This window comes from Qipengyuania pacifica (genome assembly GCF_019857205.1).
Classification (GTDB): Bacteria; Pseudomonadota; Alphaproteobacteria; order Sphingomonadales; family Sphingomonadaceae; genus Qipengyuania; species Qipengyuania pacifica.
This window is the reverse complement of record NZ_JAHWXO010000001.1, coordinates 560,924-610,273: the sequence shown is the minus strand read 5'-3', so window position 1 is coordinate 610,273 and position 49,350 is coordinate 560,924. Positions and strand designations below refer to the sequence as shown.

The 49,350-nt window shown below is 61.2% G+C and carries 50 protein-coding genes, 1 tRNA gene and 1 riboswitch (1 of these 52 running past the window's edge); of the genes, 26 read left to right on the top strand and 25 right to left on the bottom strand.

Annotated features, from left to right (window positions below; all coding sequences use genetic code 11):
* Nucleotides 1–187 precede the first annotated feature (187 nt).
* From cobT to cobD, 11 genes are all read left to right on the top strand, one after another.
* Nucleotides 188–1,186 carry a nicotinate-nucleotide--dimethylbenzimidazole phosphoribosyltransferase gene (gene cobT, locus KYK83_RS03090; protein ID WP_103025267.1) on the top strand — a complete coding sequence of 333 codons (999 nt, stop codon included), beginning with the start codon at nt 188–190 and terminating at the stop codon, nt 1,184–1,186.
* Nucleotides 1,183–1,935 (top strand): adenosylcobinamide-GDP ribazoletransferase, encoded by a 753-nt coding sequence (cobS, locus tag KYK83_RS03085; RefSeq protein ID WP_103025255.1) that lies wholly within the window; start codon nt 1,183–1,185, stop codon nt 1,933–1,935. Before cobT ends, cobS begins: the two co-directional genes overlap by 4 nt.
* The gene (gene cobC, locus KYK83_RS03080; RefSeq protein WP_103025256.1) at nt 1,926–2,459 is read left to right on the top strand and encodes an alpha-ribazole phosphatase family protein; all 534 of its coding nucleotides are present in this window, start codon (nt 1,926–1,928) and stop codon (nt 2,457–2,459) included. The genes cobS and cobC overlap by 10 nt, the downstream gene beginning before the upstream one ends.
* Entirely contained in the window at nt 2,456–3,061 is a 606-nt protein-coding gene (gene cobO / locus KYK83_RS03075) for a cob(I)yrinic acid a,c-diamide adenosyltransferase (RefSeq protein WP_103025257.1), read from the top strand. The genes cobC and cobO overlap by 4 nt, the downstream gene beginning before the upstream one ends.
* Nucleotides 3,062–3,093: 32 nt before the next feature.
* Nucleotides 3,094–3,303: riboswitch (cobalamin riboswitch) on the top strand.
* 162 nt (nt 3,304–3,465) lie between these two features.
* Entirely contained in the window at nt 3,466–5,394 is a 1,929-nt protein-coding gene (locus tag KYK83_RS03070; protein WP_196847015.1) for a TonB-dependent receptor plug domain-containing protein, read from the top strand.
* Between the two features lie 3 nt (nt 5,395–5,397).
* Entirely contained in the window at nt 5,398–6,225 is an 828-nt protein-coding gene (locus KYK83_RS03065) for an ABC transporter substrate-binding protein (protein WP_103025259.1), read from the top strand.
* The gene (locus tag KYK83_RS03060; RefSeq protein ID WP_222827127.1) at nt 6,222–7,199 is read left to right on the top strand and encodes a FecCD family ABC transporter permease; all 978 of its coding nucleotides are present in this window, start codon (nt 6,222–6,224) and stop codon (nt 7,197–7,199) included. The genes KYK83_RS03065 and KYK83_RS03060 overlap by 4 nt, the downstream gene beginning before the upstream one ends.
* On the top strand, nt 7,196–7,969 hold the full coding sequence (locus tag KYK83_RS03055; protein ID WP_103025268.1) for an ABC transporter ATP-binding protein: 774 nt from the start codon (nt 7,196–7,198) through the stop codon (nt 7,967–7,969). Before KYK83_RS03060 ends, KYK83_RS03055 begins: the two co-directional genes overlap by 4 nt.
* 6 nt (nt 7,970–7,975) lie before the next feature.
* A complete protein-coding gene (locus KYK83_RS03050) occupies nt 7,976–9,436 on the top strand; it encodes a cobyric acid synthase (protein WP_103025261.1) in 1,461 nt (486 codons plus the stop codon).
* Nucleotides 9,436–10,380 (top strand): adenosylcobinamide-phosphate synthase CbiB, encoded by a 945-nt coding sequence (gene cbiB, locus KYK83_RS03045; RefSeq protein WP_224800621.1) that lies wholly within the window; start codon nt 9,436–9,438, stop codon nt 10,378–10,380. Before KYK83_RS03050 ends, cbiB begins: the two co-directional genes overlap by 1 nt.
* Nucleotides 10,377–11,378, top strand: coding sequence for a threonine-phosphate decarboxylase CobD (gene cobD, locus KYK83_RS03040; protein WP_103025263.1), 1,002 nt, complete (start codon nt 10,377–10,379; stop codon nt 11,376–11,378). The genes cbiB and cobD overlap by 4 nt, the downstream gene beginning before the upstream one ends.
* Here cobD and cobU read toward each other — a convergent pair.
* Together cobU and KYK83_RS17595 are read right to left on the bottom strand one after the other, a co-directional pair.
* A complete protein-coding gene (cobU, locus tag KYK83_RS03035) occupies nt 11,368–11,874 on the bottom strand; it encodes a bifunctional adenosylcobinamide kinase/adenosylcobinamide-phosphate guanylyltransferase (RefSeq protein ID WP_103025264.1) in 507 nt (168 codons plus the stop codon). The genes cobD and cobU overlap by 11 nt on opposite strands.
* Nucleotides 11,874–12,065: a DUF1289 domain-containing protein gene (locus tag KYK83_RS17595; RefSeq protein WP_103025269.1), complete on the bottom strand. Its 192-nt coding sequence runs from the start codon at nt 12,063–12,065 to the stop codon at nt 11,874–11,876. The genes cobU and KYK83_RS17595 overlap by 1 nt, the downstream gene beginning before the upstream one ends.
* 66 nt (nt 12,066–12,131) lie before the next feature.
* Between KYK83_RS17595 and KYK83_RS03025 the strand changes: the two genes are divergently transcribed.
* Nucleotides 12,132–12,629 carry a hypothetical protein gene (locus tag KYK83_RS03025; RefSeq protein ID WP_146029899.1) on the top strand — a complete coding sequence of 166 codons (498 nt, stop codon included), beginning with the start codon at nt 12,132–12,134 and terminating at the stop codon, nt 12,627–12,629.
* A gap of 381 nt (nt 12,630–13,010) precedes the next feature.
* On the opposite strand, the gene KYK83_RS03020 is transcribed toward KYK83_RS03025, so the two are convergent.
* Nucleotides 13,011–13,085 (bottom strand) — tRNA-Gly (locus KYK83_RS03020).
* A gap of 193 nt (nt 13,086–13,278) precedes the next feature.
* On the opposite strand from KYK83_RS03020, the gene KYK83_RS03015 reads away from it, so the two are divergent.
* Complete coding sequence (locus KYK83_RS03015) at nt 13,279–14,190, top strand: tetratricopeptide repeat protein (RefSeq protein ID WP_196847954.1); 912 nt, start codon at nt 13,279–13,281, stop codon at nt 14,188–14,190.
* 7 nt (nt 14,191–14,197) lie between these two features.
* Nucleotides 14,198–14,806 (top strand): LON peptidase substrate-binding domain-containing protein, encoded by a 609-nt coding sequence (locus KYK83_RS03010; RefSeq protein ID WP_196847955.1) that lies wholly within the window; start codon nt 14,198–14,200, stop codon nt 14,804–14,806.
* 4 nt (nt 14,807–14,810) lie between these two features.
* Here KYK83_RS03010 and KYK83_RS03005 read toward each other — a convergent pair whose 3' ends face one another.
* From KYK83_RS03005 to argB, 5 genes are all read right to left on the bottom strand, one after another.
* The gene (locus tag KYK83_RS03005) at nt 14,811–15,434 is read right to left on the bottom strand and encodes a MarC family protein (protein WP_103024092.1); all 624 of its coding nucleotides are present in this window, start codon (nt 15,432–15,434) and stop codon (nt 14,811–14,813) included.
* Nucleotide 15,435: 1 nt separating this feature from the next.
* Complete coding sequence (locus KYK83_RS03000) at nt 15,436–16,131, bottom strand: Cif family virulence factor (protein WP_346729407.1); 696 nt, start codon at nt 16,129–16,131, stop codon at nt 15,436–15,438.
* The gene (gene folD, locus KYK83_RS02995) at nt 16,128–17,024 is read right to left on the bottom strand and encodes a bifunctional methylenetetrahydrofolate dehydrogenase/methenyltetrahydrofolate cyclohydrolase FolD (RefSeq protein WP_222827126.1); all 897 of its coding nucleotides are present in this window, start codon (nt 17,022–17,024) and stop codon (nt 16,128–16,130) included. The genes KYK83_RS03000 and folD overlap by 4 nt, the downstream gene beginning before the upstream one ends.
* Nucleotides 17,024–17,314: a YggT family protein gene (locus KYK83_RS02990; protein WP_103024090.1), complete on the bottom strand. Its 291-nt coding sequence runs from the start codon at nt 17,312–17,314 to the stop codon at nt 17,024–17,026. Before KYK83_RS02990 ends, folD begins: the two co-directional genes overlap by 1 nt.
* Nucleotides 17,315–17,396: 82 nt before the next feature.
* Nucleotides 17,397–18,293 carry an acetylglutamate kinase gene (gene argB, locus KYK83_RS02985; RefSeq protein ID WP_103024089.1) on the bottom strand — a complete coding sequence of 299 codons (897 nt, stop codon included), beginning with the start codon at nt 18,291–18,293 and terminating at the stop codon, nt 17,397–17,399.
* Between the two features lie 202 nt (nt 18,294–18,495).
* Here argB and KYK83_RS02980 point away from each other — a divergent pair, with 202 nt between their 5' ends.
* Together KYK83_RS02980 and KYK83_RS02975 are read left to right on the top strand one after the other, a co-directional pair.
* The gene (locus KYK83_RS02980; protein ID WP_222827125.1) at nt 18,496–18,885 is read left to right on the top strand and encodes a hypothetical protein; all 390 of its coding nucleotides are present in this window, start codon (nt 18,496–18,498) and stop codon (nt 18,883–18,885) included.
* 126 nt (nt 18,886–19,011) lie between these two features.
* Nucleotides 19,012–19,659: a hypothetical protein gene (locus tag KYK83_RS02975; protein WP_222827124.1), complete on the top strand. Its 648-nt coding sequence runs from the start codon at nt 19,012–19,014 to the stop codon at nt 19,657–19,659.
* 83 nt (nt 19,660–19,742) lie between these two features.
* Here KYK83_RS02975 and KYK83_RS02970 read toward each other — a convergent pair whose 3' ends face one another.
* Entirely contained in the window at nt 19,743–20,201 is a 459-nt protein-coding gene (locus tag KYK83_RS02970; protein WP_222827123.1) for a hypothetical protein, read from the bottom strand.
* A gap of 149 nt (nt 20,202–20,350) precedes the next feature.
* Complete coding sequence (locus tag KYK83_RS02965) at nt 20,351–20,500, bottom strand: hypothetical protein (protein WP_222827122.1); 150 nt, start codon at nt 20,498–20,500, stop codon at nt 20,351–20,353.
* A 201-nt stretch (nt 20,501–20,701) separates the two neighbouring features.
* Between KYK83_RS02965 and KYK83_RS02960 the strand changes: the two genes are divergently transcribed.
* Together KYK83_RS02960 and KYK83_RS17195 are read left to right on the top strand one after the other, a co-directional pair.
* Nucleotides 20,702–21,286 (top strand): thermonuclease family protein, encoded by a 585-nt coding sequence (locus KYK83_RS02960; protein WP_222827121.1) that lies wholly within the window; start codon nt 20,702–20,704, stop codon nt 21,284–21,286.
* Nucleotides 21,287–21,571: 285 nt separating this feature from the next.
* The gene (locus KYK83_RS17195; protein WP_346729406.1) at nt 21,572–21,820 is read left to right on the top strand and encodes a DUF559 domain-containing protein; all 249 of its coding nucleotides are present in this window, start codon (nt 21,572–21,574) and stop codon (nt 21,818–21,820) included.
* Nucleotides 21,821–21,960: 140 nt separating this feature from the next.
* Here KYK83_RS17195 and KYK83_RS02950 read toward each other — a convergent pair whose 3' ends face one another.
* The 3 genes from KYK83_RS02950 to KYK83_RS02940 all read right to left on the bottom strand — a co-directional run bounded on the left by KYK83_RS02950 (nt 21,961) and on the right by KYK83_RS02940 (nt 24,530).
* Nucleotides 21,961–22,752 (bottom strand): hypothetical protein, encoded by a 792-nt coding sequence (locus KYK83_RS02950; RefSeq protein ID WP_222827120.1) that lies wholly within the window; start codon nt 22,750–22,752, stop codon nt 21,961–21,963.
* A gap of 5 nt (nt 22,753–22,757) precedes the next feature.
* Nucleotides 22,758–23,819, bottom strand: a complete 1,062-nt coding sequence (locus KYK83_RS02945) for a ribonucleotide-diphosphate reductase subunit beta (RefSeq protein ID WP_103024081.1) — start codon at nt 23,817–23,819, stop codon at nt 22,758–22,760.
* Nucleotides 23,820–24,158: 339 nt separating this feature from the next.
* On the bottom strand, nt 24,159–24,530 hold the full coding sequence (locus KYK83_RS02940) for a DUF4440 domain-containing protein (protein WP_222827119.1): 372 nt from the start codon (nt 24,528–24,530) through the stop codon (nt 24,159–24,161).
* Between the two features lie 176 nt (nt 24,531–24,706).
* Between KYK83_RS02940 and KYK83_RS02935 the strand changes: the two genes are divergently transcribed.
* Together KYK83_RS02935 and KYK83_RS02930 are read left to right on the top strand one after the other, a co-directional pair.
* Entirely contained in the window at nt 24,707–24,949 is a 243-nt protein-coding gene (locus tag KYK83_RS02935; protein WP_103024079.1) for a DUF2171 domain-containing protein, read from the top strand.
* 142 nt (nt 24,950–25,091) lie between these two features.
* Entirely contained in the window at nt 25,092–26,288 is a 1,197-nt protein-coding gene (locus tag KYK83_RS02930) for a GGDEF domain-containing protein (RefSeq protein ID WP_221596407.1), read from the top strand.
* A 15-nt stretch (nt 26,289–26,303) separates the two neighbouring features.
* On the opposite strand, the gene ligD is transcribed toward KYK83_RS02930, so the two are convergent.
* The 4 genes from ligD to KYK83_RS02910 all read right to left on the bottom strand — a co-directional run bounded on the left by ligD (nt 26,304) and on the right by KYK83_RS02910 (nt 33,209).
* Nucleotides 26,304–28,820 carry a DNA ligase D gene (gene ligD, locus KYK83_RS02925; RefSeq protein WP_222827118.1) on the bottom strand — a complete coding sequence of 839 codons (2,517 nt, stop codon included), beginning with the start codon at nt 28,818–28,820 and terminating at the stop codon, nt 26,304–26,306.
* A gap of 3 nt (nt 28,821–28,823) precedes the next feature.
* A complete protein-coding gene (gene ku / locus KYK83_RS02920; RefSeq protein WP_196847041.1) occupies nt 28,824–29,654 on the bottom strand; it encodes a non-homologous end joining protein Ku in 831 nt (276 codons plus the stop codon).
* 116 nt (nt 29,655–29,770) lie between these two features.
* Nucleotides 29,771–31,792, bottom strand: coding sequence for a ribonucleoside-diphosphate reductase subunit alpha (locus tag KYK83_RS02915; protein WP_103024073.1), 2,022 nt, complete (start codon nt 31,790–31,792; stop codon nt 29,771–29,773).
* Nucleotides 31,793–32,318: 526 nt separating this feature from the next.
* Nucleotides 32,319–33,209 (bottom strand): alpha/beta fold hydrolase, encoded by an 891-nt coding sequence (locus tag KYK83_RS02910; protein ID WP_346729405.1) that lies wholly within the window; start codon nt 33,207–33,209, stop codon nt 32,319–32,321.
* Nucleotides 33,210–33,437: 228 nt separating this feature from the next.
* Between KYK83_RS02910 and KYK83_RS02905 the strand changes: the two genes are divergently transcribed.
* Nucleotides 33,438–33,803, top strand: coding sequence for a PilZ domain-containing protein (locus tag KYK83_RS02905; protein WP_222827116.1), 366 nt, complete (start codon nt 33,438–33,440; stop codon nt 33,801–33,803).
* Between the two features lie 9 nt (nt 33,804–33,812).
* On the opposite strand, the gene nadB is transcribed toward KYK83_RS02905, so the two are convergent.
* Nucleotides 33,813–35,399 carry an L-aspartate oxidase gene (gene nadB / locus KYK83_RS02900; RefSeq protein WP_222827115.1) on the bottom strand — a complete coding sequence of 529 codons (1,587 nt, stop codon included), beginning with the start codon at nt 35,397–35,399 and terminating at the stop codon, nt 33,813–33,815.
* Between the two features lie 203 nt (nt 35,400–35,602).
* Between nadB and KYK83_RS02895 the strand changes: the two genes are divergently transcribed.
* Nucleotides 35,603–35,791, top strand: a complete 189-nt coding sequence (locus KYK83_RS02895) for a hypothetical protein (protein WP_103024071.1) — start codon at nt 35,603–35,605, stop codon at nt 35,789–35,791.
* A 9-nt stretch (nt 35,792–35,800) separates the two neighbouring features.
* On the opposite strand, the gene KYK83_RS02890 is transcribed toward KYK83_RS02895, so the two are convergent.
* Nucleotides 35,801–36,739: an ABC transporter ATP-binding protein gene (locus tag KYK83_RS02890; protein WP_222827114.1), complete on the bottom strand. Its 939-nt coding sequence runs from the start codon at nt 36,737–36,739 to the stop codon at nt 35,801–35,803.
* Between the two features lie 83 nt (nt 36,740–36,822).
* Between KYK83_RS02890 and KYK83_RS02885 the strand changes: the two genes are divergently transcribed.
* The 3 genes from KYK83_RS02885 to KYK83_RS02875 all read left to right on the top strand — a co-directional run bounded on the left by KYK83_RS02885 (nt 36,823) and on the right by KYK83_RS02875 (nt 39,043).
* The gene (locus KYK83_RS02885) at nt 36,823–37,083 is read left to right on the top strand and encodes a zinc-finger domain-containing protein (protein WP_103024069.1); all 261 of its coding nucleotides are present in this window, start codon (nt 36,823–36,825) and stop codon (nt 37,081–37,083) included.
* A 52-nt stretch (nt 37,084–37,135) separates the two neighbouring features.
* Nucleotides 37,136–38,557: a metalloprotease TldD gene (gene tldD, locus KYK83_RS02880; protein WP_222827113.1), complete on the top strand. Its 1,422-nt coding sequence runs from the start codon at nt 37,136–37,138 to the stop codon at nt 38,555–38,557.
* 75 nt (nt 38,558–38,632) lie between these two features.
* Nucleotides 38,633–39,043 (top strand): hypothetical protein, encoded by a 411-nt coding sequence (locus KYK83_RS02875; RefSeq protein ID WP_222827112.1) that lies wholly within the window; start codon nt 38,633–38,635, stop codon nt 39,041–39,043.
* Nucleotides 39,044–39,051: 8 nt separating this feature from the next.
* Here the strand turns inward: KYK83_RS02875 and KYK83_RS02870 are convergent, their stop codons facing one another.
* The 6 genes from KYK83_RS02870 to KYK83_RS02845 all read right to left on the bottom strand — a co-directional run bounded on the left by KYK83_RS02870 (nt 39,052) and on the right by KYK83_RS02845 (nt 46,862).
* On the bottom strand, nt 39,052–40,362 hold the full coding sequence (locus KYK83_RS02870; protein ID WP_222827111.1) for an NRAMP family divalent metal transporter: 1,311 nt from the start codon (nt 40,360–40,362) through the stop codon (nt 39,052–39,054).
* A gap of 37 nt (nt 40,363–40,399) precedes the next feature.
* A complete protein-coding gene (locus tag KYK83_RS02865; RefSeq protein ID WP_222827110.1) occupies nt 40,400–41,104 on the bottom strand; it encodes an endonuclease III domain-containing protein in 705 nt (234 codons plus the stop codon).
* A gap of 1 nt (nt 41,105) precedes the next feature.
* A complete protein-coding gene (gene guaA, locus KYK83_RS02860; protein ID WP_103024123.1) occupies nt 41,106–42,680 on the bottom strand; it encodes a glutamine-hydrolyzing GMP synthase in 1,575 nt (524 codons plus the stop codon).
* Nucleotides 42,681–43,189: 509 nt separating this feature from the next.
* Nucleotides 43,190–44,746: a class I adenylate-forming enzyme family protein gene (locus tag KYK83_RS02855; protein ID WP_222827109.1), complete on the bottom strand. Its 1,557-nt coding sequence runs from the start codon at nt 44,744–44,746 to the stop codon at nt 43,190–43,192.
* 32 nt (nt 44,747–44,778) lie between these two features.
* Nucleotides 44,779–45,483, bottom strand: a complete 705-nt coding sequence (locus tag KYK83_RS02850; protein WP_222827108.1) for a ZIP family metal transporter — start codon at nt 45,481–45,483, stop codon at nt 44,779–44,781.
* Nucleotides 45,477–46,862 (bottom strand): L-serine ammonia-lyase, encoded by a 1,386-nt coding sequence (locus tag KYK83_RS02845; protein WP_222827107.1) that lies wholly within the window; start codon nt 46,860–46,862, stop codon nt 45,477–45,479. The genes KYK83_RS02850 and KYK83_RS02845 overlap by 7 nt, the downstream gene beginning before the upstream one ends.
* Nucleotides 46,863–46,991: 129 nt before the next feature.
* Between KYK83_RS02845 and gyrB the strand changes: the two genes are divergently transcribed.
* A protein-coding gene (gene gyrB, locus KYK83_RS02840) for a DNA topoisomerase (ATP-hydrolyzing) subunit B (RefSeq protein ID WP_222827106.1) crosses the window boundary here: on the top strand, nt 46,992–49,350 show its 5' portion. 164 nt of this gene lie beyond the right edge of the window; only the first 2,359 of its 2,523 coding nucleotides appear in the window; it begins with the start codon at nt 46,992–46,994; its stop codon lies off the right edge, out of view.

Below are 49,350 nucleotides of genomic sequence, written 5' to 3'. Positions count from 1 at the left end.
TTCAGTCATTCACATCGTAGGCGTCTCGACTTGAAAGCTGCGGTTCGCTCGGCACGTCACAATGGCGAGAAGCTTGGCGCTCGTAGGATGGCCCTGCCCCCGCCATTGGATGATCGTTAAGCGCTCGGTGCGTATGCCCAGTTCACGCCGTTCCAAAGTCATTCTGCATTCGCTAGACGCGCAGAATATGACCCGAGCCGACCTTCAGCGTCTGATTGACGATAAGACTAAGCCAACCGGATCAATGGGGCGGCTTGAAAGCCTCGCCGTTCAGTCTGCGGCGATCATAGGCGACATTAATCCCGAGAATGCCTCGGCATCGCTGACCATCTTTGCTGCCGATCATGGCATCGCGGCACAGGGTGTTTCGGCATTCCCGCAGGAAGTTACAGGCCAAATGGTTGCCAACTTTCTTGCAGGCGGGGCTGCGGCGAATGCCATCGCAGCGCAGTTCGGCATACCGGTCACTGTCGTCGATTGTGGGATCATGCATTTGCCAGCGCAACGTGATGGACTGATCGACATGGCACTCGGACGAAGCACGTCCGACAGCTCTACGGGGCCTGCGATGAGTCCAGAGGTGGCGAGCAAGGCAATCACGCAAGGACGACATTTTGCGAGCGGCATCGGGAGCAAGATAGTTTGTTTTGGCGAGATGGGTATTGCCAACACTTCCGCAGCGGCCCTGCTGGCGCACAAGCTGAGTTTCATTTCGGTCGCCGAGTTGGTCGGACGCGGCACGGGTCTCGACGATACCGGTCTCTCCAATAAGAGAGAGATACTCGAACGCGCGGCGGCGCGCACCGGAGAGCTCGCGCCAATCGAGGCGCTCGCCGAGGTCGGCGGTTTCGAGATCGGCACCATGGCGGGCGCGATGATCGGTGCCGGGACATCGGACAAGCTGGTGGTCGTCGACGGGTTTATCGCCACCGCTGCCGCCGCGCTTGCAAGGGCGATCGAGCCGGACTGCGAAAAGGCTTTCGTCTACGCGCATCGCTCGGCCGAGCACGGACATCGGGCGTTGCTCGATTGGTTGGAAGCCGAGCCCTTGTTCGATCTGGACATGCGATTGGGCGAGGGCACCGGTGCATTGCTTGCCGTGCCGATGATCCGCGCTGCGCTATCGCTGTTCGGAATGGCGAGTTTTTCGCAAGCCGGGGTTTCCGGCGCTACTCCGGCTTCATGAAACGCCCCTTCTTCGCATTGCTTGCCGCGTGGGTGTTTCTCACGCGGATTCCATTGCCCACAGCCAAGCTGGACGAGCGCGATTTCGAGGCCGCACCCGGCTTTTATCCGCTTGTCGGACTTGCAATCGGCGCCATCGGAGCGGCTGGCTTCGCACTTGGCTGGACAATCGGCGGCGCTTTCGTCGCTGCAATCTTCGGGACCGCAGCCACGCTGCTGGCGACAGGAGCCTTCCATGAAGATGGGCTGGCCGACCTGTTCGATGGGCTTGGCGCGCCGACAGCCGAGCGGATGATGGAGATCATGCGCGACAGCCGGCTCGGAACGTTCGGAGCGGCGGCGCTGTTCCTCATCCTGCTGCTCAAAATCGCTGCGCTATCCCAATTGCCCTTCATGCTCGCCCTTGCCGCTCTGCCCGTGGCGCACGGAGCCTCGCGCCTGTCGGCAGTGATCGTGATTGCGACCAGTCGCTATGCACGCGCCGACGGGATCGCGAAACCGGTTGCCAAGGGGATCGGAGCAGCTCCGCTGGTGCTGGCGACACTCACCGGGATTGCCGCGGTCGCAATCGGCGCGACCGTTCTTGGGCCCAGCGCCGTGCTGTGCGGCCTGGTTAGTCTGTGTGTCGGCCATGGTTTGACGCGGCTGGTCTTCGAGCGCAAGCTGGGTGGCTATACGGGCGATTGCCTTGGCGCTGTGCAGCAGATCAGCGAAGTCGGCTTCTACCTAGGCTTGATCGCATGGCTCTGATCCTGCTGCGCCACGGCCAGCCCGAGATCGCTGCGGGAATATGCTACGGCCGGTCGGATGTTCCCGCTCGAGCCCTTGGCGAGGGAAGCCTCCGCTCACTCGTGACCGCATTGCCCGACCGCTTCGCACGGATCGACAGCAGTCCGCTGACCCGATGCAATGCGCTGGCTGAGCAGCTGTCCGCGCATTTCGACCTTCCCATCCACGCCGACCCGAGACTGATGGAGATCGATTTCGGGAACTGGGAAATGCAGGCTTGGGACGCCATTCCGCGTGGTGAAATCGATGCGTGGGCAGAAGATGTCGAAGGGGCGCGACCACATGGCGGTGAGAATGTGGCGCAGATGACCGAGCGGGTGCGGGCCTATCTACGCGATGCGGCGAGTTGCGATGCCGATATCCTCGCCGTCACGCATCTCGGCGTCGTTCGATGTGCCAGCGCTGTTCTGGGCCGTGCAAACCCGTTTGAAATCCAACTTGGCTTCGGCCAGTTCCTGACCGTCGAACCGAAAGAGGCACTATGAGCGATACCGACAGAGAAACGCATGCAGCGAGGATGAAGGAACTGCAGGTTGCCCAGTCCAAGCGGCGGCGCGAGCTAAAAGATCCGGAGCGCGGCCTGGTGCTGGTCCACACCGGCGACGGCAAGGGCAAGTCGAGCTCTGCCTTCGGCGTCATCGCTCGTGCGCTTGGGTGGGGCCAGAAGGTCGCCGTAGTGCAGTTCATCAAAGGGAAATGGAAGACGGGCGAAAAGCAGTTTTTCGCGCGCTTCCCGGATTTGGTTGACTGGCACGTTATGGGCGATGGTTTCACTTGGGATACACAGGACAAGGATCGCGATATCGAGGCTGCCGAGAAGGCGCTCGCAAAGGCGGGCGAACTGATTGCGAATGGTGACTACGCGCTGGTTGTGCTCGACGAGATCATTATTGCGCTGCGCTACGACTACCTCACGCCCCAAGCCGTCATCGATGCCCTTGAACGCCGGGGCGATACGCGAGTGATATTGACCGGGCGCGATGCGAAGCCCGAATTGATCGACTATGCCGACACCGTCACCGAGATGACCGAGACCAAGCATGCCTATCGCGCTGGCATTCGTGCCCAGCAGGGGATCGACTTCTAGTCTGCAAGGATTGACAGCGGCGTTTATGCCGCGCATTGGCGCGATCAGACGGTGCTGCAGGTGATAAATCGCCTGGAGCTAAGAGGGAAGCCGGTGAGATACCGGCGCTGTGCCCGCAACTGTGAGCCAGGAGTCCCGAACCAGCATGTCACTGGCTAAGCCCTGCAGTGGGTGGCGCCGGGAAGACGGTTCGAAGACGTTGATCGGCAAGCCAGGAGACCTGCCGTCGCGTCGTTCGTCCGGGGCCGGGTCCAGCCCAGTGGGACAGGAAAATTCTTTTTCCGAAGTAACGACAGCCAGGCCGGTTTCCGGTGTCGCGGCTCATTTCGAGCGGCGGCGGGCCATCTGTCGAGTTTACCATGCGGGCACCGGAGCCTCCGCGTGGGCTGGCTTTGGATATTTCAATGAAAACCGCATTCTATGTGTCCGTCGCGGCATCGGCCGTGGCTCTGTGTTCGACCGGCGCGTTCGCTCAGTCGGTCGATCTTCCCGAAGACGAGGAAGTGAACTCCCAAACGATCGTTGTCACTGCCAACCGCACCGAACGTGCGATCAGCCAGGTCGGTGAATCGGTCACCGTGATCGAGGAAGAGGAGATCGTGAACCGTCAGCCGAGCGAGGTTCTCGATATTCTGCGCACGGTTCCCGGCGTTACATTCAACCGCAATGGCGGGATCGGCACCAGCACGAGCGTTTCAATCCGCGGCGCAGAAAGCGACCAGACCGTCGTCCTGATCGACGGGGTAAAGCTCAACGACCCGTCCTCGACCGGTGGCGGCTTCAACTTCGGCCCTGCCCTCACCGGCAACATCGCGCGGGTCGAAGTGGTGCGTGGGTCGCAAAGCGTGCTCTACGGCAGCCAAGCGATCGGCGGAGTGGTGAACCTGATTACCCGCGAGCCGACCGAGGACCTCGGCGTGTTCGCGCGTGCCGAATATGGTGAGCGCGACACTGCGGAACTCGTCGGCAACGTTTCTGGCAAGTTCGGCCCTGTCGGGGTGAGTGTTGGCGGCAATTACTATCGCACTGATGGCATCTCCGCATTCAGCGAGGCGCGCGGTGGAACCGAGCCGGACGGGTTCGAAAGCCTTGGCGCAAACGCCAAGTTTGATATCGCGCTGGGCGAGAATTTCTCGATCGATCTGCGCGGTTTCTATGCCGACAGCGAGACCGAAATCGATGGCTTCACGGCGACGGGCTTGGGCGATACCAACGAGGTTTCCTACCGCGACGATTTGGTCGGCTATGGTGGGATCAATGCCAACTTCCTGGATGGACGTTTCCGCAACCGGCTGGGGATTGCATACACCAGGATCGACCGACGGAATTTCAGCTTCGATACCAACTCCGAAACCTTCGACGCTTTCGGTGAGAACCTTCGCTACGAATATCAGGGCGTATTCGACGCAGCCGACATAGCCGAGCTCGTTTTCGGCGCAGAGCGCGAGGAATCGGAGTATCTCAGCTCGAGTTTCGGTGCGCCCGCGATTGGCGATGATGTGTGGATCAACTCGGTCTACGGCCAGCTCAATTTGACGCCGTTGGACGGGCTCTCGCTGACTGGTGGCGTTCGCTACGACGATCACGAAACCTACGGTGATAATACAACCTTCGCTGCCAGCGGTGCCTATTCGCCCAACGGCGGCGATACCGTGCTGCGCGGCAGTTATGGCGAAGGTTTCAAAGCGCCTGCGCTGTTCCAATTGTTCAGCGACTTCGGAAATACCGATCTCGAGCCCGAGGAATCGGAAAACTGGGACGTCGGTATAACGCACAATTTCCTCGGTGGACGGGCCGAGGTAGGCGTCACTTATTTCGAACGCGACGCGACTAATCTGATCGCGTTTGTCGGCTGCACCGGCAATCCGATCCCGGCGTGTCAGGATCCGGCCAATCCACGCCCGTTCGGCACATACGACAATATCGCACTCGCAAGTGCCGATGGCTGGGAATTCGGTCTGGCGCTGCGTCCGACCGATGGCTTCGACGTCGCGCTTAACTACACCACCATCGACGCCCGAAACGATGTGAACGGCAATCGCCTGCCACGACGTGCGGAGGATACGATCAGTCTGGTCGCGGACTACCGCATGGAGAACGGCATCGGCATCGGTGCCACCGTGTTCGTGGCGGGCGACAGCTTCGACAATGCCACCAACACCACCCGCCTCGATGGCTATGTGGTGACCGATATTCGGGCGAGCTTTGGCATTACCGAGCAGATCGAAATTTTCGGTCGGATCGAGAACCTGTTCGACGAGCAGTATGAAACGATCTTCCGCTACGGCCAACCTGGTCGTGCGGTGTTCGGCGGCGTGCGCTACCGGATGTAATCGATGGTTCGGACGACCCTCGCGGCGCTGGCGTGCCTCCTCTCGGCCTGTGCGCAGGTGGCGGAGCGGGGAGCGGACGCGCCGCGACGCATCGTCAGCCTCGACTACTGCGCCGACCAGTATGTCCTGAAGTTCGCGGACCGCGAGGATATCCTTGCGCTGTCGCCCGATGCGGGAAAACGCTTTTCCTACATGCGGGCGGCGGCCGAAGGGATCCCCACGGTCCGTCCGCGCACGGCAGATGTGCTGGCACTGCAACCCGATCTGGTGGTGCGAACTTACGGTGGCGGGCACGATATCGCCGATTTCATGAAGGAGCCGGGAGTCCCGGTCGTGCAGATCGGCTTCCCCCAATCGATTGCCGAAGTGCGGGATGAGGTGCTGCGGGTGGGCACCGAACTTGGCAAACCGGATGAGGCCGAAAAGCTCGTTGCCGATATGGATCGGCGATTGAAGGCACTTGCAGAGAGGTCCGGTCCTCAACGCGAAGTTCTTTACATGACCCCGGCAGGCGTAACCGCGGGCGAAGGCACTCTGGTGCATGAACTGTTTGTCGCGGCGGGCCTGCGAAATTTTCAGAATCGACCGGGTTGGAACCCACTGCCACTGGAACGGCTCGCCTATGACCGGCCCGACGTGATCGCGGCAGCCTTTTTCGAAAGCAAGACCAACCACGTCGATAACTGGAGCGCGGCGCGTCATCCGGTGGCGCGGGCACAATTGCGCGAATTGCCAGTCGTGCCGCTGGAAGGGGCCTGGACCTCATGCGGGGGCTGGTTCCTGATCGATGCGGTAGAGGCGCTCGCAGAAGGGAAGGAAGGCGCGCAATGAACCGGGTAGTGGCGATATTGCTGGCAAGCCTTGTGGGCGCACTGGTCCTCTCGGTCGCATTGGGATCGGTGCCCTTGCCGCTTGACCGGGTGCTGGGCGCTATCGCATTCCAGTCGAGCCAGGGCGATCAACTGGTCGTCTGGCAAATCCGCCTGCCGCGCGCCCTCGCCGCAGGTTTCGTTGGAGCGGCGCTGGGCATGAGCGGCGCGGCCTTGCAGGGCCTCTTGCGAAATCCGTTGGCCGAGCCGGGTATCCTCGGCGTGTCGGCCACCGCCGCACTATTCGCGACCTTCGTGCTTTATTTCGGTCTGGCAACCGCAGGCCCGCTGGTGCTGCCGCTGGCGGCAGTAGCTGGCGCGCTGATCGCTACGCTACTGGTGGCGCTCGCCGCCATCCGCACGCGTTCCGTCGTTACGTTAATTCTGATCGGCGTCGGTCTTTCGAGTTTCTCGGCGGCAATCATGGCCTTGCTGATGAACCTTGCTCCCAACCCCTTCAGCCTCGCGGACATGGTCAACTGGATGTTGGGGACGGTGGACAATCGCAGCTTCGACGACCTGCTATTTGCTCTGCCATTCATGGCGATCGGGGTCGCGATTCTGCTGGCCTCCCGTCGCGGCCTATCCGCGCTTGCCCTTGGCGACGAGGCGGCCGAAGGAATGGGGCTGGATCTCCAGCGGCAACGGCTGGCGGTGATTGTCGGCGCGGGGCTGGCAACGGGCGCCGCAGTCGCGCTGGCCGGAGCAATCGGCTTCGTCGGAATCGTCGCACCGCATCTTGTGCGGCCCTTCCTTCGCTACGATCCCGCGCGGCTACTGGTGCCCTCCGCCCTGCTCGGCGGGCTGATCCTCGTGTTCGCCGATATCGGCGTGCGCGTGCTGCCGACCGATAGCGAGCTGAAGCTCGGCGTCGTCGCCTCATTGCTGGGCGCCCCAGTATTCATATGGATCGCCGCGCGCAGGAGGCTGGCATGACGCTGCTGGAGGCAGAAGGCCTCGGCTATTCGGTCGACGGCAGGGTTCTGATCGCCGACGCCGCGTTTGCTCTCGGCGCGGGCGAGCTGACCGCGCTCATAGGGCCAAACGGGTCGGGCAAAACGACCCTCCTGCGTCTTGCGCTAGGCCTGTTGGAAAAGGACGCGGGACGCTCTTCGATCAATGGAACGGCGGTGGAAATGCTTTCGCCGGTAGCGCGCGCTCGCCGCGTTGCGTATCTGCCGCAAGCGCGTCCGCTCGTTTGGCCTCAGCCGGTTCGCGATGTCGTTTCGCTCGGGCGGTTCGCATATGGCGCTGCCCTTGGTCGCTTGTCGCAGGAAGACAGCGAGGCGGTGGAGCGCGCGATCCGAGTATGCCAGTTGGACGGCTTCGAGGAACGCGCTGCGGACACGCTCTCGGGCGGCGAATTGTCGCGCGTGCATTTGGCCCGGGCGCTTGCAGCGGAAACTCCACTGGTTGTGGCGGACGAACCCGTCGCCGCACTCGATCCGCGCTACCAGCATCAGACCATGCAGCTGTTCGCCGACATGACGCGCGCTGGACGCAGTGTCCTGACGGTCATTCATGATCTCGACCTCGCGCTGCGCTACGCCTCCAAGGTTCTCTGGATGCACGAAGGCCGAATTGTCGCAAACGGCACGCCGCAGGAGACCTTCACAGCCACACGATTGCGCGATGTCTTTGGCATCGACGCTCAGGTTCTGAGCGACGGCGCGCATACCCGGCTCGAAATCTCCGGCCCTGCATAACGTAGCATGACCGGGCGCGCGATCATGCTTCAGGGCACCGGATCGGATGTCGGCAAGTCGCTGCTGGTTGCCGGGCTATGCCGGATCGCAGCGCGCCGGGGGATCGGGGTCGCTCCGTTCAAGCCGCAGAATATGTCGAACAATGCCGCAGCCTGCCCCGGTGGCGGCGAGATCGGTCGGGCGCAGGCCTTGCAGGCAAGAGCAGCAGGCCTCGATCCATCGACTGATATGAATCCCGTGCTCCTCAAGCCTGAAGGCGATCGGCGTGCGCAAGTCGTGCTTAATGGGAAAGCCCTGCGCAGCGAGGAAGCGGCGGCCTATATGGCCAATCGGGGAAGCCTGCTTCCCTCGGTGATCGAGGCATTCGACCGCCTGAAATCGGCGCACGACCTCGTCATAATCGAGGGCGCGGGGAGCCCGGCCGAGGTGAACCTGCGCAAGGGCGACATCGCCAATATGGGCTTCGCGCGCGCTGCCGACGTTCCCGTAGTGCTGGTCGGCGATATCGATCGTGGCGGGGTCATCGCATCGCTTGTGGGCACCCGAACCGTCATCGAGGCAGATGATGCCGAGATGATCGCAGGCTTCGTCATCAATCGCTTTCGGGGTGATCAGACCCTTTTTACAGATGGCGTGCGCTTCATCGAAGACCGTAGCGGCTGGCGCTGCTTCGGCATCGTGCCATGGCTGCAATGTGCCGCGCGGCTGCCCGCAGAAGACGCTGTCGTGCTGCACCAAGCCAGACTGAAAAGCGGTGCCATTCTTATTGCCGTGCCGATGCTGTCGCGGATCAGCAACTTCGACGATCTCGATCCGCTGCGCGCCGAGCCGGATGTGGAAGTCCGTTTCATTCCCCCCGGCCAGCCAATTCCGCGAGAGGCGGATGCGATTATTCTCGCGGGCACCAAGTCTACCTTGGCCGACCTCGCGATGCTGCGGAACCAAGGGTGGCACCATGACATCGTCGCCGCCTGGCGCACGGGAGCGCACATTGTCGGCTTGTGCGGCGGGTTTCAGATGCTGGGCAAGCGGATCGAAGACGCCGACGCGGCAGATGGATTGGCAGGATCGGCGGACGGTCTTGGCCTATTCGATATGACGACGATGATGACCCTCGAGAAAGTGGTTCGCCCCATGAGCGGAACCACGATCGCCCATGGCGACCACGTGACAGGATACGAGATCCACACCGGTCGTTCGCTTGGCCCTGCGCTGAGTAGACCATTCTGCGAGCTCGAGGATGGCAGCTGCGATGGCGCGATCGCGGGAGGTGGCCGCCTGATCGGCACTTATCTCCACGGCGTGTTCGCGAGCGATGCGTTTCGTTCTCGCTGGCTCGAGCGATTGTGCAGCGGTCGGAGCAGCACGCTCGACTACGAAGACAGTGTCGAAAGTGCGCTGGACGAGCTTGCCGACGGGCTTGGGGCGGCCCTCGACGTGGATGCTCTGTTGGCGCTGGCGCGGTGATGGCCGCTTGGATCATGCTCGCAGGGCTGGCGGTAGAAGCCCTGCTCGGCTGGCCGGACGCGCTGGACAGACGGATCGGGCATCCGGTGCGCTGGTTCGGCTGGCTGGTCGAGCGGGCGGAGTGTCTGGGCAATCGAGAAGCATGGAGCAGGTCCGCGCGGGTCGCGATGGGCGGTCTCGTAATACTGTTTCTGGTGGCGCTTGCAGCCCTGCTTGGACTGGCGATCCAGCTGGTCCTGGCTGATGGGTGGGTAGGTTTCGTGCTGATGGCTCTTCTTGCCTCCAGCCTGATTGCCGCACGTTCGCTGCACGATCACGTCGCGGACGTGGCCAGCGCCTTCGAGGGCGCGGGGATCGATGCGGCACGGTGCACGCTCAGCCGCATCGTTGGTCGCGAGACTGCTGAGCTTGACGAGGCCGCCATCGCTCGAGCTGCTATCGAGAGCCTTGCAGAGAACACCTCCGATGGCGTCACCGCGCCCTTGTTCTGGGGGGCGCTTTTGGGATTGCCGGGCCTGTTTGCCTACAAGGCGATCAACACGCTCGATTCGATGATCGGCCATCGCAATGCGCGATATGAAGCTTTTGGCAAGGTCGCCGCCAGGCTGGATGACCTCGCCAACCTTATCCCCGCACGTTTGACGGGGACCCTATTCACATTCTGTGCTGGTTCGGGTCGGGCCATAAAGGTGATGTCTCGCGACGCCCGCAAGCACCGTTCTCCCAATGCAGGATGGCCGGAGTCGGCGATGGCAGGGGCCCTTGGCATCAGGCTTTCTGGCCCACGAGCCTATGGCGCGGCGACGAGCGAAGAGCCATGGCTCAACGCCGAAGCAGGCGACCCGGACGCGGCCGATATTCGCCGTGCGCTGGCTCTTTATCAGCGGGTCGTCGTTGCCGCCGCTCTGCTTTTAGCTGCGCTTGGATGGGCTCACTTGCTATGAGCGATCCCGATCTCGTTTCCGGCCATGGTGGGCGGATCGATGCGATGGCGCGGGCATTTCCCGATGCGCCCCTGCCATGGATCGACCTGTCCACCGGTATCAATCCGGCTGCCTATCCGTTGCCCCAGATGCCGACCGATGCATGGACACGGCTGCCGGGCGAGATAGCCCGCGCGAGCTGCGAGAGCGCCATGGCTGGTGCGTTCGGATGCGATCCTGCCTACTGCCGCGCGGTTGCGGGAACCGAGGTCGCCATCCGCCAACTGCCGTCGATCCTGCGGGCGAAAACGGTGGCGGTTCGCGCTCCAAGCTATGCCGATCACGCGCAAAGCTGGCGATCTGACGGCGCAAGCGTCGTAAAAAGGCTGGATCCGCTGGAGCTGGTCGAAAAGGCCGATGTCGTGGTGCTCGTGAATCCCAATAATCCCGATGGGCATTGCTGGCCTGTCGAGCGGATCGAACACGCGCGGGCCCGACTCGCGAAGCGCGGCGGCTGGCTGATCGTGGACGAGGCCTATGCCGATCTCGATCCATCGAAAAGCGTCGCTCCGTTTGCCGGGAGGCGGGCGCTGATGGTGCTGCGATCCTTCGGCAAATTCTACGGCCTGGCAGGGCTCCGGCTGGGTGCGGTGCTAGCTCCACCCGATGTTCTGCGCGAAATTGGGGAAAGGCTCGGCGGCTGGGATGTTTCCGGACCGGCCTTGGCTATCGGCAAATCAGCCTATGCAAATGTTGAATGGCAGGCGGCAACCCGCAAACATTTGGCGCTGCGGATGCACGAGCTGCGGACATTGATCGCGTCGGCGGGCCTGAATGATCGCGGCGGAACCGATCTTTTCCGGTTCGTCCAGGCATCCGATGCACCTGCTCTATGGCGAAAGCTGGCCCGCCATGGCATCGCCGTTCGGCGATTTGCGGGGGACGATCATCACCTGCGCATAGGGCTTCCGGCCGATACTGCGCAGTTTGATCGACTTGCGGAAGCCCTCAACCCTTGAGCCGCAACGGTATCCCGGCGACCACAAGCTCGACCGTGTCGGCGATTTCGGCGAGCCGCTGGTTCAGTCTTCCCTGCTCATCGCGGAAGTCTCGGCCGAGCTTTGTCTCGGGGACGATCCCCGACCCGACCTCGTTACTGACAAGCACGATATCCGCTGTTGCGCATGTGATGCTGTCGATCAGAGCAGCGGTTTCGCTGGAGATGTCCCGCTCCGCTAGCATCACGTTCGACAGCCACAAAGTGCAGCAGTCGATAAGTATCGTTCCCTCATTTAGCGAAGCGATCGTATGCGCAAGTTCGATTGGTGACTCGACCGTCCGCCAATGCTCGTCACGCTCTTCGCGATGCTTTTGAATTCGCTCTGTCATTTCGGAATCATAAGCCTGAGCGGTGGCGATGAATATGTGCGGTCCCTGCAATCGACTGCCTGCCGCAAGAGCGTGCCGGCTTTTGCCCGAACGAGCGCCCCCGAGGACGAGGTGAACGGAAGCCATCAGGTGAAGCCCTCGTCTAGTCGCCGCGCTGCCGCCCGGTTTACGGAACGTTTCTCGTCGCACGCCATACCGGACCAACGCGCGATCTCATCCAGCGTCCGGCCACAGCCCATGCAGACCTCATCATCTGCCGACAGCTTACAAATACTCCGGCACGGCGATTGCGTGCCATCAGGGCTAATAGTTGGCATGAGGCCGGTTCTAACCATGGTTGGCCTAGCTGGCAAAGGAACGCGCAGGTCTTGGGGGACTGGACGATGAAGCATCTCATGAGCCGCGAAAGGCTTCTTTCGGCTATCGTCTGGTGTGAGCGCAATCATACCGCCACGTTAGATTTGGAGGCGTTGCTGGCGCGTATTCCGAGTCTCAGGTTGCGCCGGAAAGAGGCACGCTCAGCGCTACGAAAGCATCTGAGCCGGCAAGAGCGTGTCCGTTGGGGCGAGAACACTATAATGATTTCCTCCGACAATGCTGAGGGCAAGGACGGCATCGCAAGGCATCTGGAAGAAAGCGCTGACATTCTCGACGCAATCGCCACTCGTGCGCTGACACCGAAAGAGATCTGCATGGCGCTGGAGATTTCCAACCAAGAACGTCTACGCTGGACGAAGGATGGCCGCTTGAAAACGTCAGGGACGCTGACCTTTACGACAGGGCGACGGGTGACCGTTCCAACGTATTCTGCGCACTGGGTCGCCGATTTGCTGAAGAAAAATCGAATGATCGATGGCTGGCGAAAGCAAGATGCGGCTTGATTGTGCTTATGGGATAGCTGGACTGATTAAATCGCATGCATGCCAAGCTGACATCTCCACAACGAAATGTCCGCTTTGGCCTTGCAACCTCAAATATGAGACTTTCCGCTTTCGGCCCCAATTCCGCCGCTTCAAATGACAAGCGAAGTGGGCAATTAGATTGGATACTTTCACCGACCGCACTCCAAGCTGGGCATACGCCAAGCCAACCCTTGCACCTTGGAATCGGGTGGTTCAGAATGCCGCAATGCAAACGCCAGAGTGCGCCACGAAACTCCGAATTGTGCTTCCCCCGTGCTTCCCCGGAGTAACCGACAGACCGGGGAAGCAGGATCCGCCAACTTGCGATCCGCTTAAGCGGTTCAATTTTCGAAAGAAAAATGGAGCGGGCGAGGCGATTCGAACGCCCGACCCCAACCTTGGCAAGGTTGTGCTCTACCCCTGAGCTACGCCCGCTCACTGACGCTACCGAAACCGTATGGCCCGGTGGGGAGGCGGCCAACTAGCAGCGGTCCACGAGTCCCGCAAGCCGAAATTTGCAGATTTTTTGCGCAGCTTGCAGGGTGGCATCTCCTTCTTCACATTTGCTCCGCAATGCCCACATGGGGCGGATAGGTTTTCAGTTGAAAGGTGGACTTACGTGGCGAGCATGGGCCTGAGCATGGATGAGCAGAAGGCGGTCGAACGCTTCAAGACCGAAGTCGTCGAACCGTCGATGACCAAGCTCGTGATCCTCGATTTCCACGCTGAATGGTGTGGTCCGTGCAAGGCTCTGGCTCCGATGCTCGAAAAGGTTGCCGGTGAGTATGCCGACAAGGGCGTGGTGCTGAAGAAAATCGATGTCGATGAAGAAAAGTTCATCGCCGCCCAGTTCCAGGTGCAGTCCATACCGACCGTGTACGCGCTGTTTCAGGGGCAGCCGGTCGCCGACCTGACCAATGCACGCAGCGAAACGCAGATGAAGCAGACACTGGATCAGATCCTGTCGCAATTGCCGATAGAAGCGGGTGCCGCGCAGGACGCCAAGCCGGAGCAGGACGTTTCCCAATTCGTCACGATGGCCGAACAGATCCTGGCCGATGGAGATGCCGAGCGGGCAGCCGGTATTTTCGACCAGGTTCTGCAGATGGCTCCCGACAATGCGGCAGCCCATGCGGGCCTCGTTCGTTCGCTGGTCCAGGCAGGACATGTGGAACAGGCTCAGGCGGCTTTATCGGCGGCCGAGACCAATCCTGCGATCGCTACCGATCCGCAGATCGAGCAGGCCAGAAGCGCACTGGAACTGGCGGGCAACAGAGTCGACGAAGGTGAACTCACAGCCCTGAAGGAAGCCGCTGCAGACGGGGACATGCAGGCCCGCTTTGATTACGCAGAAGCAGCCTTTGCAGCAGGTCATCGCGATGCGGCGGCCGATGAACTGCTTGCCATGTTCGAAACCGACCGGGAATGGAACGATGGCGCTTCCAGAACAAAGCTGCTGCAGATTTTCGAAGCGGTCGGGCTGGAGGATCCCTGGGTAGTCGCCACCCGGCGCCGCCTTTCCAAGATCCTTTTTGGATAGGGGGTCGATCATCCGCATCCCCATTTTCCCGCTGCCAGGCGCTATCCTGTTTCCCGGCCTGCAATTGCCGCTTCACATCTTCGAGCCGCGCTATCGCGAGCTTGTCGGGAGTGCGCTTGCTAAAGATCGCCTGATCGGGATGATCCAGCCACAGCAGTCGAAAGATGGCGCCCCGCTTTACGATATCGGCTGCCTCGGGCGGATCGGCGATGTCGAAGCGCTGGAGGACGGCCGTTATAACATCGTTCTCGATGGTGAGACGCGGTTTCGCCTTGTGCGCGAACTGGATGTTCGGACCAGTTTCCGGCAAATCGAGGCGGAAATAATCGACGATGCCGAGGACGAGGTCCTGTCCAGCGTCGAACGGGCCGGTTTCGAATTCGAGGCTCGGCGTTTTGCGGACATGCAGGGTTATTCGGTGGACTGGGATTCGGTCGAGCGGCTCGACGACGAAACACTGATCAACGGCGTAGCCCAGATCGCACCGTTCGACGCGGCCAGCAAGCAGGCGCTTCTCGAAGCTCCCAACCTCGCCCAGCGCTGCGAGTTGATGATCCAGCTCATGCAGTTCTTCGCCCTGCGCGATGACGGAGACGAAATCGTCACCTTGCAATAGGGCTTCAGATGCTGAAGCTGTTGCGCAAGCCGTCAATGACATATTGCGCCGCCAGGGCCGATAGCAGCACGCCCAGCACGCGGGTAATCGCCGCCTCCACCTTGTCACCGAACAATCGCATAATCGGTCCTGCGGCCATCAGCGCGATCATGGTAATGGCCAGAACTGCGGCAAGCGCAGCCAGCACGACCAGATCCTGCTGCAACCCGCGCGCTTCGTTCATCAACAGCATGATGGCGGCAATCGCACCCGGTCCGGCCAGCATGGGTATCGCCATGGGAAAGACCGACACGTCTTCTACTTCGGGCGTCGCGGCAACCTTCTGAGCCCGATCCTCGCGCCGCTGCGTGCGCTTTTCAAAGACCATCTCGAAGGCGATCCAGAACAGCATCAGTCCGCCTGCAATACGAAAGCTGTCGAGTTCGATATGGAGAGCCCCGAGGAGATCTTCGCCGAAAAGCGCAAAGACCAGGAGAATCACCAAGGCGATGCCGCTGGCGCGGATGGCCATATTCCGGCGCTCGGCAGCGGTCGCGCCCTTGGTCAATCCGGCATAGATCGGGGCGCAGCCCGGAGGATCGATCACGACGAAGAGCGTGATGAAGGCGGAGAAGAACAATGCTGTCATGTCATTCGTCCCGCGGCGCGCTTACGCTTCCGGCCATGGCATCGATCATCGAACCGTCCTTGTACAACATCAGCTTCCAGTGCCGTGACAGATCGGGCGATACGACGAAGGTGAGAAACAGGCTGCTGTCGCCACTTACCTGATCGAAATAGGTGCCGCCTCCTGCCGGGCGTGACTGCTCGGCCTGATTGCGCAGTTCCGCCGCCATGCCCCTGTCGGGACAATCGGCAATATCAGTCCGCACGAATTCAGGCGCTTCCAGTGGCATTTGGAGCGTATCGCCCTGATCCAGTTTCCAGCGATATTCACCATCGGCACGGCGTTGCCAGACCGTCGTGAAATAGCCGTTGGTACCATCGGCGCGTTGCCACGCACCGCGTGTCACTGCCAGCGATCCATCGCAACTCGACCATACGTGGTGAGGCTGCCACTTCACCGCCTGTGCGGGGTTGTCACGCCCCTTCAGCCAGTCACGCGCAATAACGGGTTCCGGCACGAACATGACGGCTTCGTCATGTGCAAAATCGCGAAACGCGGTCCACTGCCCCTTGTCCTGCGCCGCTCTTGCAAAGGCGAGTTCGGCGGCGACAACTCTTGAGGGATTGGCGACCGGCTTCAGCAGCCGCGAATAGTAATCTCCGGAACCACCGGCGCAGCTGGCAACACCCAGAGCAAGTAGGACCGCGGCAATTCTCACAATGCGCCTTCCGGGAGGTCCAGTCCTTCATTGCGATGAGCGGCAACCAGCGTGTTGCGCAGCAGCACCGCAATGGTCATCGGCCCCACTCCTCCCGGCACGGGGGTAATTGCGGATGCGACATTCTGTGCCTCCGCATAATCGACATCGCCCACCAGCCGGCCCTTGTCTGATCCGGGCTCTGGCGGAAGTCGATTGATGCCGACATCGATGATTGTCGCTCCGTCCTTTAGCCAGTCGCCCTTGACCATCTCGGGTCTACCAACGGCGGCGACAACGATGTCCGCGCGGCGAACCACGCCGGGCAGATCCTTGGTCCGGCTATGGGCGATGGTCACAGTAGCATTCGCATCGAGCAGCAATTGCGCCATGGGCTTGCCGACGATGTTCGAGCGTCCAATCACCACTGCTTCAAGGCCGGACAGGTCGCCCAGCCGATCGGCAAGCAGCATCATGCAGCCCAGTGGTGTGCAGGGCACGAACCCGGTCTGGCCAACGGCCAGCCGGCCTGCATTGATGACATGAAACCCATCGACGTCCTTGTCCGGGCTGATAGCGGCAATGACTGCCTGTTCATCGAGATGGCCGGGCAAGGGCAACTGGACGAGTATCCCGTCGACCGCTGTATCGTTATTCAGCCGCTCCACCAGTGCGAGCAGGTCGGCGTCGGATGTGTCCGCGGGCAGACGATGTTCGAAGCTTTCCATGTTGGCCGCAACGGTCGCCTTGTGCTTGCTGCGCACATAGACCTGGCTTGCAGGGTCTTCCCCGACCAGCACCACGGCGAGCCCCGCCTTACGGCCCGCCTGCTGTTCGAACTTAGCAGCCTGGACGCCGACACGTTCGCGCAATTGCGCGGCAAAGGCTTTCCCGTCAATAACCTCTGCAGTCATCAGCCGTGGATCACATTTCCGAGAACGATCAGGACGACGTTCAGCAGGATGATCAGGACGAGCGGCGAGAAGTCGATCGCGCCGGTATTGGGAAGAATGTTCCGGATCGGCCGCAAGACCGGTTCGAGGAACCGGTTGATCGCCATGTAGAAGCTGGCGAGGAAATCGTTCGATCGGTTCACCACGTTGAAGGCGAACAAGAGCCCGATGATGAACTGGATTATGATCAGCATCACCAGGATGTTGGTGAGCATCGCGATGATCTGGTAAACGGTGCTGAGTGCCTGCATTTCGTCGAGCGTTCCCGTGGAATTGTGCCGTGTTGCGCGTCCTACAAGAGCAATACGGAGCGCGCCACCCCCGACAAGCGGGTTACCGACCTTTCGCGACCAGCGTACCGGCGCCGCGGGCGGTGAAGAATTCGAGCAGCATGGCGTGCGGCACGCGGCCATCCAGCACGACTGCCGCCTCGCAGCCGGACTCGACAGCCTGGACGCAGGTTTCCAGCTTCGGGATCATGCCGCCCGATATGGTCCCGTCGGCGCGCAGATCCGCGATGTCGGCGGGGGTAAGATCGGTGAGGAGATTGCCCTGCTTGTCGAGAACCCCGGAAACATCGGTCAGCAACAGCAGCCTTGCCGCGCCGAGGGCAGCAGCCAGTGCGCCTGCCATGGTATCGGCATTGATGTTGTAGGTATGCCCATCTTCGCCGACGCCGATCGGCGCGACGACCGGGATCATGCCCGCCCCGTTTGCGGTTTCGATGATCGTGGTATCGACCCGCGACGGTTCGCCGACGAAGCCGAGGTCGAGCACTTTTTCGATATTGCTGTCAGGGTCACGGTGTGTCCGTTGCAGCTTGGTGGCAGTGACGAGGCCGCCATCCTTGCCCGAAATGCCGATCGCCTTGCCGCCGGCGCGGGCGATGGAGCCCACGATCGCCTTGTTGATCGCGCCGGAGAGAACCATTTCGGCAACGTCAGCGGTCTGTTTGTCGGTGACGCGCAGGCCATCCACGAAGCGGGTTTCCACGCCCAGCTTTTCCAGCATGGCACCGATCTGTGGTCCGCCTCCGTGGACGACGACGGGATTGATACCCACTGCCTTGAGCAGCACCACGTCTTCGGCGAATTCGCGCGCGGCGCGTTCGTCGCCCATGGCATTGCCGCCATATTTCACGACGAAGCTGCGGCCCGCATAGCGCTGGAAATAGGGCAGCGCCTCGATCAGGGTTTCGGCCTTGGCGTGGATGTCGGGTGTCTGGGTCATCGCGTGGCGATTAGCGGCGCGAGGCGGCCGACGCAAAGGAATAGCGGCCCCTGAAAACGGGGGCGAAAGGGGAACGCGGGCTAAACCACAGATGAACCGGCTCGCCCTGCCAAGATTCCGCCACATTTCGGCGCAACCGCGGGAGCCGGGGTCCGCGGCAACCGTAATTGAGGTCCCTATCCTAATCCACGGGACCAGATTTATGACCAAGCTTACAGTTCTTGCAGCCGCCCTTCTCGCCACGACCGGCGCCACGGCCGCCAGCGCCCAGATCGTTTCGCCCGCCACCGGCGATGTCGATGCGACGACCAGCGCCACCGTCCAGACGACGCCGCCGGTCCAGACCACCGAAGAATCCATCGACAGCATGGACAGCACGGTCGATTCGACCACGGACACCATGGACCATACGATGGACCACACCATGGACACCACCACCGATACCGTCGACACGACCACCGACACGGTCGATGACACTCTCGACACCGAAGCCGATGTCGATGCGGACGCCAGCGTCGAAGCCGATACGCCGGTGACCGACACCGAAGCCGACGTTGCGGCCGATGCCGAGGTGGACGAACCGGAAGCCTAAGCTTCGCAACCCTTCAGGCCGCATCGGACAAACCCCTCCTAGTTCCGAGAGCCGGCCGCACGGGGGCGGTGGGATTATCCCGCCGCCCCTTTTGCATGCGCGCCATCCGCGGCTAGGGTCGCGGCCATGCAGATCCCCTTGCCCGCGATAGCCGCGCTCGCCCTTCCTTCCCTGCTCGCCGCCTGTGCGAGCGTGCCCGATGCGCCCGCCAGCCCGCAGGAGGCCTATTGGAATGCCCTGTCGAGCCATTGCGGCAAGGCCTATGCGGGCAGCCTCGCCACGCAGGATGCGCGCGATGCCGATTGGGCGGGCAAGCCCATGATCGCGCATTGGGCCGACTGCAGCGACGAGAGGATCGCCATCGCCTTCCACGTGGCGGACGAAGACGCCCACGGCGGATGGAACCGCAGCCGCACCTGGATCCTCACCGGCACGGGCTCGGGCGCCGACACGCGCTTCACCCTCAAGCACGATCACCGCCATGCCGATGGCGAGCCGGACGCGGTGACGTTCTATGGCGGCGCCACCGACGAGGCTGGCAGCGCGGGGGCGCAGGACTTCCCCGTGGACGCGGAAAGCATCGCGCTGTTCACCCGCGAGGGCCTGGACGTATCGCTGACCAATGTCTGGCGCGTCGAGGTAGACCCGGCGAGCGCGAGCGATGCGGTTTTCGCCTATCAGCTCACCCGCACCAACGACCCGACCCGCCTGTTCCGCGTGGAATTCGACGCCAGCGATCCGGTGAGGCCGCCCCCGCCTGCCTGGGGTTGGTAGAGAGCCGGGCAAGGCGGCGGCGAGCCGCGCGAGTGTGGCCTTTCGTGGACCGCCCATTCGGGTTTTAGAAAGTGTGACTTTCCTCACTTCCAGTCGATATGGGCACAGGCGCGGTCGAGCCGGGCGAGGTGCTGGAGATGGGCCGAATGGTCCGGTTTCCGGCGGATTCCGACGAATTTGCCTGCGTCCATGACCACCTGCAGGCGGCCCGACTGAAAACGCGTTCCCGCGTCGAGCCCTGTGGACTTGGCAGACGAGAGATCCACGGGCTCGTGCGGCTTGCCCAGCGCCGCATCCCACGCCGCGGCAAAGCCCGCCGCACCGGGCCGCTTGCGCAGGCGATAGGCGCTTTCGCGGCCCATGGAGATACGGCGGCAGGCGGCCCGGACGGAGCGGGTTTCGGCAAGGACGCCGATGAACTGCGCCTGGCGTTCATGCGTCCAGCCATCGCTGCGGGGGCTGAGCGGCACCGGATGAAAGGCGGGAATGCGCCGCCGCCGGGGCGGAAGGGCGCGGGGCTGCTTGGGAGGATATGTTTTCATCCCGGATGATGGAGCAGATTTCGCGCGTGTAGGAAAATGGATGTGTGGGGGTCTGCGGTTGTTGCGGCTGCGCGCCCACCCAAACGACAGCGGCCGCCCCGTGAGGAGCGGCCGCTGCATTGCGCCGGGTGGCGCGTATAAGGCGAGCCTTAGCGGTTCTGGTGCGACTTGTTGTCGGACTTGCCGCCGCCGCCCTGCTGCTTGGAACCGCTGTCGCGCTGTTCCTGCTGGGGGTTGCGGTCGTTGCTCGCCTTGTCGCCCTGCTGGGGCTGTGCGGGCTTCTTGTCCTTCTGGTCCATCTGCTTGGTCCTTGGGTTATATGCGGCGCGGAAAAGCCGTGCTGCACCGGAACAAGCGTATCGGTGCGATCGGGTTTCCGCGCTTGCGACAATAGGGGGCCGGATTGCGCCAAGTGGCGGTTCCGTAGGGGAAATACCCGTAAATATCCCTAGCGAGCCTGCGCGCTGGCCCCTCTGGCGAAGGGCGCTATGAAGGAGCGGATGGGCAGAATCCTTCGCTTCACTCCGAAATGGCGCAGGCCCGCGCGCGGACGCAGGGTCCGCCCGGCGCGGTTTGCGAAGCGGCGAACGAGCTGGCGCGCGGCGTGGGTTTCCATGCGTCCGGCAATCCTGCTGATCGTATTGGCGAGCATGGCCTATATTGTCGCCCTGCCCGGCGTGATGCCCGCGCCTGCCTTCCTGTCGAGCGAACCGCAGGTAATCGAGGGCCGCTTCACCCGCTGCGGCCGGGGCCGCGGCTATTACTGCGTGATCGACGGCGACACCTTCAAGCTGGGCAAGACGAGCGTGCGCGTGGTCGGCATCGACACGGCGGAACGCGATGCGCAGTGCCCGGCCGAAGCCGCACAGGCCGAGGCCTCCACACAGGCGCTGCAACGCTGGCTCAACCGCGGAACTTTTCGCATGACCGCCCGGCTGGACGAACCCACCGACCGTTATGGCCGCGCGCTAAGGACCATCTACCGCCTGCGCCCCGACGGCAGCGAGGACGCGCTGGCGGACTACATGCAGTCCGAAGGCGGCGCGCGGGGTTACTGGGGCGGGTTCAGGGGTGGGTGGTGTTGAGGCCTCCCGTGGCAGGACGGAACCAACAATCTCCCCTCCCGCTTGCTGGAGGGGTCGGGGGTGGGCAAGACAAGCACAAGGCCGCAATGGAACCCCGCAACACCAAACGCGCCCGCGAACTGAGAAACGCCGCCACGCCTGCCGAGCGCAGACTGTGGGAATTCCTCGCACGCTCCCAGCTCGTGGCACGGTTCAGCCGCCCGATGCCCGTCGGCCCATGCTTTTGCGGATTTCCTGTGCCGGGAATAGCGGCTGGTCGTAGAACTCGACGGCTTCAGCCACGATGTGCAACCCGGGCGCGACGGGCGGCGCGATGCCGATTTGCGAGCGAGGGGCTACACGGTCCTTCACTTCACCAACGACGATGTGATGGACGATGCCGAGGCAGTAGCCCGCGCAATTGAGGTAAAAATCGAACAACTGCGCATCCTCGCGCTTCAACCGCGTCAGCAACTCGCGGTCGCGCTTGAAGATTTCGGTCAGTTCATTGGGAGTATGCTGCGACATGTGGCTTGCATCCTTGTCCTGGAGTGATTTTCCAGGAGCAATGCTGCGAGCAGGCGCGACGTGTCGTTGCGCTGGAACAGCTTTTCTAGGGGGGCAACTCACAGAACTGAATGTAATGCCGGCCCTTGGTAGCCATCAGCTCCTAATCGACCAACATGCAGCAGAGGTCAGGCAAAAAAAGCAGAAATTCTTCCTGAAAGTGAGCCAGCAACAACCCCCACCAAAAGGCCAATTCCAACTATCCAAAAGATGTTTGATCTTAGCCGCTGGGCTCTTCCGTAGGCCTCAATCTCCGGACCCCAGTGGAAGGTGTAAAGCGGAAGAAAACGCGACGAAAAAAATCCCAACGTCAAGACAAGAAGAAGAAATAAGCCAACAATAAAATACAAGGGGAAGCTTTGCGTGACGCGAGCACCTTCTCTCGCCTCGACCAAGTAGTCGATCTTTTGCTCCAATGTCGCTGATGATAAACTTATCTTGGGCGAATTGGTAAAATACTCTGCCGCAGTGACCATAACTAGTAAAGAAATCATCATGAAAAGCGGAAAAAATAGCTTATGACTCAGAATTCTATTTGCGACCTCCAAACGGGACACAAGAACTTCGTTGCGGATGTACTGTCGCAAGTCGGCAGCCAGTAAGAGCGCCACGTCTCGATCCTCAGACTCAATTCGCAAGCTTGTTTCTTCGCCGCGCTCGAACGTATGTTTGAGTTGTGTCACCGATCCTTGTGACTCGATCTCAAGCGTGAGAATTTTCTCGGTCGGAGAATTTTCCTCTTTCTGGATCAGCTCTGAAATCCCTCCATACGAAATTTTCGCATTGTCGGCTCTAATTACAGTCAAGGTAAGCGCTAGGTCTTCCCCCACCCTACTCGAAATAAGGTCGATAATCTTCTTAATGGACTGTTCTGAAAGAAAAAAACCGCCGCTCAGTTTTTCGGTAACTTCGGCCCGCATTTAATTCACTCCGCCGCCTGCACTCCAGCATCTTCGCCGAACAGGCCCGGGCCGTCGTCGGCTTCGGCTTCCTGTTCGTTCGCGGCCTTGGCTTTCTTGCGCTTGTCGAAGCTGGACCACACCGTGTTCCAATCGCCCTTGGTCGCGCCCTTCGAATATTCCGTTGCGCGGGTTTCGAAGAAGTTGGCGTGTTCCACGCCGTTCAGCAGCGGGGCGAGCCAGGGCAGCGGGTGATCTTCGATCATGTAGATCGGCTGGAGGTTGAGCTGGCTGAGGCGCCAGTCCGCGATGTAGCGGATGTAGCGTTTGATTTCCTTCGCCGTCATGCCGGGCACGGGGCCGTCTTCGAAGGCGAGATCGATGAAGTTGTCTTCCAGACGCACCGTTTTCTGGCACATGTCCATGATGTCTTCCTTGACCGCTTTGGTCAGGCAGTCCCGCTCGCGCACGAATTCGTGGAACAGGCGGGTGATGCCTTCGCAGTGCAGGCTTTCATCGCGGACCGACCAGCTGACGATCTGGCCCATGCCCTTCATCTTGTTGAAGCGCGGGAAGTTCATCAGCATGGCGAAGCTGGCGAAGAGCTGCAGCCCTTCGGTAAAGCCACCGAACATGGCGAGCGTGCGGGCGATATCTTCGTCCGTGTCGACGCCGAATTCCTGAAGGTAGTCGTGCTTGTCCTTCATTTCCTCGTATTCGAGGAACATGCCATATTCGCTTTCAGGCATGCCGATGGTGTCGAGCAGGTGCGAATAGGCGGCGATGTGGACCGTTTCCATATTGGAAAACGCGGTCAGCATCATCTTGATTTCGGTGGGCTTGAACACGCGGCCGTATTTGTCGTGATAGCAATCCTGCACTTCGACATCGGCCTGCGTGAAGAAGCGGAAGATCTGCGTGAGCAGGTTGCGTTCGTGATCGGAAAGCTTCTGCGCCCAGTCGCGACAATCCTCGCCCAGGGGCACTTCTTCGGGCAGCCAGTGCACCTGCTGCTGGCGTTTCCAGAACTCGTAGGCCCAAGGGTACTCGAAGGGCTTGTAGGTCTTGCGGGCTTCGAGCAACGACATCTTGTGGGTCTCCGTATTCGCGTGAACGACTCATATAGTGAATCAGAGAGCGGATTCGAAGGCAAGCCTTGTCGATTCGGCGGGGATAAGCTGGCCATGAATTCTCTTGCAGGTGTGACGAATCGCAGGAACCTGCGGGCTTGAGGCCGGTTAGATAATCAGACGGTCCTGTCTCCGGAGCCACCGGTCGGCAGGACAATCACGGGGATAGCGACATCGTTCGGTTTTCCCCTTTTGCGGGCGATGTCCGCAGCCCCCGGCGCCCTGCCCTTCCTGCGAGGGGTGGGGCGCCAATTTTTTGGCGGTGTTTCAGGGCCTTGCGGACAGCGCGGTGCGGGCTCAGCCGTTCGGATCGGCCACTTCGACACCCAGCGGGGTCTGCTGGTGCTGGATGACCACCCATTCTTCATGACCGAGGCGCAGCAGCGTGCTGGTGCACAGCGCATCATAGGTGCGTTCGCCGCCCTTCGCCCTGGCGCGGTAGGCGATGACGATCAGCCCTTCCTGATGGCGTTCCACCCGGGTGTCGGCAAATTCGACCTCGTCCCAGCGCGGGGTGTTCTTCACCGCCTCCACCGCGGCGCGGCGATCGTAGAGGAAAGGCGCAGCCGGGAGCGACATCACCACATCCTCTGCCACCTGCGTTTCGTAAGCGTCGGCCCCGCCGGTCCACAACGTGCGTTCGAATTCCCATAGCCGGTCGTCGTTCATCGAAATGTCTCCTTGATGCTTCCCCTTCCCAATGCATCGCGGCGCCGATCGTTCAGAAACAGGCGGTCGGGAGGGGCGATCCAACAGGGCGTGCCTCACGCCGGACGGACCGTGGACCTTTTATGCGCTGCCACCCGTTGGTTTAGTGTAAGTCACACAAAATAAAAGGGTTTTCAATGTTTGAGAAGCTACGCATCAAGGAACACATGGAAGTCGCCGATTGCAAGGGTATCCATGTCGGGACGGTCGATGAAGTCGAAGGCGATGCCATCAAGCTGACCAAATCGGACAGCAGCGATGACATCCACCACTTCCTTTCGATGGACGATGTCGAAAAGATCGACGACAACCGCATCTACCTGAAGGAAAGCGCACGCATTCCGGCAGGTCTGGGGACGAAGGCCACAGAACGCGCCTGATCCAGCGACATAGCGATCCCGTCAGCGGATCGGATGAAGCCCCGCCCGGTTTTTGCCGAAGCGGGGCTTTCTTGTGGGACGGGTCCAAATTCGAGCCAAATCATTGCGCGCAGGCGGTATTCGGGTAAGTACGTAATCAACAATGAACCGGGCGCACGATTTCAACCTTGGCAAGGCAGCGCATGCCGCGCTTGCCGGCGACAACCCACCGTCTGCGTGGGACGATCGCCTGCGCGCTGCGTTGAAAGACGCCTTGGCCGACACGCATTACCGCGAAGGGCGGTTCCTGCTGGTGGTGATCATGGTGGTGGCCGTGCTGTCGCTGGCGACGGACCTGCTGGTGGCGCCGCAGAATCTGGGACAGGTGGCGGCCGTGCGGCTCGGGCTGGTCCTTCCATTGAGCGGGATCGCCCTGCTGCTGCCGCGGCGGCTGGTGGGGCTGCAGAAGGTGATGATCGCGCTGGCGCTGATCGCATTCGGGCTGAGCATGGCGTTCGCCAGCCTGTTCGTCCCCTCGCCCGGCGATGCGCTGCTGGCGCTGGGTGTGGTGACCCTGCTCGCGCTGGCGCTGCCGGTGCTGCCCTTCCGCGGGCCGGCGCTGGTCGCCTTCATCCTGCTTTACGTGCTGGCGGTGGGCGGCTTTCTCTACATGAGCCAGCACGATATCGTGAAGACGAGCGCCTTTGCCGCGATCACCATCGTCACCGCCGCAACCGCGACGATCATCGCGCACCGCGTCCACTGGCTCGAGCGGCGCAATCTGCTGCTGACGCTGGAAGCGGGCAGCCGCGCGGCGACGCTGGAAGGGAGCAACGCCCGGCTGACCGAACTGTCGATGGAAGACCCACTGACCGGCCTCGCCAATCGCCGCCGGGCGGAGCAGGCCTTTGCCGAACATTACTCCATGCCCGCCACGGCGGGACAGGCGGGCCCGGCGCTGTTCATGCTCGACCTCGATCATTTCAAGGCGTTCAACGACCGGTGGGGCCATCAGGCCGGGGATGCGTGCCTGCGGGCGGTGGCAGAAGTGCTGCGCCACGCCGCCAGCCGCCACGGCGGGCTCGCCGCGCGCTTCGGCGGGGAAGAATTCATCTTCCTGCTGCGCGCCGACGACGCGGGCCGGGCCCAGGCCATTGCAGAGGAACTGCGCGTCGCGATCGAACGGATCGAGATCGAAGACCATGGCGCAACGTCGACCGCCACTTGCACTTCCAGCATCGGGATCGCGCTGCATCAGGGGCCCGAGGCACCCAATCTGGCCCGCATGCTGTCCGCGGCGGATGCCGCCCTCTACCGCGCCAAGGCGGACGGGCGGAACCGCACGATGGTCGAAACATAGGCGTTCGCCGCAGGGTCAGACATCCGGCAGGCGCTGGTCGGCAAAGCCCCAGCCATGCAGTGATTTCGACTGGGCACGATCGAGCAGTTTTTTCGCATCGTCGATGGAATAGGGGTGGGCGTCCTTCATCCCCTTGAGCTCGTTCCAGGCGAGCGGGATGGCCACCGGCGCACCTGACCGGGCGCGGGCGGAATAGGGCAGGATCGCGGTCGATCCGCGCTGGTTGCGCAGCCAGTCGATGAAGATCTTCCCCTTGCGCTTCGCCTTGCTCATCGTGGCGATGAAGCGGTCGGGCTCTGCAAGGCTGAGCGCTTCTGCAAAGCGGCGCGCGAAATCCTTGTGCTGGTCCCAGTCGTGGCCGGTGGTCAGCGGAACCACGACATGCACCCCTTTCCCGCCCGACAGCATGGCGAAACTGGTCAGCCCCAGATCGGCCAGCCGGTCGCGAATGTCGCGCGCGGCCTGCTTGACCTCGTCGAAACCGAGACCCTCGTCCGGATCGAGGTCGAAAATCATCCGGTCTGGAGCCTCCACATCGTCCGACCGTGCGGCCCAGCCGTGGAATTCGATGGTCCCCATTTGCACGCACTGGAGCAGCCCCTGGGGATCGTCGATGTAAAGATAGTCTTCGTGGCCGCCGTCTTTTTCGCTGATGGCGACATGATGCACCCCCTCGCCGAAACTGCCGCTATCGTGTTTCTGGAAGAAGCATTTCTTGGCGCGGCCCTGCGGACATCGCACGAGGCTGATGGGCCGATTGGCAGCGAAGGGCAGCATGATCGATGCAACTGCCGCATAGTAATCGGCCAATTGCCCCTTGGTCTGGCCGCTATCCGGAAAGACGACCCGATCGCGGCTGGAAATTTCCACCTTCGCGGCAGGCGCGGGAGAGGCTTTCGCCTGTTCGGGTTCGACGCTGGCGGCATCCTTGTCGCTGCGCAGGCCAAGAAAGCTGCCGTGCCGGACATTCCCGTCCGCAGTGAATTCGGCAAAGGCGATCTCGGCGACCAGCTTGGGCGTAACCCAGGTAACCCCGCGCGCGCTCGCCTTGTCTGTTTCGACGGGGCTGGTCTTGCGTTCGATCCGTTTCAGTTTCGCGGCCAGATCATCGAGATCGTCTGCGGAAAAGCCCGTACCGACATTCCCCTTGTAGACGAGTTCACTACCCTCGTTCTGAGCGAGCAGCAGCGAGGCGAAGGGCCGGCCCTTGGCCGAAGACTTCTTCCACCCGACCACGACGAATTCCTGCCGCCGCGTGCATTTCACCTTGACCCAGGACTTGCTGCGACGCCCGGAATAGGAGCCGTCAACGGTCTTTGAGATGATGCCTTCCTGCCCGGCATTGCACATGGTCCGGTAGAGCTTTTCACCTGCCCCCAGCACATGCTGCGCGACATGGATCGGGGGTTCCGCGGTATCGAGCAGCGCTTCTAGTCGTTCCTTGCGCTCTATGTTGGGCAGGCCGGTCAGATCCTCGCCATCCAGAGAAAGCAGGTCAAAGGCATAGAGAGCGAGACTGTCCGCTGCGGTCTGCGCTCCCTCGCCGCGCTTCAGGACTTTCTGCAGGCTGGAAAAATCAGGATTGCCCTTGGCATCATGGGCGACGATTTCGCCGTCGATAAGGCAGGCTGGCAAATCGAGAGCGGCGATAGTGTCAACGAGGGGGCCGAACTTGTCGGTCCAGTCCTTTCCGTTGCGCGTGTAAACGCGAACAGTCTTGCCCTTTGCGGCAATCAACGCGCGATAGCCGTCGAACTTGATTTCGTGCATCCAGCCATTTCCGGCCGGGACATCGTCGACGAGCGTTGCAAGCTGTGGCTTGCGATATTTCGGTATCGGCGCCGACTTGCGCTTCTTCGGCTTGGCCTTTCGCGCATTATGCGCAGACGCCTTTTCCATCTGCGCCAGGAAGGCATCGTCCTTCTTGCCCGCCAGCGGATATTCGCCGTTCTTATCCGCCGCAATTTCCGCCATTGCACGCCCGGTCAGAACGCTGGTCAGTTCGCGCTGGACGAGCGCGTCACCATCTTCGGCGTGATCGTCTTGCAATTTGCGCAATAACCAGTTCTCGCGCTTCTCGCCGGGCTTTTTCTTCAGCCGGATCAACAGCCATTCGCCCTTCATACGCTCGCCGTCGACGGTGAAGTGAAGGTGCCCTTTATCGAGATCCCTGGCAGTTTTGCCCTCTACAGGCTGCCATTGCCCCCGGTCCCACAGCATGACGGTTCCGCCGCCATATTCGCCTTTGGGGATCACACCTTCAAACTCGGCGTAGGACAGGGGATGATCTTCGGTCCTGACGGCCAGCCGTTTGACATCGGGGTCTGGCGATGGCCCCTTGGTCACCGCCCAGCTTTTCAGGACGCCATCGACTTCGAGCCGAAGATCCCAGTGAAGCCGTGTCGCGTCGTGCTTTTGAACGATGAAGAGGTTGCCCCCTTTTCCGCCCTTCCGCTGGCCGGCCGGTTCGGGCGTCGCCTTGAAATCGCGCCTGGCATTATATTCCGCCAGCGGATCCGTGCGCGCGGCCATCGATCAGGCCGACTTCTTGCGGCGCGTCGTCTTCTTGGGCTGTTCCTTCCCGACAGACTTCTTGAGGGCCGCCATCAGGTCGATCACATTGGAGCCATCGGCGGCTTCGGGCTCGTCGACATCTTCGATGATGGCCTTTTTGCTTTTCGATTTCGCCTTCTTGTCGATCAGCTTGCGGAGCGCCTCCACGTAGTGATCTTCGAATTCGCCTGCATCGAAAGGCGCGCTTTTCTGTTCGATCAGCGTATTGGCGAGGTCGAGCAGTTCCTTCTTCGGCTTCGCATCGCCGATGTCATCGAAGAAGGACTGTCCCTGCCGGACTTCATTGGCATAGCGGAGCGTTTCGAGAAGCAGACCCTTGCCGCATGGCTTGATGGCGACCAGTTTTTCACTGCCGCGCACGGATAGCTGACCAAGCGCCACCTTCTTCGATTTTCGCAAGGCTTCGCGCAGGACGATGAAGGCTTCTTCGGCGAGTTCATCATTCGGGACGACATAATAAGGTTTCTCGAAATAGAGCGGGTCGATCTCGCACGCATCGACGAACTGGACGAGTTCCAGCGTGCGCTTGCTTTCTATCTTGACCGCTTCGATCTCTTCATCGTCCAAGAGGACGTAATTACCCTTGGAAACCTCATAACCCTTGATGATTTCATCGCGATCGACCGGGCCGATGCCGGGCACCACCTTCTCATAGGAAATACGTTTGCCGCTGGGCTCGTGGATCTGATTGAAGCTGATGCGCGCACCCGACTTGGTGGCGGAATAGATTTCGACCGGTATCGAAACCAGCGCCAGCCTGATCTGTCCCTGCCAATATGCGCGCGCTGCCATCGAAATCTCCTCGAACCCTGAAAGGAGCGCTTGAGCGCGCGAATAGGTTCCGAAGAAGAAACGGCCCCGCAAGTGCCGAACACTCGCAGGGCCGCAGATCTGGTCAGTCCATCACCTTACTGGCAGGCGAGGCATTCCTCGTAATCGGTCTGTTCGCCGCCGGCAGCCAGTTCGTACTTGGCGGCATCGGCCGTGTTGTCGGCTTCCACGCCGCCAGCAAAGCCGGCGCGCTGCACGCTCTTAGACCGCAGGTAATAGAGCGATTTGATGCCCTTTTCCCATGCCTGGAAGTGCAGCATCATCAGGTCCCACTTGTCGACATCGGCGGGGATGAACAGGTTCAACGATTGCGCCTGATCGATATAGGGTGCGCGATCGGCCGCGAATTCGAGCAGCCAGCGCTGATCGATTTCGAAGCTGGTCTTGAACGCGGCCTTTTCCTCCGCCGTCAGGAAATCGAGGTGCTGGACGCTGCCGCCACGTTCCAGGATCGAGTTCCAGATATTGGTCGAGTTCTTGCTCTTCTTGTCGAGAATCTTTTCCAGATAGGGATTCTTGACGATGAAAGAGCCGGACAACGTCTTGTGCGTGTAGATGTTGGCCGGGATCGGTTCGATGCAGGCGCTGGTGCCGCCGCAAATGATGGAAATCGACGCGGTCGGCGCAATCGCCATCTTGCAGCTGAAGCGTTCCATCGCACCGGTTTCGGCCGCATCCGGGCACGGTCCGCGTTCCTGGGCGAGCACCAGCGAGGCTTCTTCCGCCTTGGCGCTGATGTGTTTGAACATCTTGAGGTTCCAGACCTTCGCCATCGGGCTTTCGAAACCGATGCCCTTGCTCTGCAGGAAAGAGTGGAAGCCCATCACGCCCATGCCGACGCTGCGTTCGCGCATGGCGGAATATTTGGCGCGGGCCATCTCGTCCGGTGCGCGATCGATATAGTCCTGCAGGACGTTGTCGAGGAAGCGCATGACGTCTTCGATGAACTGCTTGTCACCGTTCCACTCGTCCCACTTTTCGAGGTTGAGCGAGGACAGGCAGCACACCGCAGTACGATCATTGCCGAGATGGTCGATGCCGGTCGGCAGGGTGATTTCGGCGCACAGGTTCGACGTCGAAACCTTGAGGCCCAGTTCGCGGTGATGCTTGGGCATCATCCGGTTCACCGTGTCGGAGAAGACGATATAGGGTTCGCCCGTGGCGAGACGGGTTTCGACCAGCTTCTGGAACAGGCTGCGGGCATCCACGGTCTTGCGGACCGATCCGTCGCGCGGAGATACGAGGTCGAATTCCTCGCCATTGCGCACCGCTTCCATGAAGGCATCGGTTACGAGCACACCGTGATGCAGGTTCAGCGCCTTGCGGTTGAAGTCTCCGCTGGGTTTGCGGATTTCGAGGAATTCCTCGATCTCGGGGTGAGTGACATCGATGTAGCAAGCGGCCGAACCGCGGCGCAGGCTGCCCTGGCTGATCGCGAGAGTCAGCGAATCCATCACCCGGACGAAGGGAATGATGCCGCTGGTCTTGCCATTGAGGCCGACAGGTTCGCCGATCCCGCGAACATTCCCCCAGTAAGTGCCGATGCCGCCGCCTTTCGAGGCGAGCCAGACGTTTTCGTTCCATGTGTTGACGATACCGTCGAGGCTGTCAGACACCGAATTGAGGTAGCAGCTGATCGGCAGGCCGCGCGTGGTGCCGCCGTTCGACAGCACGGGCGTTGCGGGCATGAACCACAGGTTCGAAATGTAGTTGTAGAGCCGCTGCGCATGATCGCCATCGTCGGCGAAATAGTCCGCGACACGCGCGAACAGATCCTGATACTTCTCACCCGGAAGCAGATAGCGGTCGGTCAGGGTTTCCTTGCCGAATTCGGTCAGCAGCGCATCGCGGCTTTCGTCGATCTGCACGTCGAAACGGCGATCGAGAACCTTCTTGCTGTCTTCCTTGGTCGCCTGCGCAGCAACGGCCGCAACCGCGCCGGCAAGAGCTTCGCCCGCGGCTTCCTGAACCAGCTGTTCGCTACCGTTGTCGGACTTGTCCATGGCGACCGCCTTCTTCTTGGTGGTGGGCTCGTCGACAGTGTCGTGCGTATCCAGATCCAGTGCCATCGCCGTGTCGTTCCCGCTCTTGAAATCCATCGTCTGCCCCGCCGTTTGAGTGTACCGCCCGCCCATGACCGGGCTGCGCATGTTCCGCTTGTGTTCGAGTCGGCGGGACTGTGTTCCCACCTAGCAATTTTGTGCGGTTCGAGGGTAAAAACTTATCCCGCTTTTCCCCACAGCCCCGGCGTGAAAGCGGCTTCTCCCTAATATGGGGATCAAACCGCCGATAGCTAGGTCTTGTGGGTACCCCCGGTATCCCGACTACTAGATACTGAATCAGACGGGACTCGTGTGCAAGACCGTAAATGAACTTTTAAGAAGGTCGGCGACGTGTTGGGGAAGTGCTTTATCCGGGTGCAACGCCGCGACGCGTGGATCAAGCTGGACTTGGCGAACACGCAAGCCCGAAAATGAATCCGGGAAAAAAATTTTGCGGGCAAAAATCATCGTGCCGGGTTGAGAATCATTCGAATCCCGGCGCGCAATTTTGCAACCCAACGCTGTGGCGCTCGCTGCGAGGTTCCTTAGGACCATTACCTGCGCTTGCTTGCGAGGAAGTGGGTCAGCCTGTCGCAGATTTGGCGTGGCCCGCGATGGCATCGGCCACCTCATCGACCAGTTCCAGAGGCAGGTCATGACCCCATCCGCGAATAGTCTTCAGCTTCGCGCCCGGAATGCAGACTGCGGTGTCCCTGCCGCCTTCGCACGGCACAAGCGGATCGTCTTCGCCATGCAGCACGAGGGTGGGCACGACGATATCCCTCAGCATAGGCCGCCGGTCCCCATCCGCCACGATAGCCGAGAGATGGCGCGTGGGCCCTTCAGGGTAGAAGCTGCGGCGAATGCTGGCGCGCGTGCGATCGCGCAGGCGGTCATCCGCCGTCGGGTAGCCGGGCGATCCGATGGTTCGCGCGAGCATCACCCCGTGATCGACGAGCACGTCTTCGTCCGTACTGTCGGGACGGGTCACCAGCGCTTTCATCGCCTCCGGCCTGGCGGGCGGCAGTTTGGGATTGCCGCTGGTCGAAAAAACGGATGTCAGCGAAAGGCACCTGTCCGCATGGCGATGCACAAGATGCTGCGCGATCATTCCGCCCATGCTCGCGCCCACGATATGCGCCTTGTCGATTCCGAGCGCGTCCAGCAGACCGGCGCCATCGTCAGCCATGTCGGCCAAGGTATAGGGAACCTTGGGCGTGAGGCCGATCTTGGACATCAAGGTCAGCTTGATCAGGCCAGGTGCCTTTACCCCATCGAATTTCTGGCTGAGGCCGATGTCGCGATTGTCATATCGGATTACGCGGAAGCCGTGACTGGCGAGTCTTTCGACCAGTTCGTCGGGCCACAGCGTGAGCTGCGCGCCGAACCCCATGATCAGCAGCATCGCTGGATCGGCCGGATCGCCGGTTTCCTCGTAGTGGATTTCGATCCCGTTCGCTGTCGCCTTCGGCACATGCCTCTCCCGTGGTTCACAGAATCGCAGGTTCAACCGAAAAGCAACGCGTTGTCCATGGGAAGTGTGCGACATAAGAATAATGAGCGCGTGCCATAAGCCGCATGATACGGCGCTTGGGTCACGGTAGAATGACACCTTTATTTCGCTTATGTCGCCTTCCTACAATACAAGGCGCGAACTGTCTGGCTCTGCTAATGCGGGATCTCAATCCGCGGGGGCACCGGGATGGAAAAGCGTAGGGGCAATCGCTCCAAGACCGACGACGACGTGATGGTTTCCATCAATGGCGTTGCTGCGCGCGGCAGAATGCTCAACCTCTCACGCGAAGGCTGCAAGATCACCGGAACCCGCGTCAATGCGGAGGTCGGCGAAGCCGTGACGGTCACCCTGCTCGAAGGCGTGGCGGTTGAAGGCGAAGTCATGTGGGCGGAAGGCGAAGAAATCGGGATCGGGTTTGCTCGCCCGATCGGCGAGGCCACGGTGAAATACTTCATGCTCGGCACGTTGCAGCATGCGCGGGACGAGTTACCCGTCGACCAATTCGGACGGGGGTTTCCTCCCATGCGCCCAGACCGGGGCCTTGCCGACTAGGGCATCGCCCTATGGGACCAGTACCGTGTCGCGCCCGATCGGGTTGGTTTCGGGATAATCGAGGATGAAGTGAAGCCCGCGGCTTTCATGCCGCTTCAACGCGCTGCTCACGATGAGGTCCGCGCATTCGAGCAGATTTCTCAGTTCGATGAGATCGGTCGTCACACGGAAATGTCCGTAATAATCTTCGACCTCGTCGCGCAGGAGGCGGATGCGGTGCGCCGCACGTTCGAGCCGCTTGGTGGTGCGTACGATACCGACGTAGTTCCACATGAACCGGCGAATCTCCGTCCAGTTCTGCTTGATCACCACTTCCTCGTCGGAATCGGTCACCCGGCTTTCATCCCAGGAGAGGATTTCCGGCGGATCGTCGAGCTTGTCCCAGCATTCGAGGATGTCCTTGGCCGCCGCCTCGCCGAACACGAAACATTCGAGCAGGGAATTCGACGCAAGGCGATTGGCGCCGTGCAGCCCGCTTTCCGTGCATTCGCCAGCCGCCCACAGACCCGGCAGATCGGTCTTGGCATCGAGCCCGATCTTAACGCCGCCGCAGGTATAATGCTGAGCCGGGACGACGGGGATCGGTCCCTTGGTCATGTCGATCCCCAGCCCGAGCAGCTTTTCGTGGATGGTGGGAAAATGCTCCATCACGAATTCGGCAGGCTCGTGGCTGATATCGAGATGGACGTAATCGAGGCCGTGACGTTTTATCTGATCGTCGTTGGCCCGCGCCACGATATCGCGCGGGGCAAGCTCCATCCGCTCAGGGTCATATTTCTTCATGTACCGCTCGCCCGTGATCGGGTTCAGCAAACGCCCGCCTTCACCGCGCACGGCTTCGGTAATCAGGAAATTCTTGACGTCGAGATTGTAGAGGCACGTCGGGTGGAACTGCATCATCTCCATGTTGGAAACGCGCGCGCCTGCCCGCCAAGCCATGGCGATACCATCGCCAGTCGCGCCCCGTGGAGCCGTACTGAACAGATAGACGCGCCCTGCGCCGCCTGCCGCCAGCACCGTTGCGCGGGCGACATGTGACACGACCTCGCCGGTTTCCTCGTCGAGCGCATAGGCACCCCACACCCGACCCGAACCGGAATAGTCGACCTGATTGCGTCCTGTAATCAGGTCCACGCAGCTTTGGCCGGGCAGCAGGGTAATGTTCGGATTTTCCTCCGCCGCCTTGAGCAATGCTGCCTGCACGGCCCAACCCGTCGCGTCGTTTACGTGGACGATGCGGCGATGCGAGTGCCCGCCTTCCCGAGTAAGATGAAGATCGCCCGCTTCGCGATTGAAAGGAACACCCAGTTCGCTCAACCGGTCGATCGAGGCGGGTGCCCGCTCGATCACAAATTCCACCGTTTCACGATTATTGAGGCCCGCCCCCGCGATCATCGTATCGCGAACGTGGTTTTCGAACGTATCGCCCGCATCGAGAACGGCGGCGATGCCTCCTTGCGCCCAAGCAGTCGAACCGCTGTCGAGCCGCCCCTTCGCCAGAACGAGCACCTTTTTCGTTTCGGCCAGGGCCAGTGCCGCGGTCAGGCCGGCAGCGCCTGAACCGATCACCAGGACGTCATGAGGAATCGCTGTCATCACAACGTCATGGCTGGCCAGAATGCGGGCGGCAAGAAAAACAGACTTCGGCGAAATACAGTGAAACTGCTCGATTCGCCGCGCATATTTCAAACTCGCAGCATACCAGCCACGATTCGGCGCAGCACGGTTAACGCAGCGTCACGGCCGCCTTAAGGCACGAATCGATAGGGGAATATCACAAGGGACGCAGAGGGTCGTAAATGGGACTGGGACGTATTGCCTGCGCTGTCGGAAAGCACAGCGTAGATCGCACGAATGTAAAGCGCGCAGCAGGCCAGCAGGTAGGGCGCTGCCGTAATTGCAAGGCACCGATGGAAGAGATCGAGCCGCATCACTGGGAACTTCAGCGGGTAAAGGATGCAGGCCTGGGGCCCCGCGCCTTCATGTAGCGGTTGTTATCACCCCGCGCCGGTCAACTGGACGAAGACGTCTTCCAGATCTGCCTCGCGCGTGGTGACATCCTCAATGGCGTAGCCATGCGACTGGACCAGGGCCAGCACCTGCCCAGCGCTCGCCTTGTCGCGATCGTAAGTGATTTCCAGCCTGCGCGGTTCGATTACTTCGGCTTTGGTGAAAGCATCTTCCATGATCGGACCGCCCAAATCCTTGTCCACCGTGATTGACACGACTTTTTCCCGCGCCATTCCCACCAGTTCTCTCGTCGGTTTTTCGGCGATCAGTTCACCATGGTTGATGATCGCGATGCGATCGCAAAGCTGCTCCGCTTCTTCGAGATAGTGCGTAGTCAGAACGACCGTCACACCTTGCCGGTTGAGATCGGTCACCAATTCCCAGAGCTGGCGGCGCAATTCGACGTCGACTCCCGCAGTCGGTTCGTCGAGCACGAGGATCGGAGGCGAATGAACCATCGCCTTTGCGATCAGAAGCCTGCGCTTCATCCCGCCAGATAGCGTGCGTGCATAGGCATCGCGCTTGTCCCACAGATGCACAGCTTTCAGCAGTTCCTCGCTGCGCCGCTCCGATTTGGGGATACCGTAAAAGCCGCCCTGGTTTTCCAGCACTTCGAAAGGCGTGAAAAAGGGATCGAAGACGATCTCCTGCGGAACGATCCCGATGGATCGCTTCGCATTGCGCGGGTTATCGCCGATATCGAAGCCCCAGATTTCGGCGCTGCCACGGGTCTTCCTGACCAAACCTGCGAGAATATTGATAAGGGTGGATTTGCCTGCGCCGTTAGGGCCCAGCAATCCGAAAATGCCACCTTGCGGGACATCGAAGCTTACCCCCTTCAGCGCAAGCTTGGGCTTTTCGCCCGGGCCGGCAGGTGCATATTCCTTGACGAGGTCGTCGATGCGTATCGCTGGGGGAGTAGTCATGCAGCCGACCTAGGTGCAGCGCGCCAATGCGACAAGCGGCGAATGCTTGCGTAGGCGCGATGCACATATTATCGGCATTGTTCATGAGCCTGCCTCCTCCCGAATTGTCCAAGGTCACCACGCGGCGCGTGTGGTGCGATGGCGCAACCGACATCCGTACCGGCGTGAATTACAAGCCCGCCGCACTCGGTCACCCGAAAGTCTATCTCGAGATCGACGAGCATGGTTATGTCGATTGCGGCTATTGCGACCGGCGCTTCGTCCTGATCGGCGGACCAGCAGACGGCGTCGATCAGTCGCAGTTGATGGACATCTCCGAAGGCGCCGATCCCGGGCACCCGTAAGGCTGGCAGTGGCCCCTCGCCTTTGGCCTCAGCCATCCCTACATAGGATGGTATGACGCCAGCGAACGATCCCCACGCCCTTCTTTACAACCAGCTCGACCCCGAGGAAGCCAAGGCATTGACAGCACGGCTGCTGGCGCCTTGCGACGATGGCGAGCTTTATCTCCAGTTCATGGCGACCGAGAGCTTCGCTTTTGACGATGGCCGGCTGAAGACCGCTGATTACAGTCGAGATTCGGGGTTCGGCCTGCGCGGCGTTTCCGGCGAGACAACCGGCTTTGCCCATGCGAACGAAATCAGCGCCGCAGCCATCGCCCGCGCAGGCGAGACGCTGCAATTGCTGGACGCGACCAAATCTCCGCATTCCGCCCCGCCGGAACGGACCAATCGCCATCTTTACACCGATGCCAGCCCGCTGGATCTGGTGCCGTTCGCCGAGAAGGTGGCCTTGCTCGAAAAGATCGACGCTGTTGCGCGGGCGAAGGATCCGCGCGTAGCGCAAGTTACTGCGGGCATGTCGGCCAGCTGGAGCGCGATCGACATCATCCGCGCCGATGGCTTCACGGCGCGCGATATTCGCCCCCTCGTGCGACTTAACGTCAGCATCGTTGCCGAAGCGAACGGGCGCCGCGAAACCGGCAGTTTCGGCTTCGGCGGACGTTATCTCTACGACACGCTGTTCGATGAAGGCCGGTGGATGAACGCGGTCGATGAAGCTGTGCGCCAAGCACTGGTAAATCTGGAGAGCATCGAGGCCCCTGCCGGTGAGAAAACCGTATTGCTCGGCCCCGGCTGGCCGGGTGTGCTGCTGCATGAAGCTGTAGGACATGGGCTCGAAGGAGATTTCAACCGCAAGGGCACAAGCGCCTTTTCCGGCCGCATCGGCGAACGCGTGGCGGCGCCCGGCGTCACCGTCATCGACGATGGCAGCATCGCAAACCGCCGGGGTTCACTCAGCATCGATGATGAAGGAACCCCCACACGCGAAACCGTCCTGATCAAAGACGGCATTCTCAAAGGATACATGCAGGACCGGCTCAACGCACGGCTGATGGGCGTGGAGGCGACCGGTAATGGGCGCCGCCAGTCCTACGAGCACACGCCCATGCCGCGTATGACCAATACCTTCATGCAAAGCGGAACGGACGATCCAGAAGAACTTCTGAGCCGTATGGACGACGGAATCTACGCAACCAGCTTCGGCGGCGGACAGGTCGATATCGTATCCGGCAAGTTCGTCTTCGCCTGTACGGAAGCCTATAAGGTCGAAAAGGGCAAAGTGATTGCCCCGATAAAGGGTGCCACCCTGATCGGTGACGGGCCGACCGTGCTGACAAAGGTGCGCGGTATCGGCAACGACATGGCTCTCGACGAAGGCATCGGCGTCTGCGGCAAGGGAGGTCAGAGCGTGCCCGCCGGCGTTGGGCAACCCACCCTGCTTATCGATGGCATCACCGTGGGCGGAACGGCCTGACCCCGCCAGGCGTTCGACTCATCGAAGGTTCAGTCACGAGGGTCTAGTATCCGAACATCCTTCAGGAGATTCGACATGTTCAAGCACATCGCCTTAGCCACTGCCGCTTTCGGAATGCTCTCCTCGCCCGTTCTGGCGGATGAAAACGCCCAGATGACACGCGGTGAAGAGAAGCTGGCAAAGCTGCTTGACGGTCGCGTTGCAGGCGAGCCGCAAAGCTGCATCCGCACATTGGGCAGTCGCAATCTCAGCCAGATCGACGGCACGGCCCTGACCTATCGCGACGGCGACACCGTATGGGTTAATTATACGCGCAATCCCGACAGTATCGATGATCGCGACATCATGGTCATCGACCGGTTCAGCGGATCGAGCCTGTGCCGTACCGATCAGGTGAAGCTGGTCGATCGGGTCAATGGCTTTCTGTCAGGAATCCTGCTGCTCGACGAATTCGTCCCTTACAAAAAGATCGACACCGAAGGCTGATCGCCCGATCAGGTTGCGGGTAAGGCCTTCTGGCCTGCCGCCCGGATAACCGCCCTCGCTACGAATACGCCGACCACGGCAAAGGCCGGGAGCATCAGGCCCGGCTCGGGCAATTCGAAGCCGAAGGCGGTACCGGCTGCACGCACGAGCGCAGTCAGTCCCAGCATGGTGGCAACCCCGACGACGAGCAGGCCGAACGCATTGGCGACAGGTCCGTTGGCGTTCTCGCCTAACAGAGCCCCATCGTTCATCGCCGCAAGCAGGAATAAAGCGACCAGCGGTAGCAACACGCCGTTGAACGCCTGCGCGGCTAGGATTGCGGGTGTCGGCCGGATGTCGGCCAGCCCGAACCCCACGCCGATGATCAGGATGACCAGCCACACTGAACGAAAACGCCATCCGGATGCCTGCCACCGGGCATCGTCTGGCGCGACGAACAGGCCGCGCGCCGTCAGCGCGGCGGCAAGTGGTGCAGTCACTGCCGACGAGACGCCGGCAGCGAGCAGGCCGATCCCGAAACCGGTCCGCGCCCAACCGCCCAGTTCGATTGCCAGAACGTCGCCCAATGCATCGAACGAAAATTCGCCGGTGAGCGAGGTCCCTACCACGAGAATACCAGCGGTAATCAGCAGGCCGAAGCCGACGGCCACGGCCAGTCCGAAGCGCATTTCGTTCAACCCCTGCCCCCGGGCCAAGGCAGCGCCGAGAAAGAGATTGTACGGCACCACCGTGGTTCCGACCAAGGCAAGTACCCCAAGCAATGCGACACTGTCGTCGCCAAAGCCCGGTGTGGGCACAAGTCCGGCAACGAGCGACGCAAGCGGGGGCGCTAGCGAGATCGCCACGGCGAGAAATCCCGCGCCCATGAGCGCGACGAAAATCGCCATCGTCCGGGCCACGCCTTGCGGCGATCCCGAAACCAGAAGGGCCGCAGCGATCACCGCCAGGATGAGGGTAACAGCCTCCTTGGACCAGGGTAACGTCAGCATCGCGCCCGCTGCCCCGCCCAGTATATTGCCAGCTTCATAGGCAGCGCACCCCAGCAGGATAGCACCGCCAATCAGGATAAGGGTGGCGATGCGTGCAAAACCGGTGGGGTACCGACGCCGCAGGATAGTCGCCAGATCATCGCCCGTAGCTACGCTCAACCGGCCAGCGAATTCCTGAAGAGTAAATGTGGCAATGCCGGAGAACACCACTGCCCATAGCAGCGCCGTGCCGGCATCGGCACCGGCGCTGGCGGCAGCCGTGACCGTGCCCGGTCCGATGAACGCTGCCGCAATCGCGGACCATAACAGGATCGAGGCCAGGCGCTTCATCGACTGCCTTTCTGCAGCAAGCGGGACGATGCAGCAATCATGTGTTTGCCAGGCCGGTCTTGCACAGGGCCTGAGCCGGACAGGTGGCGCAATCCGGCACCGACGGTCGGCACCATGACTGGCCCAGCTTCTTCATCAGCAAGTGGTGTTCATCATAGTCAGCGCCGGACCATTCTTCCGGCATTACAGGCATGATCGCGTCGAAGGCGCGTTCCGTGTTTGCTTTCGGCGGGACAAGGCCCATTCGCTGAAGGATACGCTTGTGATGACCGTCGAGAACGATGGCGCGCCGGTCAAGTGTGGATGCATTCATGACCCCGGCAGCGATCTTGCGCCCCACACCGGGTAGCTGCTCCAGCCAGTTCATGGCTTCGCGAGTTTTCATTTCACCAAGATGCGAAAGATCGACCTTGCCGCGCGAGGCTACAATCGCCGACAGGCTGGCCTTCAGCCGTTCGGCTGCGACGCCGGGATAAGTCTGCGTCGTGAGTTCGGCTTGCAACTCGTCCAGCGCAGCGGTCGCAACCTTTTCCCAGCTCTTGAACCGCTTTAACAGGCGATCGGTGGCAGCGTTCGAAATCTCCGATTTCGTCTGCGCACCGATCACACCCTGGACCAGTACCCATTCCGGTTGCCGCCACGCGGCGGCCGCGCGTTCGATACGTCCGAACCGTTGGACAAGCAGCGCCTGAAGCCGCCGTATGACGTCCGTGCGGGGATCGGACCCTAGCGGGAGTTCCAATTCACTCCCATTCGATCGTACCCGGCGGCTTGCTGGTATAGTCGTAGACCACTCGGTTGATGCCCTGCACCTCGTTGATGATGCGCGTTGCAACGCGGCTGAGGAAGCTGGCATCGAAGGGATAGATGTCGGCCGTCATCCCGTCGGTGCTGGTTACGGCGCGCAAGCCGCAAACACTGTCATAGGTGCGGCCGTCCCCCATGACGCCTACGGTCTTGACGGGCAGCAGCACCGCAAAGGCCTGCCAGATCGCGTCGTAAAGCCCGGCGTTGCGGATTTCTTCGAGGTAGATCGCATCCGCCTTGCGCAGGATGTCGCAGCGTTCCTTGGTGACTTCACCGGGAATGCGGATGGCGAGGCCGGGCCCAGGGAACGGATGGCGGCCGACGAAAATTTCCGGCAGCCCCAGCTCGCGGCCAAGTTCCCGCACTTCGTCTTTGAACAGTTCGCGCAACGGTTCGACCAGCTTCATGTTCATGCGTTCGGGCAAGCCGCCAACATTGTGATGGCTCTTGATGGTGACACTCGGCCCGCCGGTAAAGCTGACGCTTTCGATCACGTCTGGATAGAGCGTTCCCTGCGCAAGGAAATCCGCGCCGCCGATCTTCTTCGCTTCGGCTTCGAACAGATCGATGAATGCCCCGCCGATGAACTTGCGCTTCTTTTCCGGGTCGGTCTGGCCCTCCAGCCCACCCAGGAACATCTCCTCGGCATTCACATGAACGAGCGGGATATTGTAATGGTCGCGGAACAGGGTCACGACCTGCTCGGCCTCGTTCATGCGCATCAGGCCGTGGTCGACGAAGACGCAGGTCAGTTGATCGCCGATCGCCTCATGAATGAGCACTGCGGCAACCGCGGAATCGACGCCGCCAGACAGGCCGCAGATAACCTTGCCATCACCAACCTGCGCGCGAATTTCTTCGATCTTGGTCTTGCGGAATTCGGCCATCGTCCAGTCGCCGGCGAGGCCGCAGACATGGCGCACGAAATTGGCCAATAGTTTCCCGCCGTCGGGGGTATGCACCACCTCGGGGTGGAACTGCGTGCCGTAATATTTGCGCTCTTCGTCGGCGATGACCGCAAACGGCGCCCCATCGCTTGTCGCGACGATCTTGAAACCGGGTGCAAAGCGCGTGACCTTGTCACCATGGCTCATCCAGACCTGATGTCGTTCGCCGTTTTTCCATAGCCCGTCGAAAAGCGCGCACTCCTCGGTCACGGTCAGATAGGCTCGGCCGAACTCTCCACCATCGCCGGTTTCGTGGCCGGGACGCACTTCGCCGCCAAGTTGCTGGCTCATCACCTGCTGGCCGTAGCAGATGCCAAGGATCGGCAGCCCACTATCGAACAGAATCTGCGGTGCGCGCGGGCTGCCTTCGTCGCAAACGCTCGCAGGCGAGCCGGAAAGGATGATCCCCTTGGGTTGCAGGCGATGAAAGGCTTCCTCGGCCTGCGTGAACGGCGCGATCTCGGAGTAGACTCCGGCCTCGCGCACGCGGCGTGCGATAAGCTGGGTGACCTGGCTGCCGAAATCGACAATGAGTATGGAATCGGGGAGGTGCTCTGGCTGCATGCGGTCCGTTAAAGGCAGGGCGCGCCCGCTGTCCAGCATTGGCTCTTACGCTCGGGAAATTGTCCCCATGGCCAACAAGAGGCTGGTCGGGGACAGGCTTTGTTGATCACCCTGCTGTGGCGATCCCCGGCATAATGTGCACTTCCATGCAACCTACTGGATTCTCACGTCTTCGGCGACCACAGAAATAACCAAGGGACGTGCCCGAAATGGGTTGCGCAAAACGCAACACCCATCCAAGTTTTCACACTTTAGTTCAAAGACGTGAAAGATTATTACAAGCCTCACAGCCAGACGGTGACCCATGAGGAGCCGTTTCGGACGAATTACAGATACGACGGCAGTCCAAGCAGCCGCGTTTCTGGCCTTCCTCGCCAAGAGCGGTCGGCACCATGCCTACCGGGTCTGCGAGGCGATATGGCAGCGAGTAGAGACGCGGCCGCCGACATTCCTCTCCCTCCCCCCAAGAAGTTGGCGCCGCGTCTCGAAAGCCGCAGCCACCGCGAGCGTCACGCGGGCAAACCGCGCCGCACTGCTTCCTCACGAAGTTCCGTCTTGAGAAGTTTCCCGATGTGGCTGCGCGGCATTTCATCGATAACATGTAGCTGAGCCAGCCGCTGCGTCTTTCCCAATCGGGAATTGACCGCGTCGCGAATCGTATCGCAGTCGCGGGCGCTTTCCTTCAACGTGATGAAGCCAACCGGCGTTTCGCCCCAGCGTTCGCTGGGTACGCCGATGACGGCCGCTTCGACGACATCGGCTTCCTTGGCCAGTTCATCCTCGAGGTCGACGGGAAAGATATTGAACCCGCCGGAAATGATCATGTCCTTTGCGCGGCCCACCAATTCAACAAAACCTTCGGCATCCATCCGCCCGATATCGCCCATCCGCTGCCACAGCTCACCTGTCTCAGGGTCGGTCCAGTATCCTTCCTGTGTTTTCGCGGGCTGGTTTTTGTATCCCGTCATCATCGTCTGGCTTCTGCCGATGAGATTTCCCGCCTCACCGGGTGCTACGGGCTTATCTTCATCGTCGAGCACCTTGAGTTCGCTGCCTGGAGCGGGGCGACCGACAGTATGAAGCTTGTCGGGAAATTTGTGCGCTTCCAGAAGACACACGACGCCGCCTTCGGTCATGGAATAGATTTCCACCAACGCGCCAGGCATGCGATCAAGCACTTCACGCTTCAGTTCGGCCGGGAACGGCGCAGAGGTGCAGTATTTGAGCTGTAGCGAAGAGAGGTCGAATTCGTCGAAGCGTGGCTCCTGCATCAGGCGGCGGTATTGTACCGGCACCAGCATGGTGGCAGTCGTGCCGTCTTGCTCCGCGAACTGAAGCCATCGCAGCGCGTCGAACTTGCGCGTTACCCGTACGGTGCCGCCAGCGAGCAGGGGTGGCAGGAACGCAACCATCGTAGTGTTCGAATAGAGCGGCGTTGATGCGAAGGTGCACACCCGCATCCCATTCTCCAGCCAGCTCGATGCCGTTGAAGCGAATTGGCGCCACCGCATCTGGTGAGAATGGACGATACCCTTGGGAACGCCGGTGGTGCCGCTTGAATAGATAATGTTGAAGGCGTCGGCAGGTTCAGGATCGAAGGAAGCGGCCTTGGCGCCTTCCGGCGCCATCCACGTGTCGAGGTCCTCGTCCAGCACGATACGCGTCATGTCCGCAAAGCAGCCGTCGCCCAACTCGTTCAGCTTCGCGCGATCCATGAAGATATGGGTAGCGCCGGAATCCTTCGCCATTCCGGCCAGCTGATCGGGACTGGCGCTGGTAGTCAGTGGAGCCGCCACTCCGCCCGCCCGCACAGCCGCAAAAAATACGAGCGCGTAGGGTATGGACGAATACCCAAGGATCGCTACCGATTGCCCGCGCTCCAGCCCTTCTTCCAACAGCCGAGCAGCGATACGCTCTACCTTCTCGCCGAGCTGCGCCCAGGTGATCTCGGCATCATCGTCCCGAATGGCGATTTTTTCGCCCAGCTCAGCGGCATTGTCGGCGATGATTTGCGAATAGCTGCCAAATGGTTCGGCAAGCTTGGCGGCGATCTGTGTATCTCCCATACCCGCACCCTTATCGCTGACCGCGCGTCTGTCTAGCCGCCCGATAAACTGCCGAGCGAAAATGCCAGGATCACCCCCAGTGCAGTCGCGATGCCGGCCCAGTGCCGGTCCTCCCGAAAGGCCTGCGGGAAAACTTCGGTGGCGAGGCTGGCGACCACTGCACCGGCAGCAAAGCAGCGTATAAGCGCCAGTGTACCCTCTCCCACGCCGGTCAGCGCCAGATTGCCGACTATCGCGGCAAGAGACAGCAGAACGGCAGTGCCTGCCCACAGCACCATGATCTTGCCCTTCGACCGCCCGTCCTGCGCCATCGAGCGTGCGCCGCCTGCCGCCTCGGGCAAGTTCGACAGCAGGATCGATCCGGCCAAGGCGGCAATCTCCAGTCCCCCCGCACCAATGAGCGCGACGCCCAAGGCAAGGTTTTCCGGAATACCGTCGAGGGTAATGGCCGCCAGCAACCCTCCGCCTCCGTTGGAACCCCATTTTTCGTCGATCAGATAATCGCAGATCGCGAAGACGATTGCGCCGGCTCCAACGCCGAGCATGGCGTGAAATACGCTGGACTTTTCGATTGAGGGCTGGATGAGTTCGGTCGTCACCGAAAGCAGCAGCGCGCCCCCGGCCAGCGCGACGAGAAAGCCTTCGAGGCGTTCGGGCAGCTTGCCGTAGTTACCCCATGCGGCGCCGACGACAAGAGCGCCCGACACCACCAGCACCACGGCAAAAAGCATCAGCATTCGATCACGTTGACCGCAAGCCCGCCCTGGCTCGTCTCCTTGTATTTATTACTCATGTCGAGCCCGGTCTGCCTCATGGTTTCAATTACCTGGTCCAGAGACACGAGGCTTTCCGCCCCCGTTCGATGAAGGGCCAGTCGCGCGGCGTTGACCGCCTTCACTGCGCCAATGGCATTACGCTCGATACACGGCACCTGCACCAGCCCGCCGACAGGGTCGCAGGTCAGGCCGAGGTTATGCTCCATGCCGATCTCCGCCGCCGAGGCCACCTGCACCGGCGATGCGCCCCACAGGGCCGCGAGTCCGCCCGCCGCCATGGAACAGGCGACGCCAACTTCGCCCTGACAGCCCATCTCGGCACCGGAAATACTCGCGCGCTGTTTGTAAAGCAGGCCGATTGCCCCTGCCGTAAGGAGGAATGTGCGCCGACTATCCGTGCACGGCTGTTCGTCGTTTGCGACGCAATAGAACCGTATCACAGCAGGAATGATGCCCGCCGCGCCATTGGTCGGCGCGGTGACCACGCGCCCGCCCGCGGCGTTTTCCTCGTTTACGGCCATGGCATAGCAATTGAGCCAGTCGAACAATTGTTCACGCTCGTTCGACTGGGGGTTCGCGGAAAGCTTGTCCCACAGGTCCGGCGCACGCCGTTCGACCTTCAGGCCACCCGGCAATATCCCGCGCTGGGTGAGGCCACGGTCGATGCACTGATCCATGGCCTTTGCAATCCGGTCGATACCCTCGAGCGTTTTATCACGCGGTCGGAAAGCGTCTTCGTTGGTCAGGATCAGATCCGCGATCGAGACGTCCGCCGTGTCGCACGCCGCCAGAAGCTCTGCTGCCGAACCGAAATCGTGCGGAACCTGTGTGCCGGTATTGATGCGGTCGCCCTTGGGCTTGCGCTTGAGCTGAGCTTCGGATGCGACGAAACCCCCGCCGGTCGAGTAATATGTCCGCTCGGACAGCTTGCCGCCATCGGCATCGAAGGCGGTCAGCTTCATGCCGTTGGGGTGCAGGTCGGGAATGATGTGCCCGGCCAAATCGATGTCCACCGCAGGGTCGAAGGCAATTTCACGCCCCCCGCCAAGATCGAGCCGTTTGCTGGCGCGAACCTTTTCGAGCGCCGCAGCCGCTTCGTCAGGACATGTCTTGTCGGGTGCGAACCCCATCAGACCCAGAATGCTGGCATCGACCGTCCCGTGCCCAACGCCCGTAAGCGCCAGAGAACCCTGCAGTTCGATCGCGATGCGGGCCGTTCGCTGGAGCTTGTCCGATTTTGCCAGCGCCCTCGCGAAGGTGCGGGCGATCCGCATCGGACCCACCGTATGCGAGGACGAAGGACCAATCCCAATTCGGAAGATATCGAGCACTGAAAGCATGGCTGGCGAGATGCGCCTTCGACCGCCTGAAATCAACCAGTTGCCGCTCCTGCCGGACAGACGGCAATCTGTGGGTAAAATCGGCGCTGAAACTTTGGAATTTCCGCCTCGAAAGCCTATATGATCGATATGGACGATACCCCTGAATACACGGGCGCCGAAGCGCCGAAGAAAAACGGTTACGGCGCAGATTCGATCAAGGTCCTCAAAGGCCTCGATGCAGTGCGCAAACGGCCTGGCATGTACATCGGCGATACCGACGATGGCTCCGGCCTCCACCACATGGTGTTCGAAGTGTCGGACAATGCGATCGACGAGGCGCTTGCCGGGCATTGCGACCTCGTCCTGATCGAACTCAACGCCGATGGCAGCGTGTCGGTCGAAGATAACGGTCGCGGCATTCCGGTGGACATGCACAAGGAAGAAGGCGTGTCCGCGGCAGAGGTCATCATGACCCAACTGCATGCCGGCGGAAAGTTCGAAAACACCAGTGACGACAACGCCTACAAGGTTTCGGGCGGGCTTCACGGTGTTGGCGTGTCGGTTGTCAATGCGCTGTCCGAATGGCTCGAACTCACCATCTGGCGCGACGGCAAGGAACACTGGATGCGTTTCGAACATGGTGACGCGGTCGAAAGCCTGCGTGTCGTGGGCGATGCTCCCAAGGTCGAACAGAATCCCGACGAAGAAGGCTTCAAGAAGGGCACCCGCGTAACCTTCAAGGCGTCGGAAGACACCTTCAAGAACGTCATCGAATTCGATTTCGAAAAGCTGGAGCACCGCTATCGCGAGCTCGCTTTCCTCAATTCGGGCGTGCGAATTCTCCTGCGCGACAAACGGCACGAAGAGCCGCTCGAACACAATCTGTTCTACGAAGGCGGCATTGCGGCATTCGTCAAATATCTCGACCGCAACAAGCAAGCTCTGGTCGCCGAACCCATTTCGGTAAGCGCTGAGAAAGACGGTATCGGCATCGACGTCGCGCTGGAATGGAACGACAGCTATTACGAAAACGTCCTGTGCTTCACCAATAACATTCCGCAACGTGACGGCGGGACCCACCTTGCGGCCTTCCGCACCGCGTTGACGCGCACGCTCAACAATTACGCCACCGCCAGCGGGTTGATGAAGAAGGAAAAGGTCAGCCTGTCCGGCGAAGACATGCGCGAAGGGCTGACCGCAATCGTATCGGTCAAGCTGCCGGACCCCAAGTTCGGGTCCCAGACCAAGGACAAGCTGGTGTCTTCGGAAGTTCGCCAGCCACTCGAATCGCTCATGGGCGAAAAGATGACCGAGTGGCTCGAAGAGAACCCGAACGACGCCAAGCAGATCATCCAGAAGGTCATCGACGCGGCCGCCGCGCGTGAAGCTGCCCGCAGGGCACGCGAGATGAGCCGCAAGGGCGCCATGAGCATCGCGTCGCTGCCCGGCAAACTCGCCGATTGTCAGGACCGCAATCCCGAAAACTGCGAACTCTTTCTGGTCGAGGGCGATTCGGCAGGCGGGTCGGCCAAGCAGGGGCGCGACCGCAAGACACAGGCCATCCTTCCGCTAAAGGGCAAGATCCTCAATGTGGAACGTGCCCGCTTCGACCGGATCATCTCGTCCAAGGAAGTCGGCACGCTGATCCAGGCGATGGGCACCGGCCTGCGCGACGAATTCAATCTCGAAAAGCTGCGCTATCACAAGATCGTGATCATGACCGACGCCGACGTCGACGGCGCTCATATCCGCACGCTCCTGCTGACCTTCTTCCATCGCCAGATGCCAGAGATCATCAAGGCCGGGCACCTCTTCATCGCGCAGCCCCCGCTGTACAAGGTGTCGCGAGGCAAGAGCGAAGTCTATCTGAAGGATCAGCCGGCATACGACCGTTACCTGATCGCACAGGGGCTCGACGGGCGGGTGCTTGAAGCGCAGGGCGGGCCGGTCCGCGGCGGCGGAGAACTGCAGGCGCTGGTCGACCACGGCCTGCGCATGCGCAACATGCTCGGTTTCGTACCCCGCAAATACAATTCGGAGCTGATCGAGGCGATGGCTCTGGCCGGCGCGCTCGACCCTGCCGGAGATCGATCTGCTGCTCTCGATCGTGCTGCCGCCCACCTCCAGATGGGCGATCCCGATGCTCGCTGGAAGGCCGAGACGGGCGAAGACGGCAAGGTCCGCCTCAGCCGCGTCTGGCGCGGAGTGACGGACGTACACGAAATCGACCCGGCATTTCTCGAAAGTGCCGAGGCACGCAAACTGCACAAGATCGCGCAGGATTTCGCCGATGTATACGCATCGCCCTTGCGTCTCGTGCGCAGCAGTGCGGAAACAGAGCCCGACGATGGCGAAGCGAACGAGGCGGATGACGATGCGCCGATCCTGACCGACGACGCGATCACCCTGCCGACCCAGCTGCTCGACGCGGTGATGGTCGCCGGGCGCAAGGGGCAGAAGATCCAGCGCTACAAGGGTCTTGGCGAGATGAATGCCGAGCAATTGT

Bases quoted from the DNA above. Each gene is read 5' to 3' on its own strand.
- KYK83_RS02885 (WP_103024069.1), top strand. From the start codon at position 36,823: ATGAGCCTGCCTCCTCCCGAATTGTCCAAGGTCACCACGCGGCGCGTG.
- KYK83_RS02935 (WP_103024079.1), top strand. From the start codon at position 24,707: ATGTTTGAGAAGCTACGCATCAAGGAACACATGGAAGTCGCCGATTGC.
- KYK83_RS02875 (WP_222827112.1), top strand. From the start codon at position 38,633: ATGTTCAAGCACATCGCCTTAGCCACTGCCGCTTTCGGAATGCTCTCC.
- KYK83_RS02905 (WP_222827116.1), top strand. From the start codon at position 33,438: ATGGAAAAGCGTAGGGGCAATCGCTCCAAGACCGACGACGACGTGATG.
- cobS (WP_103025255.1), top strand. From the start codon at position 1,183: ATGAAACGCCCCTTCTTCGCATTGCTTGCCGCGTGGGTGTTTCTCACG.
- KYK83_RS02970 (WP_222827123.1), bottom strand. From the start codon at position 20,201: ATGAAAACATATCCTCCCAAGCAGCCCCGCGCCCTTCCGCCCCGGCGG.
- KYK83_RS02845 (WP_222827107.1), bottom strand. From the start codon at position 46,862: ATGCTTTCAGTGCTCGATATCTTCCGAATTGGGATTGGTCCTTCGTCC.
- ku (WP_196847041.1), bottom strand. From the start codon at position 29,654: ATGGCAGCGCGCGCATATTGGCAGGGACAGATCAGGCTGGCGCTGGTT.
- KYK83_RS02870 (WP_222827111.1), bottom strand. From the start codon at position 40,362: ATGAAGCGCCTGGCCTCGATCCTGTTATGGTCCGCGATTGCGGCAGCG.
- folD (WP_222827126.1), bottom strand. From the start codon at position 17,024: ATGACTGCAGAGGTTATTGACGGGAAAGCCTTTGCCGCGCAATTGCGC.
- KYK83_RS03050 (WP_103025261.1), top strand. From the start codon at position 7,976: ATGACCGGGCGCGCGATCATGCTTCAGGGCACCGGATCGGATGTCGGC.
- KYK83_RS02850 (WP_222827108.1), bottom strand. From the start codon at position 45,483: ATGCTGATGCTTTTTGCCGTGGTGCTGGTGGTGTCGGGCGCTCTTGTC.
- KYK83_RS03065 (WP_103025259.1), top strand. From the start codon at position 5,398: ATGGTTCGGACGACCCTCGCGGCGCTGGCGTGCCTCCTCTCGGCCTGT.
- guaA (WP_103024123.1), bottom strand. From the start codon at position 42,680: ATGCAGCCAGAGCACCTCCCCGATTCCATACTCATTGTCGATTTCGGC.
- KYK83_RS03055 (WP_103025268.1), top strand. From the start codon at position 7,196: ATGACGCTGCTGGAGGCAGAAGGCCTCGGCTATTCGGTCGACGGCAGG.
- KYK83_RS02855 (WP_222827109.1), bottom strand. From the start codon at position 44,746: ATGGGAGATACACAGATCGCCGCCAAGCTTGCCGAACCATTTGGCAGC.
- cobT (WP_103025267.1), top strand. From the start codon at position 188: ATGACCCGAGCCGACCTTCAGCGTCTGATTGACGATAAGACTAAGCCA.
- cobD (WP_103025263.1), top strand. From the start codon at position 10,377: ATGAGCGATCCCGATCTCGTTTCCGGCCATGGTGGGCGGATCGATGCG.
- KYK83_RS02950 (WP_222827120.1), bottom strand. From the start codon at position 22,752: ATGCGGGCCGAAGTTACCGAAAAACTGAGCGGCGGTTTTTTTCTTTCA.
- KYK83_RS02930 (WP_221596407.1), top strand. From the start codon at position 25,092: ATGAACCGGGCGCACGATTTCAACCTTGGCAAGGCAGCGCATGCCGCG.
- tldD (WP_222827113.1), top strand. From the start codon at position 37,136: ATGACGCCAGCGAACGATCCCCACGCCCTTCTTTACAACCAGCTCGAC.
- nadB (WP_222827115.1), bottom strand. From the start codon at position 35,399: ATGACAGCGATTCCTCATGACGTCCTGGTGATCGGTTCAGGCGCTGCC.
- KYK83_RS02990 (WP_103024090.1), bottom strand. From the start codon at position 17,314: ATGCAGGCACTCAGCACCGTTTACCAGATCATCGCGATGCTCACCAAC.
- KYK83_RS02975 (WP_222827124.1), top strand. From the start codon at position 19,012: ATGCAGATCCCCTTGCCCGCGATAGCCGCGCTCGCCCTTCCTTCCCTG.
- cobC (WP_103025256.1), top strand. From the start codon at position 1,926: ATGGCTCTGATCCTGCTGCGCCACGGCCAGCCCGAGATCGCTGCGGGA.
- ligD (WP_222827118.1), bottom strand. From the start codon at position 28,820: ATGGCCGCGCGCACGGATCCGCTGGCGGAATATAATGCCAGGCGCGAT.
- KYK83_RS17595 (WP_103025269.1), bottom strand. From the start codon at position 12,065: ATGCCAACTATTAGCCCTGATGGCACGCAATCGCCGTGCCGGAGTATT.
- KYK83_RS02980 (WP_222827125.1), top strand. From the start codon at position 18,496: ATGACCAAGCTTACAGTTCTTGCAGCCGCCCTTCTCGCCACGACCGGC.
- KYK83_RS02945 (WP_103024081.1), bottom strand. From the start codon at position 23,819: ATGTCGTTGCTCGAAGCCCGCAAGACCTACAAGCCCTTCGAGTACCCT.
- cbiB (WP_224800621.1), top strand. From the start codon at position 9,436: ATGGCCGCTTGGATCATGCTCGCAGGGCTGGCGGTAGAAGCCCTGCTC.
- KYK83_RS03005 (WP_103024092.1), bottom strand. From the start codon at position 15,434: ATGACAGCATTGTTCTTCTCCGCCTTCATCACGCTCTTCGTCGTGATC.
- KYK83_RS02965 (WP_222827122.1), bottom strand. From the start codon at position 20,500: ATGGACCAGAAGGACAAGAAGCCCGCACAGCCCCAGCAGGGCGACAAG.
- KYK83_RS02960 (WP_222827121.1), top strand. From the start codon at position 20,702: ATGGGCAGAATCCTTCGCTTCACTCCGAAATGGCGCAGGCCCGCGCGC.
- KYK83_RS03070 (WP_196847015.1), top strand. From the start codon at position 3,466: ATGAAAACCGCATTCTATGTGTCCGTCGCGGCATCGGCCGTGGCTCTG.
- KYK83_RS02915 (WP_103024073.1), bottom strand. From the start codon at position 31,792: ATGGATTTCAAGAGCGGGAACGACACGGCGATGGCACTGGATCTGGAT.
- argB (WP_103024089.1), bottom strand. From the start codon at position 18,293: ATGACCCAGACACCCGACATCCACGCCAAGGCCGAAACCCTGATCGAG.
- KYK83_RS02895 (WP_103024071.1), top strand. From the start codon at position 35,603: ATGGGACTGGGACGTATTGCCTGCGCTGTCGGAAAGCACAGCGTAGAT.
- cobU (WP_103025264.1), bottom strand. From the start codon at position 11,874: ATGGCTTCCGTTCACCTCGTCCTCGGGGGCGCTCGTTCGGGCAAAAGC.
- KYK83_RS03060 (WP_222827127.1), top strand. From the start codon at position 6,222: ATGAACCGGGTAGTGGCGATATTGCTGGCAAGCCTTGTGGGCGCACTG.
- KYK83_RS02890 (WP_222827114.1), bottom strand. From the start codon at position 36,739: ATGACTACTCCCCCAGCGATACGCATCGACGACCTCGTCAAGGAATAT.
- KYK83_RS02940 (WP_222827119.1), bottom strand. From the start codon at position 24,530: ATGAACGACGACCGGCTATGGGAATTCGAACGCACGTTGTGGACCGGC.
- KYK83_RS03025 (WP_146029899.1), top strand. From the start codon at position 12,132: ATGAAGCATCTCATGAGCCGCGAAAGGCTTCTTTCGGCTATCGTCTGG.
- cobO (WP_103025257.1), top strand. From the start codon at position 2,456: ATGAGCGATACCGACAGAGAAACGCATGCAGCGAGGATGAAGGAACTG.
- KYK83_RS03015 (WP_196847954.1), top strand. From the start codon at position 13,279: ATGGGCCTGAGCATGGATGAGCAGAAGGCGGTCGAACGCTTCAAGACC.